General features: G+C 69.8%; 50 protein-coding genes (2 of these 50 cut by a window edge). 15 read left to right on the top strand and 35 right to left on the bottom strand.

Features of this window, described 5'->3' with window-relative positions:
- Positions 1-225, top strand: the 3' portion of a protein-coding gene (locus ACLJPX_RS23990) for a class I SAM-dependent RNA methyltransferase (protein ID WP_410602055.1). It extends 981 nt beyond the left edge of the window; the window shows 225 of its 1206 coding nt (coding positions 982-1206); its start codon lies off the left edge, out of view; the stop codon is at positions 223-225.
- A 160-nt stretch (positions 226-385) separates the two neighbouring features.
- Positions 386-739, top strand: a complete 354-nt coding sequence (locus ACLJPX_RS23985) for a hypothetical protein (RefSeq protein ID WP_410602054.1) — start codon at positions 386-388, stop codon at positions 737-739.
- 63 nt (positions 740-802) lie between these two features.
- On the opposite strand, the gene ACLJPX_RS23980 is transcribed toward ACLJPX_RS23985, so the two are convergent.
- Both ACLJPX_RS23980 and ACLJPX_RS23975 read right to left on the bottom strand, forming a co-directional pair.
- Positions 803-2056 carry a DUF222 domain-containing protein gene (locus ACLJPX_RS23980; protein ID WP_410602053.1) on the bottom strand — a complete coding sequence of 418 codons (1254 nt, stop codon included), beginning with the start codon at positions 2054-2056 and terminating at the stop codon, positions 803-805.
- 121 nt (positions 2057-2177) lie between these two features.
- On the bottom strand, positions 2178-2687 hold the full coding sequence (locus ACLJPX_RS23975) for a DUF6326 family protein (protein ID WP_410602052.1): 510 nt from the start codon (positions 2685-2687) through the stop codon (positions 2178-2180).
- 161 nt (positions 2688-2848) lie between these two features.
- Here ACLJPX_RS23975 and ACLJPX_RS23970 point away from each other — a divergent pair, with 161 nt between their 5' ends.
- Both ACLJPX_RS23970 and ACLJPX_RS23965 read left to right on the top strand, forming a co-directional pair.
- Positions 2849-4000: a sensor histidine kinase gene (locus tag ACLJPX_RS23970; protein WP_410602051.1), complete on the top strand. Its 1152-nt coding sequence runs from the start codon at positions 2849-2851 to the stop codon at positions 3998-4000.
- The gene (locus tag ACLJPX_RS23965; protein WP_410602050.1) at positions 3997-4644 is read left to right on the top strand and encodes a response regulator; all 648 of its coding nucleotides are present in this window, start codon (positions 3997-3999) and stop codon (positions 4642-4644) included. The genes ACLJPX_RS23970 and ACLJPX_RS23965 overlap by 4 nt, the downstream gene beginning before the upstream one ends.
- 143 nt (positions 4645-4787) lie before the next feature.
- On the opposite strand, the gene ACLJPX_RS23960 is transcribed toward ACLJPX_RS23965, so the two are convergent.
- From ACLJPX_RS23960 to ACLJPX_RS23950, 3 genes are read right to left on the bottom strand one after another with little or no spacing between them, the layout of a single operon-like run.
- A complete protein-coding gene (locus ACLJPX_RS23960) occupies positions 4788-6341 on the bottom strand; it encodes a GMC family oxidoreductase (protein WP_410602049.1) in 1554 nt (517 codons plus the stop codon).
- Complete coding sequence (locus ACLJPX_RS23955; RefSeq protein WP_101606616.1) at positions 6338-7849, bottom strand: APC family permease; 1512 nt, start codon at positions 7847-7849, stop codon at positions 6338-6340. The genes ACLJPX_RS23960 and ACLJPX_RS23955 overlap by 4 nt, the downstream gene beginning before the upstream one ends.
- A 15-nt stretch (positions 7850-7864) precedes the next feature.
- Entirely contained in the window at positions 7865-9349 is a 1485-nt protein-coding gene (locus tag ACLJPX_RS23950; RefSeq protein WP_101606617.1) for an aldehyde dehydrogenase family protein, read from the bottom strand.
- Positions 9350-9566: 217 nt separating this feature from the next.
- Between ACLJPX_RS23950 and dxs the strand changes: the two genes are divergently transcribed.
- Positions 9567-11471, top strand: a complete 1905-nt coding sequence (gene dxs / locus ACLJPX_RS23945) for a 1-deoxy-D-xylulose-5-phosphate synthase (RefSeq protein ID WP_101606618.1) — start codon at positions 9567-9569, stop codon at positions 11469-11471.
- Between the two features lie 63 nt (positions 11472-11534).
- Here dxs and ACLJPX_RS23940 read toward each other — a convergent pair whose 3' ends face one another.
- A complete protein-coding gene (locus ACLJPX_RS23940) occupies positions 11535-12185 on the bottom strand; it encodes a DJ-1/PfpI family protein (protein WP_410602048.1) in 651 nt (216 codons plus the stop codon).
- Positions 12186-12262: 77 nt separating this feature from the next.
- A complete protein-coding gene (locus tag ACLJPX_RS23935) occupies positions 12263-12790 on the bottom strand; it encodes a TetR family transcriptional regulator (protein ID WP_410602047.1) in 528 nt (175 codons plus the stop codon).
- A 93-nt stretch (positions 12791-12883) separates the two neighbouring features.
- Here ACLJPX_RS23935 and ACLJPX_RS23930 point away from each other — a divergent pair, with 93 nt between their 5' ends.
- Positions 12884-13699, top strand: a complete 816-nt coding sequence (locus ACLJPX_RS23930) for an oxidoreductase (protein WP_410602046.1) — start codon at positions 12884-12886, stop codon at positions 13697-13699.
- On the opposite strand, the gene ACLJPX_RS23925 is transcribed toward ACLJPX_RS23930, so the two are convergent.
- The 5 genes from ACLJPX_RS23925 to ACLJPX_RS23905 are packed head-to-tail and all read right to left on the bottom strand — an operon-like array spanning position 13696 to position 20637.
- Positions 13696-15138 carry a purine-cytosine permease family protein gene (locus ACLJPX_RS23925; protein WP_410602045.1) on the bottom strand — a complete coding sequence of 481 codons (1443 nt, stop codon included), beginning with the start codon at positions 15136-15138 and terminating at the stop codon, positions 13696-13698. The two genes, ACLJPX_RS23930 and ACLJPX_RS23925, sit on opposite strands and share 4 nt — an antisense overlap.
- A 20-nt stretch (positions 15139-15158) precedes the next feature.
- Positions 15159-16565: an aminobutyraldehyde dehydrogenase gene (locus ACLJPX_RS23920; protein WP_410602044.1), complete on the bottom strand. Its 1407-nt coding sequence runs from the start codon at positions 16563-16565 to the stop codon at positions 15159-15161.
- Complete coding sequence (locus tag ACLJPX_RS23915; RefSeq protein WP_410602043.1) at positions 16562-18217, bottom strand: thiamine pyrophosphate-binding protein; 1656 nt, start codon at positions 18215-18217, stop codon at positions 16562-16564. Before ACLJPX_RS23915 ends, ACLJPX_RS23920 begins: the two co-directional genes overlap by 4 nt.
- Positions 18214-19167, bottom strand: coding sequence for an agmatinase (speB, locus tag ACLJPX_RS23910; RefSeq protein ID WP_410602042.1), 954 nt, complete (start codon positions 19165-19167; stop codon positions 18214-18216). The genes ACLJPX_RS23915 and speB overlap by 4 nt, the downstream gene beginning before the upstream one ends.
- 18 nt (positions 19168-19185) lie before the next feature.
- Positions 19186-20637: a sodium:solute symporter gene (locus ACLJPX_RS23905; RefSeq protein WP_410602041.1), complete on the bottom strand. Its 1452-nt coding sequence runs from the start codon at positions 20635-20637 to the stop codon at positions 19186-19188.
- 111 nt (positions 20638-20748) lie between these two features.
- Between ACLJPX_RS23905 and ACLJPX_RS23900 the strand changes: the two genes are divergently transcribed.
- The 4 genes from ACLJPX_RS23900 (at position 20749) to ACLJPX_RS23885 (ending at position 24995) form a co-directional block, all read left to right on the top strand.
- Positions 20749-22233, top strand: coding sequence for a PucR family transcriptional regulator (locus ACLJPX_RS23900; RefSeq protein ID WP_174720394.1), 1485 nt, complete (start codon positions 20749-20751; stop codon positions 22231-22233).
- A 117-nt stretch (positions 22234-22350) separates the two neighbouring features.
- The gene (locus ACLJPX_RS23895; protein WP_007033550.1) at positions 22351-23028 is read left to right on the top strand and encodes a response regulator transcription factor; all 678 of its coding nucleotides are present in this window, start codon (positions 22351-22353) and stop codon (positions 23026-23028) included.
- The gene (locus tag ACLJPX_RS23890; RefSeq protein WP_410602040.1) at positions 23025-24143 is read left to right on the top strand and encodes a sensor histidine kinase; all 1119 of its coding nucleotides are present in this window, start codon (positions 23025-23027) and stop codon (positions 24141-24143) included. Before ACLJPX_RS23895 ends, ACLJPX_RS23890 begins: the two co-directional genes overlap by 4 nt.
- A gap of 27 nt (positions 24144-24170) precedes the next feature.
- Positions 24171-24995, top strand: a complete 825-nt coding sequence (locus tag ACLJPX_RS23885) for an aldo/keto reductase (RefSeq protein WP_410602039.1) — start codon at positions 24171-24173, stop codon at positions 24993-24995.
- A 16-nt stretch (positions 24996-25011) separates the two neighbouring features.
- Here ACLJPX_RS23885 and ACLJPX_RS23880 read toward each other — a convergent pair whose 3' ends face one another.
- The 11 genes from ACLJPX_RS23880 to ACLJPX_RS23830 all read right to left on the bottom strand — a co-directional run bounded on the left by ACLJPX_RS23880 (position 25012) and on the right by ACLJPX_RS23830 (position 40860).
- Positions 25012-26082, bottom strand: a complete 1071-nt coding sequence (locus ACLJPX_RS23880) for an alpha/beta hydrolase (protein ID WP_410602038.1) — start codon at positions 26080-26082, stop codon at positions 25012-25014.
- A 15-nt stretch (positions 26083-26097) separates the two neighbouring features.
- Positions 26098-27705 (bottom strand): histidinol-phosphatase, encoded by a 1608-nt coding sequence (locus ACLJPX_RS23875; protein ID WP_410602037.1) that lies wholly within the window; start codon positions 27703-27705, stop codon positions 26098-26100.
- A gap of 131 nt (positions 27706-27836) precedes the next feature.
- On the bottom strand, positions 27837-28022 hold the full coding sequence (locus ACLJPX_RS23870; RefSeq protein WP_101606632.1) for a hypothetical protein: 186 nt from the start codon (positions 28020-28022) through the stop codon (positions 27837-27839).
- Positions 28023-28184: 162 nt separating this feature from the next.
- A complete protein-coding gene (locus ACLJPX_RS23865; protein WP_410602036.1) occupies positions 28185-30296 on the bottom strand; it encodes a 3-hydroxyacyl-CoA dehydrogenase NAD-binding domain-containing protein in 2112 nt (703 codons plus the stop codon).
- Positions 30297-31529, bottom strand: a complete 1233-nt coding sequence (locus tag ACLJPX_RS23860) for a thiolase family protein (RefSeq protein ID WP_410602035.1) — start codon at positions 31527-31529, stop codon at positions 30297-30299. It lies immediately after the preceding gene.
- 488 nt (positions 31530-32017) lie between these two features.
- Complete coding sequence (locus ACLJPX_RS23855; protein WP_410602034.1) at positions 32018-32605, bottom strand: D-alanyl-D-alanine carboxypeptidase family protein; 588 nt, start codon at positions 32603-32605, stop codon at positions 32018-32020.
- A gap of 156 nt (positions 32606-32761) precedes the next feature.
- Positions 32762-34375: an allophanate hydrolase gene (locus ACLJPX_RS23850; protein WP_410602033.1), complete on the bottom strand. Its 1614-nt coding sequence runs from the start codon at positions 34373-34375 to the stop codon at positions 32762-32764.
- A complete protein-coding gene (uca, locus tag ACLJPX_RS23845) occupies positions 34372-37938 on the bottom strand; it encodes an urea carboxylase (RefSeq protein ID WP_410602032.1) in 3567 nt (1188 codons plus the stop codon). The genes ACLJPX_RS23850 and uca overlap by 4 nt, the downstream gene beginning before the upstream one ends.
- A complete protein-coding gene (locus ACLJPX_RS23840; RefSeq protein WP_410602031.1) occupies positions 37935-38552 on the bottom strand; it encodes an urea amidolyase associated protein UAAP2 in 618 nt (205 codons plus the stop codon). The genes uca and ACLJPX_RS23840 overlap by 4 nt, the downstream gene beginning before the upstream one ends.
- Entirely contained in the window at positions 38549-39382 is an 834-nt protein-coding gene (locus ACLJPX_RS23835) for an urea amidolyase associated protein UAAP1 (RefSeq protein ID WP_410602030.1), read from the bottom strand. The genes ACLJPX_RS23840 and ACLJPX_RS23835 overlap by 4 nt, the downstream gene beginning before the upstream one ends.
- 11 nt (positions 39383-39393) lie before the next feature.
- Positions 39394-40860 carry an amino acid permease gene (locus ACLJPX_RS23830; protein WP_410602029.1) on the bottom strand — a complete coding sequence of 489 codons (1467 nt, stop codon included), beginning with the start codon at positions 40858-40860 and terminating at the stop codon, positions 39394-39396.
- A gap of 178 nt (positions 40861-41038) precedes the next feature.
- Here ACLJPX_RS23830 and ACLJPX_RS23825 point away from each other — a divergent pair, with 178 nt between their 5' ends.
- Positions 41039-41695 carry a TetR/AcrR family transcriptional regulator gene (locus tag ACLJPX_RS23825; RefSeq protein WP_410602028.1) on the top strand — a complete coding sequence of 219 codons (657 nt, stop codon included), beginning with the start codon at positions 41039-41041 and terminating at the stop codon, positions 41693-41695.
- Between the two features lie 7 nt (positions 41696-41702).
- Here ACLJPX_RS23825 and ACLJPX_RS23820 read toward each other — a convergent pair whose 3' ends face one another.
- From ACLJPX_RS23820 to ACLJPX_RS23810, 3 genes are all read right to left on the bottom strand, one after another.
- Entirely contained in the window at positions 41703-42932 is a 1230-nt protein-coding gene (locus tag ACLJPX_RS23820) for an HRDC domain-containing protein (RefSeq protein WP_410602027.1), read from the bottom strand.
- A 107-nt stretch (positions 42933-43039) separates the two neighbouring features.
- Positions 43040-43756, bottom strand: coding sequence for a response regulator transcription factor (locus tag ACLJPX_RS23815; RefSeq protein ID WP_034318331.1), 717 nt, complete (start codon positions 43754-43756; stop codon positions 43040-43042).
- A gap of 859 nt (positions 43757-44615) precedes the next feature.
- Positions 44616-45179, bottom strand: a complete 564-nt coding sequence (locus ACLJPX_RS23810; RefSeq protein ID WP_168214274.1) for a DUF3000 domain-containing protein — start codon at positions 45177-45179, stop codon at positions 44616-44618.
- Positions 45180-45267: 88 nt separating this feature from the next.
- Between ACLJPX_RS23810 and hemE the strand changes: the two genes are divergently transcribed.
- Genes hemE through ACLJPX_RS23790 form a run of 4 tightly spaced genes read left to right on the top strand, consistent with a single transcriptional unit; the run spans position 45268 to position 49802 of the window.
- Positions 45268-46341, top strand: a complete 1074-nt coding sequence (gene hemE / locus ACLJPX_RS23805; protein WP_410602026.1) for a uroporphyrinogen decarboxylase — start codon at positions 45268-45270, stop codon at positions 46339-46341.
- Between the two features lie 5 nt (positions 46342-46346).
- Positions 46347-47726, top strand: coding sequence for a protoporphyrinogen oxidase (gene hemG / locus ACLJPX_RS23800; protein ID WP_410602564.1), 1380 nt, complete (start codon positions 46347-46349; stop codon positions 47724-47726).
- 25 nt (positions 47727-47751) lie between these two features.
- A complete protein-coding gene (gene hemQ / locus ACLJPX_RS23795) occupies positions 47752-48444 on the top strand; it encodes a hydrogen peroxide-dependent heme synthase (RefSeq protein WP_410602025.1) in 693 nt (230 codons plus the stop codon).
- 11 nt (positions 48445-48455) lie between these two features.
- The gene (locus ACLJPX_RS23790) at positions 48456-49802 is read left to right on the top strand and encodes a CoA transferase (protein ID WP_410602562.1); all 1347 of its coding nucleotides are present in this window, start codon (positions 48456-48458) and stop codon (positions 49800-49802) included.
- A 59-nt stretch (positions 49803-49861) separates the two neighbouring features.
- Here the strand turns inward: ACLJPX_RS23790 and ACLJPX_RS23785 are convergent, their stop codons facing one another.
- From ACLJPX_RS23785 to ACLJPX_RS23745, 9 genes are all read right to left on the bottom strand, one after another.
- Positions 49862-50206 (bottom strand): hypothetical protein, encoded by a 345-nt coding sequence (locus ACLJPX_RS23785; protein WP_410602024.1) that lies wholly within the window; start codon positions 50204-50206, stop codon positions 49862-49864.
- Complete coding sequence (locus ACLJPX_RS23780) at positions 50203-51015, bottom strand: DUF692 domain-containing protein (RefSeq protein ID WP_410602023.1); 813 nt, start codon at positions 51013-51015, stop codon at positions 50203-50205. Before ACLJPX_RS23780 ends, ACLJPX_RS23785 begins: the two co-directional genes overlap by 4 nt.
- Entirely contained in the window at positions 51008-51958 is a 951-nt protein-coding gene (locus ACLJPX_RS23775; protein WP_410602022.1) for a TIGR04222 domain-containing membrane protein, read from the bottom strand. Before ACLJPX_RS23775 ends, ACLJPX_RS23780 begins: the two co-directional genes overlap by 8 nt.
- An 80-nt stretch (positions 51959-52038) precedes the next feature.
- Complete coding sequence (locus ACLJPX_RS23770) at positions 52039-52842, bottom strand: TIGR04222 domain-containing membrane protein (RefSeq protein WP_410602021.1); 804 nt, start codon at positions 52840-52842, stop codon at positions 52039-52041.
- Positions 52835-53728 (bottom strand): TIGR04222 domain-containing membrane protein, encoded by an 894-nt coding sequence (locus ACLJPX_RS23765; protein WP_410602020.1) that lies wholly within the window; start codon positions 53726-53728, stop codon positions 52835-52837. Before ACLJPX_RS23765 ends, ACLJPX_RS23770 begins: the two co-directional genes overlap by 8 nt.
- Positions 53729-53806: 78 nt before the next feature.
- Entirely contained in the window at positions 53807-54229 is a 423-nt protein-coding gene (gene msrB / locus ACLJPX_RS23760; protein WP_101613068.1) for a peptide-methionine (R)-S-oxide reductase MsrB, read from the bottom strand.
- Between the two features lie 19 nt (positions 54230-54248).
- Positions 54249-54554 carry a hypothetical protein gene (locus ACLJPX_RS23755; protein WP_101606650.1) on the bottom strand — a complete coding sequence of 102 codons (306 nt, stop codon included), beginning with the start codon at positions 54552-54554 and terminating at the stop codon, positions 54249-54251.
- A 54-nt stretch (positions 54555-54608) separates the two neighbouring features.
- Complete coding sequence (locus ACLJPX_RS23750) at positions 54609-56219, bottom strand: serine/threonine-protein kinase (protein WP_410602560.1); 1611 nt, start codon at positions 56217-56219, stop codon at positions 54609-54611.
- A 182-nt stretch (positions 56220-56401) separates the two neighbouring features.
- Positions 56402-57084, bottom strand: the 3' portion of a protein-coding gene (locus tag ACLJPX_RS23745; RefSeq protein ID WP_410602019.1) for a TVP38/TMEM64 family protein. The gene runs 4 nt beyond the window's last position; the window shows 683 of its 687 coding nt (coding positions 5-687); its start codon lies off the right edge, out of view; it ends in the stop codon at positions 56402-56404.

Genomic DNA, 57084 nt, shown 5'->3' with positions numbered 1-57084 from the left:
GACGTCGTCGTCCTCGACCCGCCGCGCAAGGGCGCGGGCAAGGCCGTCGTCGAGTCCATTGTGGAGGGTTCACCGGACCGGATCGTCTACGTCGCGTGCGATCCGGCGGCACTGGCCAGGGACATCGCGTTGTTCGCCGGGCACGGGTACCGGCTGGTGGACCTGCGCGCTTTCGACGCGTTCCCGATGACGCAGCACGTCGAATGCGTTGCGTTGTTGCAATAACGGCTTATTTGTAGATCGTCGGAATGGATCGGCTTCTTTCGGCTTGTCCGGATGCCGGGTGCTCGTCATCCTGAGTTTCGTGTTCGAATTTCGGGAAACGAGATCTCTTGCTCCGGTATTCGGTGATCGCGGCGGGAGAGGCTGACCCGTGCTCCCCTCGATGCTTCCGCCCGGTATCACCACACAGGAGGTCAGCTACCGGAGCGGCCGGAAACAGGTCATCTACACGGCGCCCTACGTGTCGGACGGGCCGGTGCTCACCCGGGATCTTCTGGGCAGGCAGGCGTGGATGTTCATGTACGCCCATTTCGTCTTCACCTGGGTCGAGGGCGCCGTCCAGGTTCAGGTCAGCCACGGAACTCTGAGCGGGCCGAAGATGCCGCTGTGGAAGGGCGTGAGCATAGGGGCTTACTGGTCGGGGCCCGCGCTGGCCGAGTTCGGACAGGTCTGGGCGCTGAACCAGCTGTCCGGGGACCGCGGTACACCGGCTGTCATTTCGGATTCGATTCCCTAAAGGACCGTGGGCATGCCGAGGGGCCCGTCGCCGGTGTGGCCGACGGGCTCCTCGGTTCTGCTGTCAGGTGACGCGGTGCAGGGTGTTACGCCGGGGTTGTCGTAGCGGATCCAGATATTGGGGTGGCACGAATTCCGGTATGCCATCGGGTGCCATTCGGACTTGCCAGTCGTCGTGGTGGATGAGCCGGTGATGGAACGAGCAGAGCAGCACGAGATTGCGCAGGTCAGTGGGTCCGCCGTCCGCCCAGTGCTGAATGTGATGGGCGTGGCAGTGTTTCGGCGCCCGATGACACCCGGGGAAGGCGCAGCCCCCATCGCGGATGTTCAACGCCCGGCGCTGGCCGGGGGTGACGAACCGCCTCATCCGCCCGACGTCGAGCGGCTCACCGGCGGCGCTGAGCACGACGGGGATCATCAGGCAGTCGCAGGCGGCGAGGCGGGCTTCGCGGGCGGTGATGGTGCCGACGAAGTCCAAACAGGCGTTCCCGATACCGGTCTTCAGTTCCTCGAGGCCGATGGTGACGTGCACGAGGGTGCGGTACCCGGAAGTGCCGGGCTGGTCGGGGCAGGCGATGGCGAGGTCGATCAGGTCGGCCCAGGCGTCGCCGCGGCGCTGGGGCAGGGTCCGGTGGTCGGCCTGGCCGAACTCGTCGACCGGGCGTCGTCCGGCGTGGGCGTCGAGCGCGGCCGCGGTGCGGGCCCCGGTCTCGGGGTCGAGGAGTCCGGAGAGCTTCCAGAAGCCGTCTTTGCGGCGTTCGACGAACACCTCACGCCGCGGCGGGGCGGGTTCGGGATCCTTCGGTTCGTTCCCGTCCGGGTCCAGGTGGGCGAGCAGGTCGGCACCGGCTTCGGTGATCTCTTTCGGCCCGGCTTTCCGGGCGAGGTCGGCGAGGATCTTTTCCGCGCCGTCGCGCTCGTCCGCGGGCACGTCGGACGGGATCCTGCGGAGAAGGCCGAGGATGAGGTCGATGTGCTGCTCGGCGAGCGCGCCGTCCTCGGCTGCGGCGGCGGTCGCGGGCGCGAACACCGTTCCCGCGCCGCCGACCTCCGGGACGGGGTTGAGCGCCAGCGCCCGGTTCACCACGTCCTGCGCGTCACCGTGGGAAATCCGGGCCACGTCAGCGAACCAGCGTGACGCGCTCCCGTAGCCGAACAGGTCTTCCGCGCCCCGAGACTCGACTTCGGCCAGGTATTTCCCCAGGCCGGCCGAGGCGACCCTCATCACCTGCAGCAGGTGTGTCACGCCGTGGGCAAGCTCCAGCTTGCCGGCGCGCCACAATTCCTGCGGCAGTTCGGGAATGAGGGTCTCGGACACCCCTCCATATTACCGAAATGCACCGAACAGATGTTCGTAATTTTAAGCGACGACGTTTATTGCACATTGACCACTGGAGGGTGAATCGGCGCGGAAGACATTGTGACGCACAGTTTCTCATTCAGCTCGTCTTCGCCAGCTGATCGCTGTCGGGGCTGACTGCCGGTGATGCGGTGTGGCGTGGCCAGGTCCAGGCGGAGCGCAGGATGAAGGCCAGCAGCAGCACCTCGAGTCCGATGGAGAGGCTGTAGAAGGAGAAGTAAGTCCAAGTCTCCCCGGCCGCGTTGAAGATCGTGACGGGGATGTAGAGCGTTGCGACGACGAGGTTGACGGTGCTGTTGACACGGGCGGGCAGTGTCGCGGAGAGCAGGATCATGAGGATCGGGACGGCCATGAGCGCGAGCGCGATGGTGACGAAGGTGGGGCCGGTCTCGAACTTGTGGACGACGCCGGCCAGGAGGCCGTCGAGGAAGCCGGGCTTGTACAGGGCGAGGTAGTCGACGTAGATGTAGAGGAACATGAAGCTGGTCCACGCTGCCGCGAGTTTCACCTGCACGGGCATGCGCAGATCTTCCGGCGTGTTCCGGGACGGCGCGTTCTCCGGTGCGGTGCGGGATCGAGGCGTTCTCATCACGATGCTCCTTGGCTTGTTCGGGTGGGTGCTTTCACCTTCACGGACGCCGTCGGCGGGCACATCGGCCACGGAGCCTGGTTCGATCTGGCCGTTGGCACAGCCAGGCTCTTGTACTTTCGGCGGAGGCACCGGGCACGCGGGCTGCCTAGGCTGATCGGATGGCCATGAACGCGCTCCGCTCGCTGTGTGCCGAACCTCGGCCCACGAATGTCCCGGGCCGGGGGCTGCGGGACTGGGCCCTGGTCGCGGTACTGATCTTCTGGTCGGTAGTGGAAGTGGTGCTTCGCCAGGACCTGGCGCCACTCCCGCTGCTGCTGCTCGCGGTGCTCGCGGTCCTCGGCCCCCTGCTGTGGCGACGTACGCACCCGCTCCTCGCGGTCGGGGTCTCCTTCGGCACGTTGACGATCGTCGACATCGTCAGAATCCTCACCGGTTCGCAAGGCGCCCTGCTGAACAGCAGCATCGCGGTGCTGATCCTGGCCTACGCCCTGTTCCGGTGGGGTTCCGGCCGGGAAGCCGCGAGCGGTCTCGGCGTCATCCTGCTCTGGCTGGCTGTCATCATCACCCTCGGCGCCGATACCACCACCCGGGCGGAGGCGATCGCGGGATATGCGTTCTTCCTGTTCGCCGCCGCGCTCGGCACCGCGATCCGCTATCGCGCGAAGATCCGCATCCGCGACGTCGACCAAGCCAAGTCCCGCGAACGCGAACAGCTCGCTCGCGAGCTCCACGACACCGTCGCCCACCACGTCTCGGGCATCGCCATCCAGGCCCAAGCAGGACGCGCCATCGCGGCCACCCACCCCGATCGTGCCGTCGAGGCCCTGGCCGTCATCGAGGACGCGGCGACCCGCACCCTCACCGAACTGCGCGCTATCGTCGGCGTGCTCCGCGCCGCACAGGACACCAGGTTCGCGCCGCAGCCCGGCGTGGCCGAGGTCGAGCAGCTCGCCACCGATGGCCGGACGGGTCCCTGCGTCGAGGTGACGCTGTCCGGCGAGTTCGACGACCTCAGCCCGGCGGTGGGGGCCGCGATCTACCGCCTGGCCCAAGAATCCGTCACCAACGCTCGACGGCACGCCCGTCACGCGACCCGGGTCACCGTCGCCGTCACAGGCGACGCCGAGCAGGTTCGGCTGACCATCGACGACGACGGCTCCGCCGGTGGCGGCCGCGCCCCGGCGGGCTACGGCCTGGTGGGCATGCGCGAACGCGTCTCACTGCTCGGCGGCACCTTCCACGCAGGCCCCGCCGCCGAGCGGGGCTGGCGGGTGGAGGCGGTCCTGCCTCGAACCGGGACGTCACGATGAGCATCAGGGTCCTCATCGCCGACGACCAGCCCATCGTGCGCACCGGGCTGACCATGCTGCTCGACGCACAACCCGGCATCGAAGTGGTCGGCGCGGCCGCCGACGGGCGCGAGGCGGTCCGCCTGGCGCTCCGGCTGCGCCCCGACGTCGGCCTGTTCGACGTCCGAATGCCGCTGATGGACGGCATCGAAGCCACCCGGCGCCTCGCCGGCCCCGATGTCACCGACCCCCTGCCGATCGTGGTCATCACCACCTTCGACCTCGACGAGTACGTCCACGGGGCGCTCAAAGCCGGCGCCCGCGGTTTTCTGCTCAAGGACGCCGGACCAGCCCTGCTGACCCAGGCCATCCACGCCGCCGCTGACGGAGACGCACTGATCGCGCCCAGCGTGACCGTCCGGCTGCTGGAAGTGTTCGCCCACGCGAAGACCCCACCGCCGAGGCAGCCGATGGAACCGCTCACCGCCCGCGAGGAGGAAGTCCTCGTGCCTGTGGCCCAGGGCCGCACTAACAATGAGATCGCCAGCGAGCTCTACATCACCCCGAGCACCGTCAAAGCCCACCTCGCCAGCCTCATGCGCAAGCTCGGCGCCCGAAACCGCGTCGAGGTCGCCATGTGGGCCCACGAGACCGGCCGCGTCTGACGTCGCAAAGGGGCCGCCGCCGAGCCCGAGTCCCAGCTTCACCGTTTCAGCGTGAAAGTGAAGTCTCCGGCGGGACCGCTCCACTGGTTTTCAGGCAAAGAGAAGGCCCCCGGGCCGAAGCCAGGGGGCCTTCTCAAGCACCTTTAAGCGCGCGCATCCTCCTTCAGCAGGTCCGCGCACTTCTCGCCGATCGCCATCGTCGTGATGCACGGGTTCACCGCGACCAGGAACGGCATCGCCGAACCGTCGGCGACCCGCAGGCCTTCGACGCCGCGCACCCGCAGCCGCGCGTCCAGCACGGCCAGCGGGTCGTCGTCACCGCCCATTTTCGCGGTGCACGCGGGGTGATAGACCGTGTTGTGCGTCTTGCGCAGGTAGTCCGCGATCTCGTCGTCGGTCTTGACGTCCCTGCCGGGCGCGAGTTCCGTGCCCGCCCATTCGTCCAGCGCGGGTTGTTCGGCGATCTTGCGGGCCAGTTTGATGCCGTAGGTCATCACGCGCATGTCGTGCTCGTCGGTGAAGTAGCGCGGATCCACCTTCGGCTTGTCCCGGTAGTCACGGCTGCGCAGCCGCACGGTCCCGGTCGAGCGCGACCGGGTGACGTTCGGGGTCAGGCAGAACCCGTTCTCCGTGGTGGGATAACCCTGCCGGAGGGTGTTCATGTCGAACGGCACGGAGCCGTAGTGGAACATCAGGTCCGGCCGGTCGAGGCCCTCCTCCGTGCTGGTGAAGATGCCGATTTCCCACCATTGCGTGGATTCGGTGGTCATCGGCTGCAGCGCGTCCCACTGGATGACGCCCTCGGGGTGATCCTGCAGGTTCTCGCCGACGCCGGGGGAGTCCACCAGCACGTCCACGCCGACCTCGCGCAGATGCGCGGCCGGGCCGATTCCCGACAGCATCAGGAGTTTCGGGGTGTCGATCGCGCCCGACGACAGGATGACCTCGCGCCGCGCGCGCAGCTTGACGCCGTGGATCAGGTCGTCGGCCAGGTATTCCGCGCCGGTGCAGCGTTTGCCGTCGAACAGCAGCCGCCGGACGCGGGCGCCGGTGATGATCTCCAGGTTCGGCCGCTTGCCGATGATCGGGTGCAGGTAGGACACCGACGCCGACGAACGCGTGCCGTCTTCGCGCGCGTTGATCTGGAACCAGTTCGCGCCGTGCGTGACGGTCTTGCCCGAGTTGAATTCCGTCCTCGGGATGCCCGCCTGCTCGCACGCCTGCAGCAGCGCGACGCCGGTCGGGTCGTTCGGCGGTACCGAGCGGATGGTCACCGGGCCCGAGCGGCCATGATGGTCACCGGGGCCGTCGTTGGTCTCGAGACGCTTGTACAGCGGGAAAATGTCCTGGGCGGACCAGCCGGGAAGGCCGAGCGACGCCCATTCGTCGAGGTCTTCCGCCGGTGCCCAGAACGCGATGCACGAGTTGTGCGACGAGCAGCCGCCGAGCACCCGCGCGCGGGCGTGGCGCAGGAAGGAGTTCCCGGAGTCCTGCGGTTCGACCAGGTAGTCCCAGTCGTAGCCGGATTCCAGCAGGGCCATCCACTTCGTCAGTTCCAGCACCGCCGGGTCGTCCACATCGGACGGTCCGGCTTCCAGGAGGGCCACGGTGACGTCCGGGTCTTCCGAGAGTCTCGCCGCGACCACCGAACCCGCCGTCCCGCCGCCGACGACGATGTAGTCGAACTCTCCGGTCACTGTGCTGCCTCCTCGGGATGTGCTTCCGCGGCGTGATCGGCCAGGACGCCGCTCTTGTGCCGCAGGACGAACCAGTAATACGCGAAACCGACGACAGCCACCGCGCCGACGAACAGCACGGCCCCCCATTCGAGGTACCAGTGGTAGGGCTCGGTCGCGTTGTAGACCTCGCGCCGCGGCCACGCCAGGTTCACCACGATCGCGCCGCCCCACAGCACGCCGAGGATGTTGACCGGCAGGCCCAGTTTGCCGAGCGAGAAGTACTTGGTGCCCTCGGCCTTGGGCGGCGGCCACTGGCCGCGGAAACGCTTGACCAGCATCGGGATGGTGACCAGCAGGTACGCCAGATAGATCATGATGATGCCGATGCTGGTGATCACCGTGAAGATCTGCGGCTGGCCGACGTTGACCACCAGGATCAGCACCGCGATGACGCCGGACACGATCGCGGGGACCACCGGCGTCTTCGTCTTCGGCGACACTCGCGCCAGGTGCTTTCCCGCGGGCAGGTTGTTGTCCCGGCCCATCGCGAACATCATCCGGATCGACGCCGACTGCACGGCCAGGTTGCACACCGTGATGGCGATGACGACCGCCAGCAGGAAGATCGTGCCGATCGTGCTGCCGAGGACGTCCTTCACGATGAACTGCAGGCCGCCCGTGGCGATCTCCGGGTTGTTGATGTCACCGACGGCCATCAGCGCCAGGATCAGGATCAGCCCGCCGATGACGAACGACGCGATCAGCGCCCGCAGGATCGCCTTGGGCGCGTTCTTGCGCGGATCGTGGGATTCCTCGCCGAGCGAGCTGGCCGTGTCGAAGCCGTACATGACGTAGGTCGACGCGAGCGAGGCGACCAGGAACGCCCCGAAATAGCCCCACGGCTGGTCGGCGCCGGTGTTGTTGGTCTGCATGACGACCTCGGGGCCGCGCGTGATGTTCACCGCGAGCGCGATGATCAGCAGGACCGCGGCGACCAGTTCGATGAACACCCCGGCGCTGTTGATCCGCGCCATCAGCTTGACGCCCCACGCGTTCACCAGCGTGGTGAACAGGATCAGGATGGTGCCGAGGATGACCGCGTTCACCGCGCTGTCGCCGGAGAACGAGAAGAACGACGAGATCTGGGGGAGCGTGATCTGGTACGCCAGCGCGACGGCGGCGATGCTGACGATCGAGGCGGTCAGCATCATCCACCCGGCCATCCAGGCCACATGCGGGCTGCCGAGCCGTTTCGACCAGTTGTAGATCGAGCCCGCGACCGGGTAATGCGCGGCCAGTTCGGCGAACGACAGCGCCACCATCAGCTGGCCGACGAACACCATCGGCCATGACCACCAGTAGGCGGGCCCGCCGAAGCTGAAGCCGAAGTAGAACAGCTGGAAGGTGCCCGTCAGGATCGAGATGTAGCTGATCCCGGCGGCGAAGGTGTGGAAATTGCCGAGCGTTCTTTCGAGTTCCTGTTTGTAGCCGAAACCGGCGAGGCCGTCGTCGGAAGGATTACTCATCGGCACTTCCCGTCTTTAGTTGGACGCTGACTCCCCTGAGAACCAGCGCTGTGGTTCGGGCCGGAGGTTCTGGTAGATGTGCTTCGCCTCCACGTACTCGGCCAGACCGGTCGGGCCGAGCTCGCGTCCGAAGCCGGATTGCTTGTAGCCGCCCCATTCCGCCTGCGGCAGATACGGGTGGAAGTCGTTGATCCAGATCGTGCCGTGCCGCAGCCGGTTCGCGACCCGCTGCGCACGGGAGGCGTCCGAGGTGAAGACGGCGCCCGCGAGGCCGTAGTGGGTGTCGTTGGCGATGCGGACGGCGTCGTCCTCGTCGGTGAAGGTCTCGACGGTGAGCACCGGGCCGAACGACTCGTCGACGACGGCGCTGCTGCCCTGCTTCACGTTGTCGAGGATGGTCGGCAGGTAGTAGTGCCCCTTCGCGAGCTCGCGATCGTCGGGGCGTTTGCCACCGGTGCGCAGAACGGCGCCTTCTTCGAGAGCCGCGGCGACGTACCGTTCGATCTTTTCCAAATGGGCGGCCGAGATCAGCGGACCGGTTTCAGCCTTCGGGTCGAAAGGTCCACCCAGTCGGATCAGTTCGGCACGGCGGACGAGTTCGTCGACGAACCTGTCGTGCCACTCCTCCTGGACGATCAGTCGCGCCCCCGCCGAGCAGACCTGCCCGGAGTGCAGGAACACCGCGGTCAGCGCGTAGTCCACGGCGGTGTCGAAGTCCGAGTCGGCGAAGACGACGTTCGGGTTCTTGCCGCCCAGTTCCAGCGCGACCTTCTTGATCGTCGCGGCGGCGGACGCGGCGATGATCTTCCCGGTCGCGAGCCCGCCGGTGAACGAGACGAGATCGACATCCGGATGCTCCGAAAGAGGCGCCCCGGCCTGCGCGCCGGCGCCGAGCACCAGGTTCGCGACGCCGCCGGGCAGCCCGGCCTCGGTCAGCAGGTTCATCAGCATCATGCAGGTGTGCGGCGTCAGTTCACTGGGTTTGAGGACGAAGGTGTTGCCCGCCGCGAGCGCGGGGGCCACCTTCCAGATGGTCTGCAGGAGCGGGTAGTTCCACGGCGTGATCAGTCCGCAGACGCCGACCGGCTCGTGCACGATCCGGCTGAACGCGTCCGGGTTGCCGGTGTCGACCACGCGGCCCGCGTCGTTGGCGGCGAGTTTGCCGAAGTAGCGCAGGCACGCGGCGATGTCGGCCATGTCGTACTTGCTCTCCACCAGCCGTTTCCCGGTGTCGAGCGACTCGGCGCGGGCGAAGGCCTCGGCGTCGCGGTCGAGCAGGTCCGCGACCTTCAGCAGCAGGTCACCGCGTTCGGGGGCGGGGGTGTTGGGCCAAGGGCCGGTGTCGAAGGCCTTCCTCGCGGCGGCGATGGCCGCTTCGGTGTCCTCACGGGTGCCTTCGGCGACTTCCGCGACCAGCGACCCGTCAGCGGGGCAGCGGATCTCCCTGCGACCACCGCCGATCGCGTCGACCCACTCGCCACCGATGAAAAAGTCCGCCATCAAGCCCTCCGAACCGGCTCCTGCTCAACCGTCGATCAGCGATTATCGCGGCCACCCGACGTGACCGCTACTTGGCAAAAGAGACCATGTTCACACCGTCGGGTGCCGTGTGGTGATTTTCTGACATGTGACCCGTGACGCGGGGGACGGAAGACTCTCAGGCGCCCTCCGTAGACTGGCTGGAACGGCGGAATGAGGAACCAGGCGAGGTGGGAGAGTGACGTTGCTCGAGTCCGTGCACGGACCGGCCGACTTGAAGCGGATGGACCAGGAACAGCTCGGCGAGCTGGCCGCGGAGATCCGCGACTTCCTGGTCGAGAAGGTGCGGCTCGCCGGTGGTCACCTCGGCCCGAACCTGGGTGTGGTCGAGCTGACGATGGCGCTGCACCGGGTCTTCGACTCGCCGAACGACGCCATCGTGTGGGACGTGGGTCACCAGGCCTACGTGCACAAGATCGTCACCGGCAGGCACGACGGCTTCGGCAAGCTGCGCCAGCTCGGCGGCCTCACCGGCTACCCGGCGCGCTGCGAGAGCGAGCACGACCTCGTCGAGAACAGCCACGCCTCGACCGCTCTGTCCTATGTGGACGGCCTGGCGAAGGCGTTCGAACTCGGCGGTGGCGGCAGGCACGCGATCGCGGTCGTCGGTGACGGCGCGCTGACCGGCGGTATGTGCTGGGAGGCGCTCAACAACATCGCCGCGAACCCGCGGCGCCCGGTCGTCATCGTCATCAACGACAACGGCCGCTCGTACTCGCCGACCATCGGTGGCGTCGCGGATCACCTGGCGTCGCTGCGGTTGAAGCCGGGTTACGAGCGCGTCCTGGACCGTGGCAAGGAACTGCTGCGGCACACTCCCATCGTCGGCAAGCCGATCTACGCGGCGCTGCACGCGGCGAAGGCGGGGCTCAAGGACGCGCTGAGCCCGCAGATGATGTTCTCCGACCTCGGCCTCAAGTACCTCGGACCGGTCGACGGGCACGACCTCGGCGCGCTGGAGAAGGCGTTCCAGAGCGCCCGCGACTTCGGCGGCGCGGTCATCGTGCACGTGGTCACCGAAAAGGGCCACGGCTACGAGCCCGCGGTGACCAATCAGGCCGACCAGATGCACCAGACCGACCCGATCGACCCGGAAACCGGTCTGCCGCCGGTCAAGGGGCCGAGCTGGACCGGCGTCTTCGCCGACGAACTGGTCAAGATCGGCGCCGACCGCGAGGACGTCGTCGCGATCACCGCGGCGATGCTGCGCTCGACCGGGCTGCACAAGTTCGCCGAGGCGTACCCGGACCGCTGGTACGACGTCGGGATCGCCGAGCAGCACGCGGTGACCTCGGCTGCCGGGCTCGCGATGGGCGGCAAGCACCCCGTCGTCGCGGTCTACTCGACCTTCTTGAACCGCGCGTTCGACCAGGTCCTGATGGACGTCGCGCTGCACCGCCAGCCGGTGACGCTGGTGCTGGACCGCGCCGGGATCACCGGGCCGGACGGGCCGAGCCACCACGGCATGTGGGACCTCTCGCTGCTGGGCATGGTGCCGGGCATGCGGGTCGCCGCGCCGCGTGACGCCGGGACGTTGCGCGAGGAGCTGCGCGAGGCCGTCGCCGTCGAGGACGGGCCGACGGCGCTGCGGTTCTCCAAGGGCGGCGTGATCGACTCCGTTCCCGCCGTCGAACGCGTCGGGGTGGTGGACGTGCTGCGCAAGCCGTCCGGCGACGCCGACGTCCTGCTTGTGGCGGTGGGCGCGTTCGCGATGCTCGGGCTCGCCGCCGCGGACAGGCTGGCCGATCAGGGCATCGGCGTGACCGTGGTGGACCCGCGCTGGGTCGTCCCGGCGCCCGCCGAACTGGTGGCGCTGGCCGAGCAGCACAAGCTCGTCGTGAGCGTCGAGGACAGCGGCCGTCACGGTGGTTTCGGTTCCGCGCTGGCCGCGCTGTTCCGCGACGCGGAATGCGACGTGCCGCTGCGGGATCTGGCCGTGCCGCAGGTGTTCCACGACCACGGCTCGCGCGAGGAGGTGCTGGCCCGCGTCGGGCTCACCGCGCAGGACGTCGCGCGGCGGGTCACCGAATGGTCCGCGAACCTGGCGAGCCGGACGCCGGCGCCGGAGGACACGCACCGCTGACAAGCGCTATGAAAGGCCCGTTACTTGCAAATTTTGCAAGTAACGGGCCTTTCATGTCGCGCGCTAGGGTCGCCAGACAGTGCCCCGGCGCTCGTACTCCAGCACGACCTCCGCCCGTTGAGCCGCCTGCGCGCCCAGGAACCGCTCCACGAGCCAGAGCGAAACCTCGAGCCCCGAAGTGATCCCGCCGCCGGTGATCAGGTCGCCATCGTCGACGACGCGCGCGTCGATCACCTTCGCGCCCTGAGCGGCCAGATCCGCCTTCGCGCCGCTGTGTGTCGTCGCGTTGCGGCCCTTGGTCAGGCCCGCCGCGGACAGCACCATCGTGCCGGTGCAGATCCCGACCGGAAGCGCCCGCGAAGCCTTCAGCCGACGTAGGAAACCCTGATCGGCGTTGAGCCGGTGCACGCCCGGACCGTTCCGGTCCTTGTAGCCGCCGCCCGGCACCACGAGGACGTCGGCCTCATCCGGCGACCAGCCGCGCGGGACGTCGACGACAGTGCCGTAGGTGCAGCGCACGGGCCCGGGCCGCCCGGCGGTCACGAGCGAGGACTGGAGAGCGCCGCCGGTGAGTTTCCCGGCCAGCCCGAGTACTTCGACGGGCGCGATGAAGTCCTGTTCCTCCACCCCGTCGAACATCAGGATTTGAACGCGCAAAGGTGACGCGGCCGTGGCGGCGGGCACGGTGACCCCGGCGGCGACGCCGGCGGACAAGGCTGAAGCACGCAGAAAAGTTCGACGCTGCAAGACGACCTCCCAGGTGTGTACCCAGTGGTCGCGCGAAAAGCCGGTCAGGTTCCCGTGATCCGGGCGACCGACCGGACGACGAGGTCACGCGTCGCGGCGGGGGAGGAGAAACCCAGGATCGACAGGTGCACGACGAGGCTCAGCAACTCCTCGGCGTCGAAGTGGTCCGGCACGGTTCCGGCGCGCTGGGCTTCCCGGATCGCGGCGACCTTGTCCGCGTGCGCCCGGACTTCGGCCTCCGGGGCCGCGTCGAAGCCCTGCTCCAGCCGGAGCCAGCCCATGAGCCGCAGGACTTCGGGGTGCTCCAGATAGCGGTCGAACAGCCGTCCCGCGTAGCCGGGCAGATCGTCGGGAGTGATCGGGACCGACTTGATCGCGAGGTCCACCTGCTCCTGCACGACCACTTCGAAAAGGTATTCCTTGCTGCAGAAATAGGCGTAGATCAGCGCCTTGTTGGCGCCGGCGTTCTTCGCGATGCGATCCACCCGGGCGCCCGCGATGCCGTACGTCGCGAACTCGGTCGTCGCCGCGTCCAGCAGCTTCCGCTTGGTCGCTTCCTTGTCCCTGACCATGTGACCCAGTCTAACTAACTGGTTGGTTGACAGCCAGTCCGGTCTCGTGGCAACCTTGAGTTAGCAACCAACCGGTTAGTTAGGGAGATCGACATGAAGGTCGCACTGGTCACGGGCGCTTCCGCGGGCATCGGCGAAGCCACCGCCCTCGCGCTGCAGGAAGCGGGCTACACGGTCTACGGCGCCGCGCGGCGCGTCGACCGGATGGCGGGGCTCGCCGAGCGCGGGATCAAGATCCTCGCGATGGACGTCACCGACGACGCGTCGATGGTCGCGGGGGTCGATCAGATCATCGACGAGACCGGCCGCATCGACGTCCTGGTCAACAACGCGGGCTACGGCTCGTACGGCGCCTTCGAGGACGTGCCGCTCTCGGAGGGGAAGTACCAGTTCGAGGTCAACCTCTTCGGCCTCGCGCGGCTCGTCCAGCTGACCACGCCGCATATGCGGGCCCAGGGCTCGGGGAAGATCGTGAACATCTCGTCGATCGGCGGCAAGATCTACGAACCGCTCGGCGGCTGGTACCACTCGACGAAGTTCGCCGTCGAAGGCCTGAGCGACTCCCTGCGGCTGGAGCTCAAGCCGTTCGGCATCGACGTCGTGGTGATCGAACCCGGCGCCATCAAGACTGAATGGGGCGGCATCGCGATCGAGAACCTGCTCAAGACCTCGGGCGACACCGCCTACGCGCCGCAGGCCAAGGCACTGGCGAAGTTCTTCGGCCAGGCCGCGCGCGGTTCCCACCCGAAGGTGATCGCCGACGTCATCCTGAAGGCGGTCCAGGCCCGGCGCCCGAAGACCCGCTACGCCGCGGGACTCGGGGCCAAGCCGATCCTGTTCGTGCGCCGGGTGCTCCCGGACCGCGCCTTCGACGCGTTGTTCCTCGGTGCGCTGCGCCGGTTCGCCTAGACCGCGACAGCCGGTTCCGTGACGGGCTCCGCGTACGAGTAGACCTCCGGCGGCTCGGGGAAGAGTTTGACCAGCACGGGATACGCGATCGCCGCCGTGCACAGCGTCACCACCATGCTGACGTCCACGCCGCCCGCGATGTCCTTGAACGGCCCGGCGATCATCGGGGTGTTGGCGGTCAGCAGGCCCAGCGTCGTCGCCGGGATCCACGCGGCCATCGCGCGCCAGTTCACGCCGCGGGTGAACCAGTAGCGCCCGCCCTTGCGGCCCTGGTTGAACACCTGGAGGTCGTCCGGGTCGTAGAACCCGCGCCGCAGCACGAAACCGATCATCATGATCACCATCCACGGCGACGTGCACAGCACGATCAGCGTGGCGAAGGCGTTGATGCTGGAGACCATGTCCAGCACGAAATTGCCGACGAAGATGAACACGACGCTGAGCGAGCCGATCAGCAACGTCGCCTGGACCCGGCTCAGCTTCACGAAGATCGAGCTGAAGTCGAGGCCGGTCCCGTAGAGCGACGTCGTGCCGGTGGACAGCCCGCCGATCAGCGCGACCACGATCAGCGGGATCGCGTACCAGAGCGGGGAAATCGCGGTCAGGCCGGTGATGTAGTCGGCCGGATCCGCGACCAGGGTCGCGGTGGCGATGCCGAACCCGAACGGCAGCAAGGTCGCCACCTGCGCCAGGAACGGCGCGGCCAGCAGGGAACGGCGGCTGTGGCGCGCGGGGATGTAGCGCGTCCAGTCGCCGAGGAAGGCGCCGAACGAGATCGGGTTCGCCATCGTGGTGAGCGCGGCCAGGATCCAGGTCGGCCAGAAGTCCCCGAGCGCGTAGTTGCCGGTGCCGGCGAACCCGGGGTCGAACGTGCCGCCGTAGGCCACGATCCCGAGCAGCATGATCGCCGTGCCCAGCACCACGGCGACCCGGTTCACCAGCAGCATGAACCGGTAGCCGTAGATGCACACCACCAGCGTGGCGATCGCGATGACGCCGTACGCGACACCGCGCAGCACCTCGCCGCCGTCGAAGCCGAAAAGCCGTTGTGCCGCACCGGCGACGGCGTCGCCGCTCACCCAGACCGAGATGGCGAAGAAGGTGATCGCCGTCAGCAGGGAGAGGAAGGAGCCGACACAACGGCCGACGACGCCGAAGTGCGCGCCGGAGGAGACCGCGTTGTTGGTCCGGGTGAGCGGGCCGAACAACGACATCGGCGAGAGCACCAGCGCGCCGACGACCACCCCGGCGACCGTGGCCGCCACCGCCGCCCAGAAGCTCAGGCCGAACGCGATCGGGAGGGTCCCGAGGATGATGGTGGCGAAGGTGTTCGCACCGCCGAACGCCATCCGGAACAGGTCGCGCGGGCGCGAGGTCTGTTCTTCCGGCGGGATCGGCGCGATGCCGTGCTGCTCGACTTCGGTGATCTTCTCACCCATGGGGGACCTCCGGTACAGCTTCAGGCGAAGCGGGTCATGACGTGCTTGACGCGGGTGTACTCGGCGAAGGAGTAGGACGAGAGGTCCTTTCCGTGGCCCGAGTGCCCGAAGCCGCCATGGGGCATTTCCGAGACCAGCGGCCCGTGGGTGTTGACCCAGACGCAGCCGAAGTCGAGTTCGCCCGAGACGCGGGTCGCGCGTGACAGGTCGTGGGTCCAGATCGACGACGCCAGCCCGTACGGGACGCCGTTGGCCAGCCGCACCGCCTCGTCCTCGTCCGCGAAGGACTGGACGGTGATGACCGGGCCGAAGACCTCCTCCTGCACGATCTCGTCGTCCTGCTTCAAGCCGGAGATCACGGTGGGGGAGAAGAAGAAACCGCGGTCACCGGCGGGCGAGCCACCGGTCTCCACGCGGGCGTGGGCGGGAAGCCGCTCGACGAGGCCGCGAACCCGGCCGAACTGCGCCTCGCTGTTGAGCGGGCCGAAGTCCCGGCCGGGTGCCTGCGCGGCGGCGGCCTTGGTCAGCTCCGCGACGAACTCGTCGTGGATCGCCGCGGCCACCAGCACCCGGCTGCCCGCGGTGCAGTCCTGCCCGGCGTTGTAGAACGCCGCGCCGACGATGCCCTCCGCCGCCTCGGCGAGGTTCACGTCGCCGAACACCAGCAGCGGCGCGTTCCCGCCGAGTTCCAGGTGCGTGCGCTTGAGGTCGGCCGCCGCGACGGTGGCGACGTCGATACCGGCGCGGGTCGACCCGGTGATCGACACCAGTTCGGTGATCGGGTGCTTCACCAGCGCGCGGCCGGTGTCACGGTCGCCGCACAGCACGTTGAAGGCACCCTGGGGCAGGAACTCCGCCGCGACCTTCGCCAGCAGCACGGCCGTCGACGGCGTGGTCTCCGCGGGCTTGAGCACGACGGTGTTGCCCGCCGCCAGCGCCGGGGCGATCTTCCAGACCCCCATCATCAGCGGGTAGTTCCACGGCGCGATCTGCGCGCAGACGCCGACGGGTTCACGGCGGATCGCCGAGGAGTGCCCCGGCAGGTACTCGCCGGACGCGGTGCCTTCGAGCTGCCGTGCCGCACCGGCGAAGAACCGCAGCGCGCTGACGCACTCCGGGATCTCCTCCTCCAGCACGACGGCCCGGATCTTGCCGGTCTCGCGGATTTCGAGCTCGGCGAACTCCTCCGCGCGTGCCTCCACCGCGTCGGCGATCTTCAGCAGCGCGAGCTGACGCTGGGCGGGTGTGCTCTTGCGCCACACCTTGAACGCCCGCTCGGCGGCCTCCAGCGCGGCGTCCACATCGGACTGCTCGGACAGCACGCTGGTGCCGAAGACCTCGCCGGTGGCGGGGTCCACCAGGTCGAGTGTCCGCGAGCCCGCCGCCGGTACCTCGGCGCCGTCGACGAAATTCAGGACCTGAGTCATTTCTTCTCCAGGTGGGTCGGCTCGAACATCTTCAGCAGGGCGGGGAGGACGACCACCGACGGGCCGGGCGTGCCCAGCGCGTCGGCCAGGTCCTTCCCGACGGTGTCCAAAGAGGACACGGTGGCGGAGACGCCGAAAGACTTCGCCAGCGCGGCGAAATCGGGTTGCGCGAGTTCGGTGGCGGTGGACTGGCCGAAGGCGCCGGTCAGGTATTCGCGCAGGATGCCGTACCCGCCGTCGTCGACGACGAGCCACGTGACGTCCAGTCGGTGCTGGACCGCGGTGGCCAGCTCCGCCACGCCGTACATCGCGCCGCCGTCACCGGACACCGCGAGCACCGGACCGCCGGTGGCGGCCGCGCCGCCGAGCGCGCCGGGCAGGCCGTAGCCGAGCCCGCCCGCGCCCTGCGCGGTGTGGATCGGCGCGCCCTCGGGGTTCCACGCCGACCAGGCCCAGTAGGCAGCGATCGTCATGTCCCAGAACGTCTGCGTGCCCTCGGGCACCGCCGCGCGGATGTCGTCGATCAGCTTGCGCTCGGTTTCGAGCGCCTGGCCGTCGAGCCGTTCGCGTACCTTGCCCAGCAGCTCCGAGACCGCCTTTTCGGCGACACCGTCGCTCTGGCGGAACGGAACCTGCTCCAGAAGTCCTTGCAGGGTGAGGCGGACGTCGGCGTGGATGCCCAGCGCCGGATAGTTCGACTCCAGTTTCCCGAGATCGGCCTCGACCTGGATCATCCGGCCGCGCGGGGCGAACCCGCGGTAGTTGCTGGACAGCTCGCCGAGCCCGGAACCCAGCACCAGCAGTACATCCGCGTCCGACAGGAACTCGGTGCTGTGCCAGTCCTCGAGCCACGACTGCCCGGAAAGCTCGTGGTCCCAGCCAAAGACGCCCTTGCCGCCGAACGTCGACAACACCGGCGCGCGCAAGGCCTCCGCGAGCGCCTTCAGCTCCGCGTGGGCGCCCGAGCGCAGGGCACCACCACCGGCGAGGATCACCGGCTTCTTCGCCGCACCAAGGAGATCCGCGGCTTCGGCGAGCAGTTCCGGCAACGGCGCGAGCGGCGCCGGATTCGCCGTCACCGAAATGATCCGCGGCAGGTCGGTCGGCGCCAGCAGGATGTCCTGCGGGATCTCGACCCACACCGGGCCGTACGGCGCCGTCGCCGCCGACTCCCAGGCTTCGCGCAGCGCTGTCGGGATCTGGCTGACGGTCCGAACCACGTGGACCGACTTCACCACGTCGCGGAAGCTGGCCTGCTGATCGGGCAGTTCGTGCAGGTAGCCGTGCCGCCCGCCGCCGAGCCCGGCGACCGGGATCTGGCTGGAGATGCCGAGCACCGGTACGGACGCCGCCCGGGATTCCTGCAGTGAGGCCAAAGTCAGCAGCGCGCCGGGACCGGTCGACACGATCATCGGGGTCACCGGGACCGGGCCTTCGGGGTCTGCCGCGAGCCGGGCACGGGCGTGCCCGTCGGCCGCGAACGCCAGGTTGTTCTCCACCCGCGAGCTGATCACGCGGAGTTCGGAACTGCGCCGGAGAGCTTCGAACAGGCCGAGCGCGTGCTGGCCCGGCAGGCCGAACACGGTGTCCGCGCCGAGCGCGCGGAGGGTTTCGACGACTACGTCGCCGCCTATCCGTTCAGTGCTGGTCATTCGCCCTTCCCCAAACTGAGCAGGCTCACCAGGTCGTAGGCGACATGGGAAGCCGCGATGGCGGTGATCTCGGCATGATCGTAAGCCGGGGCCAGCTCGACGACATCCGCTCCGACGAGGTTGCAGTCGCGCAGCCCGCGCAGGATCTCCAGCAGTTCACGGCTGGTCATCCCGCCCGCTTCGGGGGTGCCGGTGCCCGGCGCGTGCGCGGGGTCGAGCACGTCGATGTCGACCGAGATGTAGAGCGGGCGGCCGCCGATGCGCTGGCGCAGCGCGTCGACGGTCTCGGCGACCCCGCGGCGCATGACGTCGCCGGAGGTGACGATGCCGAATCCGAGGCGGCGGTCCTCTTCCAGATCCCGCTTGCCGTACAGCGGGCCGCGCGTGCCGACGTGGGACAGCGCTTCGGTGTCGAGGAGGCCTTCCTCGGACGCCCGCCGGAACGGGGTGCCGTGGGTGTACGGCTCGCCGAAGTAGGTGTCCCAGGTGTCGAGGTGCGCGTCGAAGTGCAGCAGCGCCACCGGTCCGTGCTTCTTCGCCGCCGCACGCAGCAGCGGCAGCGCGATCGTGTGGTCGCCGCCGACGGTCACCAGCCGCGTCCCGCCCGCGGTCAGCGCCTCCGCCTCCTGCTGCAGGGTCTCGATCGCCTCCCCGATGTTGAACGGGTTGAGCGCGATGTCACCGGCGTCGACCACCTGCTTTTCGGCGAACGGGGAGACGTCGAGTTCCGGGTGATACGGGCGAAGGAGCCTGCTGGCCTCACGGAGCGCGGAGGGGCCGAACCGCGCGCCGGGACGGTAGGACACCCCGGCGTCGAACGGCACCCCGACGACGGCGACGTCGGCGCGCTCGACCTGATCGATCCGCGGCAGCCTCGCGAAGGTCGCGAAACCGGCGAACCGGGGCACCCTCGACGAGTCGACGGGTCCGATCGGGCTCTGCTCAGCCACTGTTTCTCCTTTGGGTTTTCAGGATTTCGAAGCGGCGAGTTTCGCCCCTTCTTCTTCGGCGACCGCGCTGCCGTTCAGGCGGCGGGTCCACACGGTGAGGATCTCGTCGGAAGTACGCGGGGTGAAGAGACTGACCAGCAGGTACACCGCCAGGCTGGAGCCGAGCCCCCAGTAGATCGGACTGTTGGCCTCGACGCCGTCGACGAACATGAAGGTGATGACCACGACGGTGCCGACGACCATCGACGCGAGTGCGCCCTGGCGGGTGCCGCGCTTCCACGCCAGCCCGCCGATGATCGCGACCAGCAGGCCGCCGACGAGGATGTCGTAGGCGATGGTCAGCGCGTTGACGACGTCGTCCACGACCATCGCGATGCCGATCGCGACGATACCGAGGACCAGCGTGGTGACCCGGTTCCTGCGGACTTCGTCGACGGCCTTCTTGAGGCCCAGCTTGGAAAGCAGATCCGAGGTGCTGACCGTCGAGCAGGCGATGAGCGCGCCGCTCGCGGTCGACATCATCGCCGACAGCGCCGCCGCGAGCACCAGACCGCGGATCCCGGCGGGCAGCTGCTCCTCGACGATGGTCGCGAACGCGTCCTGCGCGCTGGCCAGCGTCGGGTACAGCGTCTTGGCCGCGGCGCCGATCAGCGCGCCGGCGAGGCCGTAGACCAGGCAGTAGACGCCGGAGATGACACCGCCGCCGGTGGCGATGCCCGGCGTCCTCGCGGTGAACACGCGCTGCCAGATGTCCTGGCCGATCAGCAGCCCGAAGCTGTAGATGAGGAAGTAGGTGAAGATCGTGTCGCCGCCGATGGCGGTCAGCTCGAAGTAGCTCTCGTCCAGCCGCGCGGCCATCCCGTCGAAACCGCCCGCCGAGACGATCGAGACCGGCAGCAGGATGAACAGGATGCCGATGGTCTTGATGACGAACTGGACGATGTCGGTCAGCGTGATCGACCACATGCCGCCGAGCACCGAGTAGAGCACCACGATCGACCCGCCGATGGCGATGCCGACCCAGCTCGGGACGTTGAAGAGGACCTTGAAGATGGTGGCGAACGCCAGCGTCGAGGTGACGGTCAGCATCAGCGTGTAGCCCCACATGACGACGCCGGAAATGGCGCTGGTGGAGCCGCCGTAGCGCAGGTCGAGCATCTCGCCGACGGTGTAGACGCGCAGTTTCACCAGCCGTCGCGCGAACAGCGTGTGCAGGACCAGGATGCCGACGCCGATCGCGATGACGAGCCAGGCGCCGGAGATGCCGTAGGTGTAGCCGAGCTTCACCCCGCCGACCGTCGAAGCGCCGCCGAGGACGACCGCGGACATCGTGCCCGAGTACATGAACCAGCCGAGGCGACGGCCCGCGACTAGATAGTCGGATTTGGTCTTGGCGAGCCGCAGCCCGAACCAGCCGACCCCGATCATGCCCGCTATGTAGAGCGCGATCACCGCGTAATCACCGGCCACGGTGTCCTCCTTGACTTGGGGCTGTTCGCTTCGTTCGGGTCACCGTAGGTTCGTTCGCACCTTGAACGACATGGGATGATCCGTCCAAGGTTGCCGTGAAGCGAGGATGGAATGACCCAAACGCACGATCCGCTCGACTCGGATGTGAATGTCCCGTTACGGGCCGTGGTCGGCAACCCGGAACTGGCACTCGACCCGGTCGTGGAGACGGTGCGGCCGGGCGCGCTCGACGCCCCGGTGCGCTGGGCGCACGTCAGCGAGCTGCGGGACCCCGCGCCGTACCTGCTCGGGGCGGAACTGCTGCTCACCGCCGGGGTGAACCTGCCGTCGGAGCCGCCGGAGGTCGACCGCTACGTCCGGCGGCTGGCCGACAGCGGGATCTCCGCGCTGGGGTTCGGGCTGACCCCCGGCGCCTACGAGACGTTGCCGCCGTCGCTGCGGGCGGCCTGCGTCCGATACGGCCTGCCCCTGCTGGTCGTCCAGCCGCGGACGCCGTTCCTGGCGATCAGCCGGGCGGTGTCGGTCGCGCTCGCCGAGGCCGGGCAGCGCGAACAACGCCGGATCGCGGTCGCGCGCGAGGCACTCACCAGAGCGGCCGGTGACGGGCTCGGCGAACTGGCGGGCGCGCTGGCCGGACGGTTGCGGGCGTGGGTGGCGCTGGTCGGCGTCGGCGACGTCCTCGCCGCCGACCACGGCGCCCCGTCGCCACTGCCCGACGAGGTCCGGGAACTGGTCGCCACGCTGCGGGCGGGCCGGGGGATCCGCAGCGCGACGACGGAACTGGCCGACGGCACGCACGTCGTCGCGCAACCGGTGTACCCGCAGGCGACGGCGTCGCATCTGGTCGTGGTCGGCCGGATCGCGCGGTTCGACGGCGCGGACCGCGCGATCCTGTCGGTCGGGGCGGCGCTGCTCGGGCTGGCGGGCCGCGCGGGTTCGGACGCGGCCGGGCTGGGCGCCACCGCCACCGCGTTGCTGCTGGGGGAGACCGGCGTGGCGGGCGGGGACGAACGCCGCCTGGTCGCCGGGATCGCCTACCGCCGCGGCCCCGCCGAGGCCGCCGCGCGCTACGACTGGCTGCGCGCCCGGCTCGACACTCCGCTCGTGCGACTGTCGCCGGGGCCGCGGTTCGACGCGATCGTCGGCGAGGCACCGGAGATCGGCGACCTCGACAGGCTTCGCGCCGATGGCTGGCTCGCGGTGGTGAGCTCACCCGTCCCGCCCGATCGGCTCCCCGACGCGGCCACCGAGGTGGAGTTGCTGCTGACCCGCGCCCGCGCGCTGGGACGGCCGGTGGTGGCGGAGGTGGCGGGGGCCGGGCTGGACGCGCTGATCGCGCCGGACGCGGCGGCCGGGTTCGCCGCCCAAGCGCTGGCGCCGCTGCGCGAACTCGACCGGAAAGGCGACCGCGAACTCGTCGAGACGCTGCGGACCTGGCTCGCGCACCACGGCGGCTGGGACCGGACGGCCGCCGAACTCGGCGTGCACCGCAACAGCGTCCGGCACCGGATCGGGCAGATCGAACGGGCGCTGGAGGTGGACTTGGCGGATCCGGAGATCCGGATGCGGCTGTGGTTCGCCCTGCGCTGGTCGTGAGTGGCGTTTCGGTACCTCAAGGTGACCAGGGCACGGGTGCCGAGTGGCTCACGACCACCTGTACCGACGCGACAGACCGATAAGGTCACTCTCAGGAATGTGTGGCAACGTAGGGTCGTGCGGATTCTGGTAGTCGAAGACGAAGAACCCCTCGCCGACGCGATCGCACGCGGCCTGCGGCGCGAGGGCATGGCGGTGGACATCGCGCTCACCGGTGACGACGGGCACGAGAAGGCCGCCGTCACCCGGTACGACGTCGTGTTGCTCGACCGCGACCTGCCCGGGATGTCCGGTGACGACCTGTGCCGCGAGATCGTCGCGTCCGGGGAGCTGACCCGCGTGCTGATGCTCACCGCGAGCAGTTCCGTTTCGGATCGCGTGGACGGCCTTTCCCTCGGCGCCGACGACTACCTCGCCAAGCCGTTCGCCTTCCCCGAACTCGTCGCGCGGGTGCGGGCGCTGGGCCGCCGCGCGACCCCGGCCGCGCCGCCGCTGCTGACTTCGGGCGACGTCGAACTGGATCCCGCGAGGCGGACCGTCCGTCGCGCGAGCGGTCCGGTCGAGCTGACCCGCAAGGAGTTCGGCGTGCTGGAGGTGCTCCTGTCGGCCGCCGGTTCGGTGGTCAGCAGTGAGGAACTGCTCGAACGCGTGTGGGACGAGAACGCCGACCCGTTCACCACCACCGTCCGGGTCACCGTGATGACGTTGCGGAAGAAGCTGGGTGAGCCGGGGATCATCGAGACCGTCGTCGGCTCCGGCTACCGGGTGCCGGAGCAGGGGACCGCACGCGGGTGAACGCCCGCAGCCTGCGCGCGCGGGTCACGCTGCTCGCGACCGGGCTGGTGGCACTGGTCAGCCTTCTGTTGCTCTGGCTGACCTGGAATCTGGTCGGTGACGCGGTTTCCGCCGTTCCGCAGCTGCCGCCGGGCACCACGGTGCGGGTCGACGGTGTGGACGTCGACGCTTCCGCCGTCACCGAGCATTTGCGGGTGTACGCCCGGAACCGGGTGCTGCTGTTCGGCGCGGTCGCGTTCTGTTTCGTCGTGCTGGCGGCGGGGATCCTCGCGTGGACGTTCACCGCGCGGGTCCTGCAGCCGCTGCGGGAGATCACCGGTACGGCGCGACGGCTGTCGATCGAATCGATGGGGGAGCGGATCGGTGAGGTCCGCACCAAGGACGAACTCGCCGAACTGGCCGAAACCTTCGACGACATGCTCGACAGGCTGCAGGCCGCGTTCGACGCGCAGCGGCATTTCGTCGCGAACGCCAGCCACGAGCTGCGGACGCCGCTCGCGGTCATCCGCACCGAACTCGACGTCACCCTGGCCGACGAGCAAGCCGACGAGGCCGAACTGCGGCGGATGGCGGGCGTGGTCCGCGACGCGACCGAACGGGCCGAGCGGCTGGTCGGTTCGCTGCTGCTGCTCGCGCGCACCGACGGCGCCGGACTGGTGGCCAGGGAACCGGTCGATCTCGCGGTGATCGTCGCGAGCGCCTGGCGCGCGGTGCGGGCGGAAGCGGAGAAGCGCGGCATTCGCACCGAATTCGCGACGCCGGGAGCGCCGACGTTCGGCGATCCGGCGCTGCTGGAACGGATCGCGGGCAACCTGCTGGAGAACGCCGTGCGGCACAACGTCGAGGGCGGCTGGCTGGACGTCGTCACGCAGGCGGGTCCACAGTGGTCGGTGCTGCGGGTGCGGTCGTCCGGCGGTCTGCTCGACCCGGCCGCGGTCCCCGAACTGTTCGAACCGTTCCGCCGCGCCGGCATCGCCAGGACCGCCCGCACCGGTGCCGGGCTGGGACTCTCGATCGTGCGGGCCGCCGTCCAGGCCCACGGGGGCATGGTGGCCGCGGAACCCGTTGTGGGCGGCGGCCTCTCGGTGACCGTCCACCTGCCCGCCCTGCCCTGACCGGTCGCGGGGGGTTACGGTTCGAGGATGGTCCCCAGCATCAGGCTGAACAACGGAACGTCCCTTCCCCAGCTCGGGTTCGGGGTGTACAAGATCGGCGACGACGAGGTCGAGGGCGCGGTCCGCACCGCCATCGAGGCGGGTTACCGCGCCATCGACACGGCGACCCTGTACGCCAACGAACGCGGTGTCGGCGAAGCCGTCCGCACCAGCGGGCTGCCGCGCGAGGAACTGTTCGTCACCACGAAACTGTGGAACACCGAGCACGGCTATGACTCCGCTCTGCGCGCTTTCGACACCAGTTTGAGCGAGCTCGGCCTTGAATACGTCGACCTGTACCTGATCCACTGGCCGCTGCCGTCACAGGACAAGTACGTGGAAACGTGGCGGGCGCTGGAAAAGATCGCCTCCGACGGCCGGGCGAAGGCGATCGGCGTCTCGAACTTCCAGATCCCGCATCTGGAACGGCTGATCGAGGAGACCGGGACCGTCCCCGCGGTGAACCAGATCGAGTGCCACCCGTGGCTGCAGCAGCCGTTGCTCCGGAACTTCCACGAGAAGCACGAGATCGTCACCGAGGCGTGGGGTCCGCTGGCGCGCGGCGGCGACCTGCTCGCCGACGAGAAGATCACCACGATCGCGAAGAAACACGGCAAGACGCCCGCGCAGATCGTGCTGCGCTGGCACATCGAGATGAACCATCTGGTGATCCCGAAATCCGTCACGCCGGAACGGATCAAGGCGAACACGGACGTCTTCGACTTCGCGCTCGACGCGCACGACGGTGCCGCGATCGCGACGCTGGAGCAGGGAAAGCGGCTGGGCCCGGACCCGGACAAGCTGGGCGCGTAGCCCCGCAAGCAGTCCTCTAGTCGCGGTTCGCCAGCGCCAGGCCCGCCCGCAGTACCCCTGCCGCGTGCAGGAGTGCCTGCCGCGCCGACGGGTCGACTCCCACCCTGCTGGCGAACCCGTGCAACTGCCCGGGATGCCGCCGGTGGATCACCGGGACCCCGGCCTCGGCCAGTTTCCGCGCGTAGGCCTCGCCTTCGTCGCGCAGCGGGTCGAAGCCCGACGTCGCGATGTAGGTCGGCGGCAGGCCCGCGACGTCGTCGTACAGCACCGAAGCGCGCGGGTCGCGGTAGAGCGTCGCGTCCGAGAGGTACCGGTCGCGGTACCAAGCGCGTTCCTCGGTGTCCAGCCGGAAACCGAGTCCGAACAGCTCGTGCGACGGATGTGTGCCGAACGCGTCGGTCACCGGGTTGAGCAGGAGGCTGAACGCGGGCCGCGCGACCTCGCCGCGGGCACCCGCGTGCGCGACGACGGCGGCGAGGTTGCCGCCGGAACTGTCCCCGCCGACCGCGATCCGCGCCGGGTCGAGGCCGTAGCGGGCGGCGTTCGCGTGCACGTGGGCGAAGGCGGCGATGCCGTCCTCGACGGCGGCGGGGAACGGGCATTCCGGAGCCAGCCGGTAGTCCACCGAGACCACGCGTATCCCGGCTTCCTCGGCGAGGTAGCGGCAGGCCCCTTCGTGCGTTTCGATCCCGCCGAGCACGAATCCGCCGCCGTGGAAGAACATCAGCGCCGGACTCGGCGAAACGGACCCCGCCTGCTCGTAGATCCGCATTCGCACCGGCCCGGCGGGGCCGGTGAACGAGTGGTCCGCGCTGCGGATGTCCCCGCCGATCCCCGCGCCCGCCAATTCCCCCGCCTGGTTCAGTTCCGCGCGTGCCTTTGCGACGCTCCCGTTGCGGTGCGGGTAGTCGAACGGCGCCAATCTGGAGATTTTGATCAGCACCTGCGAACTGGTCGCCAGCCGTTGCCCGTCCAGGCGGACGGGACGGCCGGCGACCAGGCGCAGCAAAGGTTCCGGCAGGCCGAGCAGGAACCGGAGAGCGGCCATGAGTGAGCGCACGAGCAGTCGCCTGCTCAGGGAAAGCATGGCGGAACCCTACGCCTACCGGACGTCGACGAAGATCGGATTCCCGTAGAGCCACAGGTCTTCGAACGGATTCGACTGGCCGATCACGTCGGCGTTCGGTTCGATTCCGCCGGGTACGTGCTTCCTGCCGTCCGTCCCGCGCGTCCGTACGAAGAACGGCTCGCGCACGTTGCGGAAGGTGTGCCGGAACGCGACCCGCTGCCCCGGCGCCCACCGCGGTTCGAAGGACCGCACCACCCGCGTACCCGGGGCGGTCTGCGTGTCACGGTCGGCGGCCGGTCCGGTGACCGGTCCCGAGACGAGGTCCAGCCGCGCGAGCCGGGGGATCGTGCCGCCGCCGTTCGGCCGGGCCGCCAGCGTCGCCGAGACGACGACCGTGACGTCGTCCCCCCGCCGGACCCGCAGCCTGCCGCCCATCGTGGCCGAGTTCCATCCGCTGTACGCGCCGAATTCCAGCTCCTGCGCGAGTCCGCCGTGCACCACCCAGACGCGTCCCGCGCGCAGGCCCTCCAGTACACCTTCGTGACTCCGGCTCGTCACACCGACCACGGTCCGGCTGAACTCGGCGGGGGCGAAGTCCGCGTACGGGGGAAGAGTCTGCGGGACGCCGGTGTCGATCGGGTCCGGGTAGCCGCCGTGCTCGTCGTAGTAGCCGTCGGGGACGCCGGGCCGGACAAGGGTGTCGCCCCGGTTGTAGTGCGAGTCGGAGTTGCTGGTGATCCACCACGGCTTTCCCTCGGCGAGCAGTGAATCCCACAGTCCGCCGACGGTCGCGGTGCTCCAGTCGAACCCGCCGTAGGTCCGGTAGGCCGACTCCGGGAAGCCCGGCCACGAGTTCGAACCGGGGGAGTTGCCGTACCCGCCGCGCGCGCCACCGCCGCTCCCGAGCGGTTTCGGGAAGCCGTCGGCCTGCGCTCCCGGCGCGCCTTCCATGCCGATGACGATGCCGGGCGCGGCGTCGCGCAGCGCGCGGATCTCGTGCGGGGCGACCCGGCCGTTGCGCAGCGGATGGTTGATCACCACCACCGGCGCGTGGATCCGGCGTGCCCGCTCTTCGGTGGCGAGCCAGCGGATCGCCTTGACCGCCAGTGCCTCGTTGTCCGGGGTGCCCGGTTCGGTCCCGGTCAGCCGCCAGTCGAAGGCGCGCTCGAACTCTCGTAGCTTCGCGGCCTGGTTCGCGCCGGCCTGGAAGAACAGTGTCGCGTGCTCCGCGCCCGGCACGTTCCACTCCATGCCCTGCCACAGCAGGAGATCGCGGTGCTCGCGCTGTGCCGCCCTGATCGCGGCGTTCGTGCGCTCCACCGACGACTTCTCGTGCGAGGCATGACCGTGATCGGTGATGACCGCCCAGTCCGCCCCGTGCCGCCGGGCGCCGTGGGCGATTCCGTCCACTGTGTACATCGCGTCGTAGGAGTACTGCGTGTGGATGTGGTGATCGCCCACCAGCCACCGGTAACGGTTCCGGCCGAAGAGCCTGCCGAGGTCGAGCTCGAGGCCGAGGTCCAGGTCGAGGGCTTCCGCCGGGGTGGCGGCGGCGAGCGGCGCGCCCGCGGCCGCGGCGGACACGAGGCCCGCGCGTTTGAGGAATCCGCGGCGGTCCACGCCCGGTTTTTCGCTGTTCACCGGCGGGACGCTAGAGAGCCTCGCTGAACGGGCGGTGTCCGGACGGCCAACGCCCGGCGCCGTGTGATGATCGTCGCTGCGGTGCGAACGCCCGGCTCCCCGGAGGATGGCAGGGGAGCCGGGCTTCCCGGCTAGAAGTCCCGGTTCGCCGGAGTGACCCCGAAGTCGCGGTTGTCCACTCCGGTGATCCGGACGCTTCCGGTCTCGTCGCCGGTGATCCGGACGCTGTCGTCAGCGCCCGCCACACCCGCTCCGAGCATCAGGCCCAGAACCGCCGCGCCGGCCCCCAGGCCCACGCGCACGACGATCTTCTTCATCGGCTTTCCTCCCAGTTTTCAGTTCTTTCCCCAGTGCCTGGAGAACCAGGCGTAGGCCGAGTGTTCCGGAAAACGCAGAACGTCGCCACAGAACTCACGAAAAACGCAAAAAGGCCACCGTCGGCGACCGAAAGATCGCCGACGGTGGCCCTTCGTGGAACCTCAGGAGAGCGGCACGCTCGCCACACCCGGCGCCAGGAACGGCTTGCCGTTGACCTTCTCGGACACTCCGGCCCGGTCCAGGTACGGCGTGATGCCGCCGAGCCAGAACGGCCAGCCGGCACCGAGGATCAGGCACAGGTCGATGTCCTGCGCCTCGGCGACCACGCCCTCGTCGAGCATGATCCGGATCTCCTCGGCGATCGCGGCCAGCGCGCGATCACGCACCTGCTCGGACGTCGACGGCGAGTCGCCCCGCTGCCACAGCTCGGCCACCTCGGGGTCGACGGTGGCGTTGCCCTTGTCGTCCCACTGCCAGACGCCCTTCTTGCCCGCCTTGACGAAGCGGTCGAGGTTCTCGCTGACGGTGAACCGGTCCGGGAACGCCTCGTGCAGGGTTTCCCCGACGTGCAGGGCGATCGCCGGGCCGACCAGCTGCATGAGCGTCAGCGGCGTCATCGGCAGGCCCAGCGGTTCGAGCGCGGAGTCGGCTACCTCGAACGGCGTGCCCTCGTCCACGGTCACCAGCACCTCGCCGAGGAACCGCAGCAGCAGCCGGTTGACCACGAACGCGGACGCGTCCTTGACCAGCACGCTCGACTTCTTGAGCTGCTTGCCGAGCGCGAACGCGGTGGCCAGCGCGGCGTCGTCGGTCTTCTCCGCGCGGACGATCTCCAGCAGCGGCATCACCGCGACCGGGTTGAAGAAGTGGAACCCGACCACGCGTTCCGGGTGCTCGAGCCGCGAGGCCATCGCGGTGATCGACAGCGACGAGGTGTTCGTCGCCAGGATCGCCTCGGGGGAGACGTACTGCTCCAGGTCGGCGAACACCTGCTGCTTGACGCCCAGCTCCTCGAACACCGCCTCGATCACGAAGTCGGCGTCGGCGAACGCGGACTTGTCGAGCGAGCCGGAGACGAGCGCCTTCAGCCGGTTCGCGCCGTCCGGCGAAACCCGCTTCTTGGCCAGCAGCTTGTCGATCTCACCGTGCACATAGGACACACCCTTGTCGACCCGGTCCTGGTCGACGTCGGTGAGCACCACGGGCACCTTGAGACGGCGGACGAACAGCAGCGCCATCTGGCTGGCCATCAGGCCCGCGCCGACGATGCCGACCTTGTTCACCTTGCGCGCCAGCGACTTGTCCGGCGCACCGGCCGGCCGCTTCGCGCGCTTGTTGACCAGGTTGAACGAGTACAGCCCGGCGCGCAGCGTGTCGTCCATGAGCAGTTCGGCGAGCCCGTCGGTCTCGGCCGCGTAGCCGCGGTCGAGGTCGTTCTCGCGCGCCAGCTCCAGCAGCTCGACGGCCTTGGTCGCGCCGGGGGAAGCGCCCTTCGTGCGTCCGTCCACAATGGCCTTGGCGCGGGCGATCGCGGCGTCCCAGCCCGCGCCGCGGTCGATCTCGCGGCGGGCGGGGGTGATCTCGCCGTTGACGACCTTCGCCAGCCACAGCAACGACTGCTCCAGGTAGTCGGCCGAGCCGAAGACCTCGTCGACGATGCCGAGTTCCGCCGCCTGCGCGACCTTCAGCATCTTGTTCTGTGCCAGCGCGTTCTCGATGATCACGGTGACCGCGGCGTCCGGCCCGATCAGGTTCGGCAGCAGCTGCGTGCCGCCCCAGCCCGGGAACAGGCCGAGGAAGACCTCGGGGAACGCGATCGCGGGGGTGTTCTCGGAAAGCGTGCGGTAGTGGCAGGAGAGCGCGAGTTCGAGCCCGCCGCCCATCACCGCGCCGTTGATGAACCCGAAGGTCGGGATCTCGGTTTCGGTGAGACGGCGGAAGACGTCGTGCCCGGTCTGCGCGATCTCCCGTGCCAGCGCCGGATCCGCGACCGCTTCGACACCGGAAAGATCGGCGCCGACGGCGAAGATGAACGGTTTGCCGATGACCGCGATCGCGGCGGGTTCGGCGGCGAAGGCGGTGTCGATCGCGGCGTTGAGACTCACCAGGCCTTGCGGGCCGAAGGTGTTCGGCCGGGTGTGGTCGTGACCGTTGTCCAGCGTGATCAGCGCGACCTGCTTGGACAGGCCGGGCACCTTCACCAACCGCGTGACGGCGTTGGTGACGACCTCGTCAGGGAAGGCGGCTTTCGCTTGCTCAGCGGTGAAAGTCATTTACTTCGCCCCCTCGAACGCCGGGTTCTCCCAGATCACGGTGCCGCCCATGCCGATGCCGATGCACATGGTGGTCAGGCCGTAGCGCACGTCGGGGCGCTCGGCGAACTGGCGCGAGAGCTGCGTCATCAGCCGGACACCGGAGGACGCGAGCGGGTGACCGCAGGCGATCGCGCCGCCCCACTGGTTGACGCGCGGATCGTCGTCGGCGATGCCGAAGTGGTCGAGGAAGGCGAGGACCTGGACGGCGAACGCCTCGTTGATCTCGAACAGGCCGATGTCGTCGATCGACAGGCCTGTGCGCTTGAACAGCTTCTCGGTGGCGGGCACCGGGCCGATGCCCATGACCTCCGGCTCGACGCCGGCGAAGGAGTAGCCGACGAGCCGCATGCCGATCGGCAGGCCGAGTTCGCGGGCGGTGTCCTCGTCGGCGAGCAGGGCCGCGGTGGCGCCGTCGTTGAGACCGGCCGCGTTGCCCGCGGTGATCCGGCCGTGCGGGCGGAACGGCGTCTTCAGCCCGGCGAGTGTCTCGAGCGTGGTGCCGGGGCGCGGCGGCTCGTCCTCGGTCGCGAGACCCCAGCCGAGTTCCTTCGAACGAGTGGCGACCGGGACCAGCTCGGGGCCGATCTTGCCGGTCTTCACCGCTTCGGCGTACTTCTCCTGGCTGCGCGCGGCGAAGGCGTCGGTGCGCTGCTTGGTGATCGCCGGGAACCGGTCGTGCAGGTTCTCCGCGGTCTGGCCCATCACCAGCGCCGTCGGGTCGACGAGCTTGTCGGCGATGATGCGCGGGTTCGGGTCGACGCCCTCGCCCATCGGGTGGCGGCCCATGTGCTCGACGCCGCCGGCGATCGCGATGTCGTAGGCGCCGAAGCCGATCCCGCTCGCGGTGGTGGTGACCGCGGTCATCGCGCCCGCGCACATGCGGTCCAGCGCGAAACCGGGCACCGATTTCGGCAGGCCCGCCAGCAGCGCGGCGGTGCGGCCGATCGTCAGGCCCTGGTCCCCGATCTGGGTGGTGGCGGCGATCGCCACCTCGTCGACGCGCTCGGGCGGCAGTTCGGGATGCCGCCGCAACAGTTCACGGATGGCGTTGACGACGAGGTCGTCGGCACGGGTGCCGGCGTACATGCCCTTGTCACCGGCCTTGCCGAAGGGCGTTCGCACCCCTTCGACGAAGGCGACATTGCGTACCGACCGCGCGTTCGGCGCGAGCGGTGTTGCTCCTGCGGCCACGAATGCTCCTGAAGTAGAGGTAGTCCTGACCGCACCCTAGCCCCGGTTACCCGTCGGTAACCAGGATGGTGGCCCGGTCGAGTGGGGGAAGGCACACTCCCGGGTCACCCGCCTCGGCCGCTTGGCCGATCCGGGGGCGGTCGGGAAATTGCTATGTTCGAAGTGATCAGGGGGAGGGATCACGATGACTACGCCGGGTCCGGCCGTCACCCGTCGTGCGCTTCTGGGGATGGCGGTCCTCGTGCCGCTGGCCGCCTGCACTCGTGGAACCGCGCCCGCGCGGTCGTCGGTCCCTCCGCCGCCTCCGCCACCGCCGCCCTCAAGCAGCCGTCAGTTCCACGACCGGTTGATGGAGCCGGAACCCGGATCTCACGTGATTGAACCCGGAACTCGCGTGTCTGGAGGCGGAACTCGCGTGACCGGGTGAGTTCCGCCTTCAATCACGCGAGATCGGTCTCCAAACACGCGAGTGCGGGGTTCGAGCACGGCTAGTTGCCGGTCGCGCTGGGGAGCAGGGCCGGACAGCCGCCGGTGACCCAGGCCGGGTCGTACTCGAAATGCCACTTTTCGTTGTCGTAGCGGCGGCACCAGCCGAGCGCGCCGCCGTTCTTGTCCACCCACGAGGCCGAATTCAGTGGCTGGATGTCGACGGCGATTCCCTTGACGTGCATGGACGTCTCCGGCTGCAGTGCCCACTTCTTGGCCTGTTCCACGGAGCCGAACCGCTCGACGGCCTTGTCGAACTCGCGCTGCTGCTGGGCCCGGCTGCGCTTGCCGTCGTTCACGCACAGCGTGATGTTCTGTGCTTTGGCCTTGGCGCGCAGGGCGTTCCACGCGTCGATCACGTCCGGGCGCATGCCGAAGGTGTCCTCGTCGACATAACGCTTGTCGACGGCGCACGTCGGGCCGCTCTCGGGGCCGGGGACCTCTTCGAGGACCGCGAGTGCCTTCCCGGCGATCGGTTTGACGGCCACGCCGGTCGCCCCCAGTGCCACCATCGCGACCCCGACGAGTCCCAGCGCCACGAGCGCGCTGATCGCGGTCCTGCGGCTGGATATCACTGTGGTGGGCACCACTCCGAAGTTACCTCTCGACCGGTGGGCCGCCAGGGTTTGTGACCTTCTTCCCAGAATGGTGCGGCAAGCCAACCAAACCGGAAAACACTGGTGAGCGCGGGGCCTCGTGAGTGGTAAGGACGGTTCTAACCGTCCTTACCACTCACGAGACGTGACTCAACGGCTCAAGTACCCGAGCCACCCTCCGTACCCCGTGATGTCCTCCGCACCTTCCACCGCGGCCGGCTCACAGACGAACCCGGACACCTCGCTCCCGTCGGCCAGCCGCACCTTGCCGATCGCCAGCGGCGCGGGAATGCCGGCGACGAACTCCCCGAACCCCGCGAGCGGCAGGTCCCAGACCTCCGCCTCGATCGGCGCGCCCCCCGAGGCGACCCGGACGAGACCGGGTTTGGGCGGCACGGTGTCCAGCGCGAAGAACCGGTACTCGGCCGCCGTCGGTCCCGCCGAGACGAACCGCCCCCCGCGCGAGGTCAATTCGTGGTTCAGCGGCTGCCCGCGCAGATGGGCGCCGACGACGGCGATCCGGGTCCGCCGCGGCACCAGACGGGCGACGTCGGCGAGGATCCGGTCGGCGTACGCGGGCCCGACCAGCATCACCCCGAACGGCAGCCCCCCGACGGTTCCGCCGGGCATGGCCAGCGACGAAAGGCCCAGCAGGTTCGTCGAGTTCGTGAACCGGCCCAGCCGGGCGTTCACGCCCAGCGGGTCGGCCTCGACGTCGGCGATCGTCGGGTGTTCCGTCGTCGTGGGCAGCAGCAGGCAGTCCACAGTGGACAGAACTGCCGACGCTTCTCGCGAAAGGCCGTCGAGCGTCGCGAGGTCGCCGAACAACCGGTGGGCCGGGATGTCCTTGGCCGCGCCGATGATCTGCCGCACCGCCGGATCGACCACGTCCGGGTGCGCGTCGAGGAACTCGCCGACCGCCGAATACCGCTCGGCCACGAACGCGCCTTCGTACAGCAGGCGCGCCGCGGCCAGGAACGCCGATATGTCGACAGTGACGAGCTCGGCGCCCGCGTCACGGTACGACTCGGCCGCGGCGGCGAACGCCTCCGCCCAGCCGACCTGGAGCGGGCCCGGCGTGTCCGGCACGCCGATCCGGAACGGCCGGTGGACGACCGGGAGGTCCCGGGGCTCGCTCAGGCAGGCGAACGCCGCCGTCGCCTCGTCGACCGTCCGCGCGAACACGGTCACGCAGTCGATGCTCGCGCACGCGGGCACGACACCGGTCGTCGGAAGCAGTCCCCGCGTCGGTTTCAACCCGACGATCCCGTTGTACGCCGCCGGAACCCGGCCGGATCCGGCGGTGTCGGTGCCCAGCGCGAGATCCGCGATCCCGAGCGCCACCGCGACCGCCGAACCCGAACTCGACCCGCCCGACACGTACGCCGGGTCGATCGCGTTCCGGACCGCGCCGTGCGGACTGCGCGTGCCGACCAGCCCGGTCGCGAACTGGTCCAGATTGGTCGTGCCCAGGATCAGCGCCCCGGCCGCGCGCAGCCGCGCCACCACCGGCGCGTCCTCGTCCGGCCGGTAGGCGAACTCGGGGCAGGCCGCCGTCGTCGGCAGCCCGGCGACGTCGATGTTGCCCTTGACCGCCGCGAGTTTCCCGTACAGCGGCAAGGGTTCCCCCGCCGCGCGACGGGCTTCCAGGCTCTCCGCGTCGGCGAGCACGTCCGCCTCGGGACGCAGGTCGATCCAGATCTCGGGCCGGTCGACCCGGGCGATCCGGTGGTACGCGGCACGCACCCGCTCCTGCACGCTCATCCCGCGCTCCTTCCCAGTACCACCAGCGGCGTGCCGGGGGCGACCTGATCGCCGGGGGAGACGAGTACCTCGACGACCTCCCCCGCGGCGGGCGCGGGGATCCGCGCCTCGGTCTTCATCGCTTCGAGGATCACCAGCGTCTCCGCCGGGCCGACCGTCTTGCCCGGCTCGACGTCCACGCGCCACACGGTCGCGGCGAACGGCGCTTCGACGACGTGCCCACCGGGCGGGGCCTCGACCTTCGTGGTCGGGACCTTCGCGCCGGCCGGTTCCGGGCGAGGGTCGAATTCGCCCGCCGCCGCCCAAGCCTGGCGCTCCGCCTCGAACGCCGAGCTCTGCTTCGCCCGGAACTCGGCGATGTCGGCGGCGTTGTCGGCCAGGAAACGCTCGTGGTCGGCCAGCGCGAACTCGCCGTCGGTGATGTCGAGTTCCAGTTCCCCCGCCGAACTGGAGGCCCGCAGGTCCAGCAGTTCTTCGGCGGAGACGGGATACCATGAGATCCGGTCGAAGAACCGCAGCAGCCACGGCGAACCCGGCTCGAAGGATCCGCGTTGCCGCCAGCCGCTCCACACCTGCACGGTCCGCCCGACGAACTGGTAGCCGCCGGGGCCCTCCATCCCGTAGATGCACAGGTACGAGCCGCCGATGCCGACCGAGTTCTCTGCGGTCCAGGTGCGCGCCGGGTTGTACTTCGTGGTGACCAGCCGGTGCCGCGGATCCAGCGGGGTGGCCACCGGGGCGCCGAGATAGACGTCGCCGAGGCCCAGCACGAGGTACTCCGCGTCGAACACCGTCCGGTAGACGTCGTCCACACTGGACAGACCGTTGACCCGCCGGATGAACTCGATGTTCCACGGGCACCACGGCGCGTCGTCGCGGACACCCGCCATGTACCGCTCGATCGCCTCGCGGGTCGCCGGATCGTCCCAGGACAACGGCAGCCGCACGGTCCGGCTCGGCACCACGAGATCGGCGGTGCGCGGCAGATCGTGCTCCACCTCCTGGACGAGGCCGAGCAGTTTCGACACCGGCAGCACGTCCGGATCGACGTGCACCTGCAGTGAGCGGATGCCCGGCGTCAGGTCGACGACACCGTCGAGTCCTTCCGCGCCCAGCCTGTCGGCGAGGGCGTGGACCCGCATCCGCAGGGCCAGGTCGAGTTTCATCGGCCCGTACTCGATCAGCAGGTTGTCGTCGCCGCTGCGCCGGTAGGTGACCTCGGGGTTCTCGTCCGAAGTGGACAGACGGCCGAAGATGCCGCCGTCGTCGATCGGCGTCCGGCTGGCCTTGACCGCCGAGGCCGGGGTCTCCCGGAGCGACATCGCGTGCTCGATGGTGATCGGCACGAACCGCACGGTGTCACCCGGCCGCAGCTGACCGAGCTTCCAGCGCTGTCCGGTCACCACGGTCGCCGGGCAGACGAAACCGCCGAGGCTCGGCCCGTCCGGGCCCAGCAGGATCGGCAGGTCGCCGGTGTAGTCGACGGCGCCGATCGCGTACGGCGTGTCGTGGATGTTCGACGGGTGCAGCCCAGCCTCGCCGCCGTCCTCCCGCGCCCATCGCGGCCGGGGCCCGACGAGCCGGACGCCGGTCCGCGCTGAGTTGAAGTGCACCTCCCAGTCGGTGGCGTAGAACGTTTCGACGTCGTCCGGGGTGAAGAACTCCGGTGCCGCGTGCGGCCCCTCGGACGCGCCGATCTCCCAATGCGTCGAGAAGACCGGGCGTTCGGCCTCGGGGACAGCGCCGGTGACGGCGTTCTCCGGAACCGGACCGGGGGAGAGGACGTCGCCGGTCGCCAGCGCGCGGCCGCCGTGCCCGCCGAAACCGCCCAGGGTGAACGTCGCCGCGCTGCCCAGGAAGTCCGGCACGTCGATCCCGCCGCGGACGAGGACGTACGCGCGGAGCCCGGCGGTGCCGGTGCCGACGTCGAGGACGCCGCCCGCGGGGACCTCGACCGGCGCCCACTGGGGAGCGGGCTCGCCGTCGAGGGTCACCGGGGACGGGGATCCCGTGACGCAAACGATTGCGTCGTCGGTGAACCGCAGGGAGACACCGTCCACAGTGCACTCCAGGCCAGGTGTTCCTTCGGGATTGCCCAGCGCGCGGTTGCCCAGCCGCAGCGACAGGTCGTCCATCGGCCCGTTCGGCGGGACCCCCACGTGCCAGAACCCCAGCCGTCCCGGCCAGTCCTGCACGGTGGTCATCGTGCCGCCGCGCAGGACCTCGATCCGCGGTTCGGGATCGGTGATCGTGTCGAGGGTCGAGGTGTCGTGTGTGACCTCCAGGAGCCGGGGGTCGGCGGCGACCGCGCGCAGCTGCCCGAGGTTCGTGCGGACGCCGTCCACCCGGCTTTCCCCGAGCGCCGTGCCCAGTGCGGCCAGTGCCCCGGCCCGGTCCTGGCCGACGGTGATCACCTTGGCGAGCAAGGGGTCGTAATGCGTCGTCACCTTGGTGCCCGCCTCGACCCAGGTGTCGACCCGGACGTCGGCGGGGAAGTCGGCGCGGGTCAGCAGACCAGCGCTCGGCCGGTGCCCGGCGGCCGGGTCCTCGGCGTAGACCCGGGCCTCGACCGCGTGCCCGCGCGGTTCCGGCGCGGTGGCGAACATCCCGGTGTCTCCGTCGGCGAGCCGGAGCATCCACGCGACGAGGTCGATGCCGTAGACCGCCTCGGTGACCGGGTGCTCGACCTGCAGCCGCGTGTTCACTTCGAGGAACGCGGCCTCTTCCCGGTCCGGGTCGTAGATGAACTCGACCGTCCCGGCCGACCGGTAGCGCACCGAGGCGCAGAGGCCGACGGCCGCCGAGACCAGCTTCTCGCGCACCGCGCCGGGGAGTCCCGGAGCGGGGCATTCTTCGAGCACCTTCTGGTTGCGCCGCTGCAGGGTGCAGTCCCGCGTGCCCAGCGCCAGCACCTCACCCGCGCCGTCGCCGAACACCTGGACCTCGACGTGCCGCGCGCGGGTCACCAGGCGTTCGAGGAACACGCCCGACGTCGAGAAGCTCTTGGCCACGATGCTGCGCACCGCGTCCCAGGCTTCCCGCAGTTCTCCGGCCGAAGCGCAGGCGCGCATGCCGATCCCGCCGCCACCGCCGGTGGCCTTGAGCATCACCGGGTAGCCGATTTCGGCTGCCGCGGCCTCGGCGTCGGCGAGTGTCTCCAGCAAGCCGGTGCCCGGCAGGAGCGGGACGCCCGCCTCGACGGCCTTCGCCCGGGCGGTGTGCTTGCTGCCGAAGACTTCGAGCTGGTCCGCGGTGGGACCGGCGAACCGGATCCCCGCCGCTTCCGCCGTCCGGGCGAAAGCGGCGTCCTCGGACAGGAATCCGTAACCGGGGTGGATGGCGTCCGCCCCGGTCTTCATGGCGGCTTCGATGATCGCGTCGCCGAGGAGATAGCTCTCCCTGGCGGGCGCGGGGCCCAGTCGGATGGCCTCATCGGCGAGTCGTACGTGTGCGGCGGTGCGGTCCGCGTCGGAGTAGACGGCGACCGTCGCGATGCCCATCTCCTTGGCGGTCCGGATGATCCGGACCGCGATTTCCCCCCGGTTGGCGACGAGCAGTTTCACGCGTCACCGCCGGTGACGATCATTCTGACCGGAGTCGGGTCGAACCCGTTGCACGGGTTGTTGATCTGCGGGCAGTTCGACACCAGCACCAGGACGTCGGTCTCGGCACGCAGCCGGACCTCCATGCCGGGCCCGGAAATGCCGTCGACGATGCCGAGGGTGCCGTCCTGCTCGACCGGCACGTTCATGTACCAGTTGACGTTGCCGACCAGATCCCGTTTGCCCAGGCCCCATTTCGCGCCTTCGGTCAGGAAGTTCTCGACGCAGGCGTGCTGGTACCGCGTGTGCTGGCCGTAGCGGAGGCTGTTCGATTCCTTGCTGCAGGCGCCGCCGATCGTGTCGTGCCGTCCGCAGGTGTCCCCGACGACGGTGAGCAGCGGGGCGCCCTCGCCGGTGCGCAGCACGCTGCCGGTGGTGAGGAAGATGTTGCGCTGCGCGGAGATCGTGGCGGCGGCGCTGTAGCGCTTGGCCGTGTCGGCGGCGTCGTAGCAGAGGAAGTCGACGGCCTGGTTGCCGCCGAGATCGATGATCGCCAGCGTCTCGCCCTCGCGGAGCACCGTCGAGTACGGGGCGCGCGCGGCGACCTCGGTGTCGGAGATGATCGTAGTCGTCATGCGATCCCCCTGGCGGTCAGGTAGTCGGCGGTGTTCTCGAAGGCGCGCTGTGCCTCGGGTGAAGCGGTCCATTCAGGACTGTCCGGTGTGGACGGTTCGCCGCGCTGGGCGAAGACGCGCAGCGGGGTGACCGTGTAGTCCGGGCGCGGGTCGAGCGGATGCGCGACGTTGGCGATCAGGACGACGACCGGGAGCTCGGTCCGCAGGACCACGGATTTGCCGGGGCCGGACGAGCCTTCGAAGGTCAGACCGCCGTCCGCCTCCACGTGGACGCCCTGGAAGAAGGACAGGCTCGGTGGCAGATCGCGCGGGGTCAGGCCGTGCTTCGCGGCGGCCAGCGTGAACAGCGCGTTCCCCGAAGGCGAATCACCCTGTGGGCTTCCGTCGCCGTAGCGTTCGGTGTTGCCGTCCACAGTGGACGTACCGCAGAGGGCGTCGTGCTTGCCGCTCTCGTCGGTGACGACGGTCGCGAGGACCCGCGCCTGATCCGACAGCAGCGCGATCGCCTCGCCGAGGTAGGCGTTCCACTGGACCTTCACCGTGTCCGCGACGTTCAGCCGCTCCCACGGCTGGTCGGCGTTGAACAGCAGCAGATGCGCGCAGGCGTCGCCCTCGAGGTCGGTCAGCCGCAGTTCGGTGCCGCGCGCGAGGACCTTGTGGGTGTAGCCGCCGCCGGCGACGGTCTCGGCCCAGACCAGTTTCGCCGGGTCGATCCCGGCGGGCGGATCCGGCCAGGTGGCCGCGGGGATGGCGGGCATCGTGTCGGTCACCGTGCCCGCCTGGGCACGCGCGTGGTCGCGAGCGCCGTACGTGGTCGATGTCGTGCTCATGGAACCTTCCTTCAGATCGCGGGGACGGGGACCGTGGTGAGCGCGGAGCGGCGGCGCCAGCAGAGGTAGCCGGTGAGGATCGCGGCGCCGACGAACTCGATCGGGAACAACAGGACCCAGACGGAGCCGGTGCCCGCCAGGTCGTAGATCTCGGCTCGTGGCCAGGCGATGTTGACGATCATCATCGCGCCGTACCCTACTGCCGCGACATTGACCGGAATAGCCCATCGGCCCAGGGAGAAATGGCCGGGTTCGGAAGTGAAACGGCCTTGACGGCGCCGGACCAGCAGTGGTCCGGTCACCAGGAGATAGGCGAGGTAGACCACGACCACCGAGGTACCGGTGATGGTGCTGAAGATGGTCGGATTCCCCAGATTCAGCAGCAGGAGCCCGATCGCGAGGGCCCCGGACAGGACGGCGGGCGCGATCGGCGTCCCGGTGCGGGCGTTGACCGCGGAAAGCCGTTTGGCGCCGGGAAGCGCGCCGTCGCGGGCCATCGCGTAGATCAGCCGGACGGTGCCGGTCTGGATGGTCAGGGTGCAGACGACGACCGCGATCGCGACGTCGGCGAGGAAGATCCGGCCGAGCGTGTCCCCGAAGACGGCCGTGATCACATACGGCAGGCCCTTCCCGGCGAGCTGGCCGTCGGTGAGGCTCGGTGCCGCCATCAGTGCGGTGATGACGACGGCGAGACCGCCGATTCCGGAGATCAGGAGCGCGCGGAGCACGGCGCGGGGCGCGGTGCGGCGGGCGTCCTTGGTCTCTTCGGCGACCGAAGCCGCGGTGTCGAAGCCGTACAGGACGTACGCGGCCATCAGCGCCGACGCGAGGACGCCGCCGGCTCCCGGGCTTTCGCCCGCCGGTGCGAGCACGACCTGCGGGCCGCGGACGGCGAAGAGCGCGAGCCCGATGATCAGGATGAGGACGCCGACGAGTTCGGCCGCCACCCCGACGTCGTTGATCCGCGCCATGAGCCGCACGCCGCCCGCGTTGATCGCGGTGGTGAAGACGATCAGCAGCGCGCCGAGCAGGACGGCGTTGGTGGCGCCGGTCGGGGACGTGATCGCCGGATCCCCGCCGACGAGCTGGAAACCGCTCCAGACCGAGGGGAGGACGACCTGAAGCGCGATGGCGGCACCGGCGAGCGCGACGACGCAGCCGACCAGCATCATCCAGCCCGCCAGCCAGCCCGCGAATCCGGGGGAGAGGTGTTTCGCCCACTGGTAAACCGATCCTGCCAGCGGGAATCGGGCCGCGAGTTCGGCGAAGTTGAGGGCGACGAGCAATTGGCCGATGATCACCAGCGGCCAGGTCCAGAAGAAGAGGGTGTCGCCGAAGGAATAGCCGAAGGCGAACAGCTGAAACACCGTGGTCAGGATGGAAACGAAGGAGAATCCGGCGGCGAAGGCGGAGAAACCGCCCAGCGTCCGGCGTAGTTCTTGACGGTAACCGAAGGCGGAAAGGTCTTCGGACGGCATTTTCGGGGGCTCCTGTCTGGAGGGCCGAATTTCGATCGGATGACCGAAATTAAGCGCATGCGGAGTCCTTCTGATCTCCGCCCGGTAAGCGCGGTGTTAAGTGATACCGGATTCGGTAACCTGGGCCGACCACCGGACGTAACAAAGATCTTCGCGGAGAAATGGCAGGATCGGATAGATGACGAAAACGACCGGGGTGGGCAGGCCGAGAGCCAGCGGTGCGGCGGCGAGCAAACGAGAAGCGCGGCTCGCGGTGTTGGACGCGGCCGGGGAGCTGTTCACCGGCGCCGGGTACGCGGCGACGACCACACGGGCCATCGCCGAACGCGCCGGACTGCGCCAGGCGTCGCTCTACTACCACTTTCCGTCCAAAGAGGACATTCTCGCGGCGCTGCTGGAGGACACCGTCCGGCCGTCGCTGGACGTCGCAGGCGGGCTGTCGGCCCAGCTGGCGCCGGTCGGCACGCGGCTGTGGGCGCTGGCCTACGCGGACATCCACCTGCTCGGCAGCGCGCGGCACAACCTCGGCGCGCTGTACCTGCTGCCGGAGATCTCCTCGCCGAGGCTGGCGCGGTTCCGGGCCGAACGCGCGGAACTCAAACGCGTCTACGGCTCACTCGTCGCGGTCGCCGGGGTCCCCGGCGACCTCCTGGGCATCCGGACCGACCTCGTGTTCGGGCTCGTCGAGAGCATCGCGATCGTCCGGCGCGACCAGCCGGACCTGGACGTCGAAGCGCACGCCGTCGAAGGGGCCGACAGCGTGCTGAGGCTGGCCGGGATCGGGGAACCGGACGCCGAGCTGCGCGAATCCGCGCGGGCGCTACTGGAGGACTGAAGCCGGGTCAGGCGGCGGCGGTGGCGTGGAGCGCTTTGCTCAGCGCCGCCACTGTCAGCTCGATCTGCCACGGCCGGGCGCCACCGTCGGCGAGGACCTCGGCGACCGCGTCCTCGCTCAGGTCCGCGGGCGGGCGCCAGCAGGTGCGGCGGACGAGTTCCGGCAGCAGCAGGTTCTCCACCGGCAGCCGCCGGTCCTCCGCGATCGCGGCCAGTGCCGCGCGGGCGGCCGAGAGCCGGGCGGCGGCGTCGGGATCCTTGTCCGACCAGCGGTTCACCGGCGGCGGGCCGTCGGTCTGCTGCGCCGGGGTGGGCAGTTCGTCGGCGGGGAGCGCGCGGGCGGCCTGCAGATGCCGCAGCCAGCTCGCGGTGTACTTGCGCTGGACCCGGCCGCTGAACACCGGCAGCGCCTGCAACTGGTCGACGGTCTTCGGGTCGGCGGTGACGGCGTTGATGATCGCGCTGTCGGGCAGGATCCGGCTGGGCGCGCGGTCGCGTTTGCGGGCGAGCTCGTCCCGCGCCTGCCACAGTTCGCGCACCGCGGCGAGGCCGCGGGCGCTGCGGATCTTGTGCACTCCGGACGTCCGGCGCCACGGCTCGGCCCGGGGAGCGGGCGGCGGCGCGGTGCGGACGGCTTCGAATTCCTGCTGGGCCCATTCGAGCTTGCCCTGGTCCGCGAGATCGGTTTCGAGCTTCTCGCGCAGTTCGATGAGCAGCTCGACATCGAGGGCGGCGTAGTTCAGCCAGTCGACGGGAAGCGGGCGCTTCGACCAGTCGGCGGCACTGTGCCCCTTCTCCAGCTGGTAGCCGAGGAGGAGTTCGACGAGGGTGCCGAGGGCGACCCGTTCGTACCCGGCGAGCCGTCCGGCGAGTTCGGTGTCGAACAGGCTCTTCGGGTGCAGGTCGAGTTCGGCGAGGCACGGCAGGTCCTGAGAGGCCGCGTGCAACACCCATTCGGCGTTGTTGAGCACTTCCGCGAGGGGCTCGAGCTGCCCTTCGAGCGGAATGGGGTCGATGAGGAAGGAGCCGGCACCTTCGCGGCGCAGCTGGACCAGATAGGCCTTGGGCCAGTACCGGTAGCCGGACGCGCGTTCGGTGTCCACGGCGATGGCCCCGCTGCCGCCCGCGATCTTCACGCAGGCTTCGGCGAGGGCCGTCGCGTCGGCGATCACCGGTGGAGTGCCTTCGGCGGGCTCGCGTAACAAAACGGCGGCACTGGTGTCATCAGTGCCGGTCATAGAGTCCGCCTGCGGTTCTCCGGGTCGGTCGCCTTCCATAGGTGAAGACCCTACGGGACGAGCGGGCCGCGCCTGGTCCGCCCGCCCCGCAGGGCAGTTCGCCTTTGTCAGCGGATCACGCCGGCACGCATGGCCAGCGCCACCATCTGAGCCCGGTCACCCGTGCCGAGCTTGCGCCCGATGCGGGAGAGGTGAGACTTCACGGTGAGAGCGGAGAGGCTGAGTTCCTCGCCGATCTCCTTGTTGGACTGGCCGTCGGCGACGAGCTGCAGCACCTCGACCTCGCGCGCCGAAAGCTCGCGCGGGGTGTTGTCGGTGCCGGCGACTCGGGTGCCGGTGGCCAAGACCGGTGCGACGCTCGGGTCCGCGTAGACGCCGCCCTCGAGCACCCTGCGGACGCCGTCGGTCACTACGACCGGCGATGCCGACTTGAGCAGGTATGCCTGGGCGCCGGCCTGGAACGCCGACCTGACCGCGTACGGGTCGTCCGATGAAGCGAGCACCACTACGCGAGGCCAGCCATGGCTACGGAGTTCCGTAACCAGCTCGATGCCGCTGCCATCCGGCAGTCCGAGATCGAGGATCGCCAGGTCACAAGGCCCTGTGGCCTGTGCTCGCGCCCTTGCCTCGGCCACCGTGGCGGCCTCGTGGACGGTGCCCGCACCCATCTGTGCGAGTCTTGCTGAGATTGCCTCCCTCAACAGCGGGTGGTCATCGACCACCAACACGGAAAAAAGCTCTTCCCGCGGATGCGGAACCATGCTCGCCGGCAATGAACCGGCTGGCGTGGATCGGACGGCCTGAGAAATGCCGACGGTAGCCACGTCACTACCTCCCTGGAGTCGGTCGTGCCCCCCGACCGGCACCGGGACTTTCGGCCGTTTAGCCGCGCCAGCTTTAGACCGAAAGTGGTGTCGTCGATGGCACTGTAGCCGCCCTGAGGCCTTCACGGGGGGATCGAATGGGTATCTATCTCAAACGAGTAGTTACTCAGGGAGTTCGTTGTAACACGATCGGGCTAGTACACAGCCGGTGGCTAACACATCGCCGAAAGAACACGATGCACTTCAGTTACCGGGGTCCAACCGACTGTGCAGATGGGCCGTGCACCTGCCGGTGCCGCTTCCCGGGACCCTTGGGGAGCAGGGCATCGAGGGTCGGAAAGCGCCTCCGGCATGGGGCTTGATCAACTTCGCGGAGGGTCATGATCGCTTCGCTGGGTGACCATGACGGTAACGCTCCGGAGGCGTCTCGGGGCGCTTCAAGGGCCTGTTTCGGCCGGGTTGATCTTGTTGCTGACGGTGACACTGTTGGTAGCACGAACGGGGTGGTCCAGACCTCTACGCGACCGTCTCCGCGCTGGTCGGAGCTGGTCTAGTCCAGATGGCCCTGAAGCGCCTCTCGACGGCGTACAGACGCTCTGAGGGCCTCGCGAATGGGGTAAGCGAAGGTGTCCTCGGGCGCTTCGCACGGTCTCCGGTAGTACGTGAAGGACCCCTTCATTGCGCTAGACGCAATGAAGGGGTCCTTCATGTACTTGGGCCGCCGATCCGGCGGGGGAGTAAGGGACCTTTAGTATCGCTAGCTTTCCTAGCGGCGCTAGCTGGCCGGAAATCGCAGAATAACCCGAATGCTATGTCTCGATTGCTGGGATTCCGGCGTGTCGGGACGGAGTGTCGGGTCTCAGGAGGACTGACGCTGCTCGAAGAGGGTCACGCCGACCGGAGGCAGCCCGACGACGCTCGCCATCACCTGGCAGAAGGCCTGCCCGTGCGACCGCAGCGCGGCGTCCGTCGGCGTCCAGGACGCCCGGAGCTCCAGGTCGTCGGTGCGCGTGGGCCCGGAGATGTCGCCGAAGCGGGCCGAGGAGGTTTCGGTGACCGTGCCGCCCAGCGCCGTCCACTCCGCGCCGGAACTCTCCAGCGCGTCGGTCAGCCACGACCAGCCCACGGCGGGAAGGAAGGGATCCGTCGCCAGTTCCCGGTCGAGTTCCGCGCGGACGTACATGACCAGCCGCAGGACCCCGTCCCAGCCTTCTTGACCGTCCGGATCGTGCAGCAGCACCAGCCGCCCCGACGCCAGCACGTCCGCCGGCCCTTCCACCTCGCAGCTCACCGCGTAGGACCACGGCGCCAGGCGCTGCGGCGGGCGCATCGTCTCCAGCTGCACTTCGGGACGGGGCCGGACCGATTGCAACGCCGCGACGGCTTCACGGAAGAGATCGGGTACTGACGTCATCGCGGTCACCAACCGACTGTAAGACGCGATAGTCCGGTTCGGGGCGCAGACGCGCCGAGAGTAAGGGCTCGGAGCGCCCATGGCACCATGAACCGTGATGTCTCCTTCAGCTGCTTCTCCCGCGCAGACCGTCCCCGCGGCCCGTCGTGCCCTGTCCGGCGCGCCGTTCCTGGCCGCCGCGCGCGGCGAACGCCCGGCCCGCACCCCCGTGTGGTTCATGCGCCAGGCAGGCCGGTCGCTGCCCGAGTACCGGGCGCTGCGCGAGGGCACCTCGATGTTCGACGCGTGCTTCGACCCCGAGATGCTCGCCGAGATCACGCTCCAGCCGATCCGCCGTCACGGCGTCGACGCGGCCATCCTCTTCAGTGACATCGTCGTCCCGCTCAAGGCGGCGGGGCTCGACATCGACATCGTCGCGGGCACCGGCCCGGTCGTGGCCGAGCCGATCCGCGACGCCGCGGGCGTGCGCGCGCTGCCGGTCCTGGACCCGGAGCAGGTGGAGCGGGTCGCCGACGGCGTCCGGCTGCTGGTCGGGTCGCTGGGCGAGACGCCGCTGATCGGTTTCGCCGGCGCGCCGTTCACCCTGGCCTCCTATCTCATCGAGGGCGGGCCGAGCCGCAACCACGAGCACACCAAGGCGCTCATGCACTCCGAGCCGGAGCTGTGGCACGAGCTGGCCGGGCGCCTGGCGGACATGGCGATCACCTTCCTGTCCGCGCAGCTCGACGCCGGGGCCGACGCGATCCAGCTGTTCGACTCGTGGGCGGGCGCGCTCTCGGAGCGGGACTACCGCGAGTTCGTCCTGCCGCATTCGGCGAAGGTGCTGTCGGCGGTCGCCGCCTACGGCGTGCCCCGGATCCACTTCGGCGTCGGCACCGGCGAGCTGCTGGTCGCGATGCGCGACGCGGGCGCCGACGTGGTCGGCGTCGACTGGCGCCTGCCGCTCGACGAAGCCGTCCGGCGGCTCGGCGGCGGTGTCGTCCAGGGCAACCTCGACCCCGCGCTGCTGCACGCGTCCTGGCCGGTGCTCGAAGCGGAGGTCCGGCGGATCCACGCCGAGGGCCGCGCGGCCGACGGTCACATCTTCAACCTCGGCCACGGCGTCCTGCCCGGCGTCGACCCGGACGTCTTGACGCGCGTGGTCGGGCTGGTGCACGAGCTCCAGGTATGAGCACCGTGAAGACCGCTGCCGTCGTCGGGGGCGGTATCTCCGGGCTGACCGCAGCATACCGCCTGCGAAGGCTGCTCGGCGAAGAAGCCCGGATCGTCGTCTTCGAAGCGACCGAGTCCCTCGGCGGGAAACTCCGCACGATCGAACTCGCCGGTGAGCGCTACGACGTCGGCGCCGAGGCCTTCCTCGCCCGGCGGCCCGAGGCGCTCGCCCTGGTCCGCGAGGTCGGACTGGGCGAGAGTCTCGTCCACCCCACCAAGGCCCGCGCGAAGATCCACGCCGGCGGATCCGTGCTCGGCCTGCCGCCGGGCACGGTCATGGGCGTTCCCGCGTCGGCCGACGCGGTCGCCGGGGTGCTGTCGGAGAAGGGCCGCGCCCTGGTCGAGGCCGAGTCTTCGCTGGCGCCGGTGGAGCTGCCCGCCGGGGACGTGCCGCTCGGCCCGCTGCTGCGCGAGCGGTTCGGCGACGAACTCGTGGACCGCCTCGTCGACCCGCTGCTCGGCGGGGTCTACGCCGGGGGAGCGGACGGGCTCGGGCTGCGCGCGACGATGCCCGGGCTGGCGTCCGCGGTGGACCGCGGCGCGCGGTCGCTCACCGAAGGCGCGGCCTCGCTCATGCCCGCTTCGCCGAGTACGGCGCCGGTCTTCGGCACCCTGCTGGGCGGGCTCGGCACCCTGATCCGGCGCCTCGCGGAGCTGTCCCGCGCCGAGATCCGGACCGGGACCACGGTGACGGCGATCGAGCGCACCGCCACCGGCTGGAAGGTCGACGACCTCGACGCCGACTCAGTCCTTCTCGCGGTTCCGGCGCCCTCGGCGCGGCGGCTGCTCGACGGCGTCGCGGATGTGGCGTCGTCCGCGTTCGCGGAGGTCGAGCTGGCGTCGATGGCGGTGATCGCGCTCGCGCTGCCGCCGGGCACCGAACTGCCGGAGTCGTCGGGGGTGCTGATCGGCGCCGGTGAACAGGACACGGCCGCGAAACCGTTCGCGGCCAAGGCGTTCACCTTCTCCACACGCAAGTGGGCGCAGTACGGCGAAGGCCCGGTGCTGGTGCGCGGCTCGGTCGGCCGCTTCGGCGAACCGGGCGCGCTGCACGCCGACGACGACGAACTCGTCCGCGTGGTCCGCGACGATCTGGCCCGGCTGACCGGTGTCACCGCGGCGCCGATCGAAACGCTGGTCACGCGCTGGGGCGGCGGGCTCCCGCAGTACGGCACCGGTCACCTCGAACTCGTCGAGCGCGTCGAACGCGCCGTCGCGGAGGTCCCGGGGCTCGCCGTGGCGGGCGCGACGCTGCACGGCGTCGGGCTCCCGGCCTGCATCGCCACCGCCGACGCGGCCGCCCGGCGCATCGCCGGGATCACACCGACCCACGAGGGCTCCTGAGCACCGGCAGTGCCAAGATGGCGGTATGGCGCGGCTGAACTACAACGAGCTCAATGACACCATCCGCTACACCGCCTGGTCGGTCTTCCGGGCCGAGCAGGGCAAGCTCGGCGAGGACCGCGCGCAGGCGACCGCGGAGACCACGGAGTACCTGGACGCGCTGGAGGCCAAGGGCGTCGTCGTCCGCGGGCTCTACGACCTTTCCGGACTGCGGGCCGACGCCGACTACATGGTCTGGTGGCACGCCGAGGAGATCGAGCAGGTCCAGGCGGCCTACAGCGGTTTCCGGCACACCCCGCTCGGCCGCGCCTCGGTTCCGGTGTGGAGCCAGGTCGCGCTGCACCGCCCGGCGGAGTTCAACAAGAGCCACATCCCGGCGTTCCTCGCCGGTGAAGAGGCCCGCAAGTTCATCTGCGTCTATCCGTTCGTGCGCTCCTACGAGTGGTACCTGCTGCCGGACGACGAGCGCCGCAAGATGCTCGCCGACCACGGCAAGGAGGCCCGCGACTACCCGGACGTCCGCGCCAACACGGTCGCGTCGTTCGCGCTGGGCGACTACGAGTGGATCCTGGCCTTCGAGGCCGACGAGCTGCACCGCATCGTCGACCTGATGCGCCACCTGCGCGGCACCGAGGCCCGCCTCCACGTGCGCGAGGAGATCCCGTTCTACACCGGGACGAAGGTGGAACCCGCCGAACTGATCACCCTGCTGCCGTAGTGAACGCTTCAGTGGACTCCCGCGTCTGGACCACGCTCACCGGCGACACGCTCGCCGAAGACGCCGTCGAGGTCACCGGCCCCGACTCCGTGCTGCCCGGGACCTTCCGGGTCGAGGAAGCCGCGACCACCAGTATCGCCGCGGCGACGCTGGCGGCCGGGGAACTGTTGCGGCTGCGGGGAATCGCGCCGGGCAAGGTCTCGGTCGACACCCGGCACGCGGCGGCGTCCTTCCACAGCGAGCAGTACATCCGGGTCGACGGGGAACCGGTGCCGTTCAGCGCGCCGCTGTCCGGCGACTACCGCGCGAACGACGGCTGGGTGCGACTGCACTGCAACTACCCGCGTCACGTCTCCGCGGTGTGCTGGGGTCTCGGCGTCCCGGCGACCCGCGCGGCTTTCGAGAAGGTCGTGGCGGCCAAGTCGAAGTTCGAGGTCGAGTCGGCGGTGGTCGGCGCCGGCGGTGCCGCGGCCGTGCTGCGCTCCCGTGAGGAATGGCTGGCGCACAAGCAAGGACAGGCCTCTTCGGCGTTGCCGGTCGCCGAGATCCGGTCGCTCGGGCCGTCGGATCCGGTGCGGCTGTTCGAGTCCGACCGGCCGCTGGGCGGGGTGCGGATCCTCGACCTGACCCACGTCATCGCCGGACCGGTCGCGGGCCGCGTGCTCGCCGCGCACGGCGCCACCGTCATGCACATCGGCGCGGACCGCCTGCCGACCGTGCCGCCACTGGCCGTCGACACCGGCATGGGCAAGCTCTCGGCGTACGTCGATCTGGAGACCGAAGCCGGGCGCTCGCGGCTGCGCAAGCTGATCGCGCGTGCCGACGTCGTGCTGCAGGGCTTCCGGCCGGGATCGCTGGTGGCCAAGGGTTTCACGCCGGAGGCGATCGCCGAATCCCGGCCGGGGATCGTGGTCGCGGACCTGTCCGCCTACGGCTGGGAAGGCCCCTGGGCGCGCAGGCGAGGGTTCGACAGCCTGGTGCAGATGGCCTCGGGGATCGCCGACGAAGGCGGCAAGACCGCCGGGATCGACGGTCCGGGACCGCTTCCGGTGCAGGCGCTCGACCACGCGACCGGCTGGCTCACCGCGGCGGCGATCATGACGGCGCTCCGCCGGGCGGCCACCGAGGGCGGTAGTCAGCACGTCCGTACTTCGCTCGCCGGGACGGGGGAGTGGCTGAACTCGTTGGGCCGCAAGGAACCCGGGCCCACCGGTTTCGACGGCGGCGAATGGCTGGAGGACGCCGAAAGCCCGCTCGGGCGGCTGACCCGGGTCAAGATGGCCGGGGTGCTGCCGGGCTCGAATCCCTTCTGGGTGGAGGGCACGCGCGTACCCGGAAGCGACCGTGCCGTCTGGTGAAACCCGCGTTTCGTCCTCTAGTTGCGGTAGTTGCACGCGCAAGTACCGCAACTAGAGGACTAGTTGCGGTGTAGCCACCTCGCCAGACGGCCCTTCGGCTTCGGTATCTCGCCGCGTTCCACGAGCCACGTGCCGAACGCGTCCGCGTAGGCCCGCGCGCGGATCGTGTCGGTCTTCGGATGCGCCGTCGCGTACTCGCGGAACAGCGCGCCGAACCGGTTGCCGAGGGCGTCGGTGAGGTCTGGCCGCAGGTACGCGGCCAGCCTGCTCTGCTTGTTCCGCAAGACGTTCGCTTCGATGCGGAGCCTGTCCGCGTCGAAACCCGCCGGAGGGTCGCCTCCGGCGAGGAGCGCCTTGAGCAGCTCGGCCTGTTGCCCGGCTAGCCGCTCCCGGGGCGAGGTCACGGCGTGACCGCTTCCCGGAGCGCGGCCAGTTCGGCGGCCAGTTCGCTGTCGGGCGGGTAGTCGTCGTCGCGTTCCAGCAGGACACCCGGTGGGGCGACGCGCTTCCGGAGCTCCCGCAGCAGGTCCAGCACCTCCGGGACGACCGGGTGGGCGTGCGTGTCGTGGTAGACGCCGTCGCGTTCGACACCGCCCGCCATATGCGTGTACGCCAGCCGCTCCCACGGGATCTCGTCGAGGAACCGTTCGGGATCGGTGCCGAGGTTGCGGGCGTTGGCGTACAGGTTGGCGACGTCGATGATCAGCAGGCAGCCGGTCCGGTCGGTGAGTTCGCGCAGGAACTCCGACTCGGTGAACTCCGCGTCCGGCCACTCCAGCACCGCCGCGATGTTCTCCAGTGCGAACGGGACGTCCACGATGGACTGGGTCAGTTTGACGTTGTCCACCAGGACGTCGAGCGCTTCCCGGGTGCGGGGGAGCGGCATCAGATGCCCCGAGTCGAGCCCGCCCGCGCGGACGAAGCACACGTGGTCGCTGGCCATCGGCGCCCCGAGTTCACGGGTGACCTCCGCGAGCTGCTCGACGCGGTCGGTGTCCACCGGCCCCGCCCCGCCCAGCGACAGCGAGACAGCGTGCGGCAGGACCGGGATTCCCTTGTCGCGCAACGCGATCAGGGTTTCGGGAAGATGACCGGTGTGCAGGTTCTCGGCGACGACCTCGACCCAGTCGACGCCGGGCAGCCGCGCGATCGACAGGTCCAGCTCGTGCCGCCAGCCGATGCCGATGCCGAGGTGGCCCGGTGCGTCATCCACCGCAACCCCCGCCGCCGCCTCCGCAGGAGCTCCCACCGCCGCCGCACGAGCTTCCGCCGCTGCACGAGGAGCCGGTGCTGCAGGTGCTGCCACCGGAGGAGCCACCGCCACCGAAGGCGCCGGGCATGGGCGGCGGGATCAGCGCCGCGCTGAGCTCTTCGTCCGGGTAGAAGGCGAGTCCGCCCAAAGCGACGGCCGCGGCGGCGCCGCCCAGCATGGCTCCACCGGCCATACCGCCCATCGCGGGCGCGTTGGGGATCCCGCGCTTGCGCTCCCGCGCCAGGGCACTGTTGGCGCTCCCGAGGATCCGGTTGCCTTCGCTGGTCGGGCGCGGCCCGGTCCGCTTGTTCTTGGCGATCCGGGAGAACAAGGTCGCGAGCGAGGCCACGATCACCAGCGGGATCAGGAAACCGACCGGATGGTCGCCGAGGATCCCGGCGAACACGCGCACCAGGCCGAGGATCATCACGCCCAGGTAGAGGTTGGCCACGACCCGGCGGATCTGCGGCGCCTGGTCGACGACGACGAGCCCCCGCGCTTCCAGATCCTTGCCGAGCGCCTGCATCGGCGCCGACATCCGCAGCCGGTCGCGAATGCCGCGCGTCGTGGCGTTGTAGCCCGGCCTGGCGCCCTTGGCGACGGCCCTCTCGATCGGGTCGGCGGGCTCGGCTCCTGTCAGCTGGAGCTGCTTCGAGCTGCTGACCCGCAGCGTCCCGCGGTCGACCAGTGCCGCGATGGCCGTGTCGACGACGCGGTCCGGGCCGCCCGCGAGATAGGCGAGTTCGTACACCGTCGGTTGCGGTCCGTTCACCGTGCCGCGCGATGTCTTGCGGTCCAGCTTGACCGAGATGGTCCACAGGAGACCGAGGGCCAGCGGGAACACCAGCAGGACGGCATAGATCGCCAGGAAAGTGGGTCCGGGAATACCCCAGGTGTCTTCCATCGCACGGGCCTTTCACGAGCAGGTGCACTTACCGTAGTCGGACGTTTTTCCGTCCGGTCATGGTTCCCCGGACCAGTCGATCAGCCCGGCGAACCGTCCGCGACGGCCGTTAGACCGTCAGGAGAGGCACCGTTGCAGACGTCGACTTGGGCTTTGCGGCGGGAAGAAGGCGTCGTCAGGGTCAGGAGCCGCGCCAACCGCCGATCCGGATAGGCGTCGATGCCACCCAGCGCCACCGCGCCCATCGCGCCGGTGACGAGCTGCGGATCGCCGCCGGCCCGCGAGAGCGCCCGCTCGCCCGCTTTCGTGGTCCACGCCGCGCGATGGACGCGCTCGAGCCGGACAGTGACGGCGCACGCCGTGGTCGTGACGGCCAGCGCGATTCCGGCGAGCGCGATGGACCGCTCGGTGATCACGACGGTGCGGATGAGCACCGCCGCCCCGAGCACCACGAGCCCGAGGTGCGCGACCACGGCGGCGCGCCACACCCGGCGCAGACGCCCTTCCGGAACGACCAGGCCGCCGTCGAGCAACTCCGCCCGCAGCGAGCGCATCGGTTCCGACCCGCGCAGCGATTCGCGCACCCTCGCCGCCCGCACCTTCGGCAGGCTGTCCGCCACCGCGAGCAGGAACGGGTCCGCGGAGCGCGCGGAGGTCCGGCGCAGGACACCGGAGCTGTCGAGGCGGGCCACCCGCCGCTCGACGGCGCCCGCGACGGCGGTGTCCGAGACCCGGTCGGGTCCGCCGGCGAGGTAGGCGACCTGGTAGATCGTGCGAGGCGGTTCGCTGTCGTGACGCCGGTTCCGCAGCCACCGCGTGTACGTCAGTGCCGCGAGGAGCGGAAGCGCCGCGACCACGGCCATGACGGTCTCGAGTTCAGCCACCGCAACCACCCCCGCCACCGCCGCCGCACGAAGAACCTCCGCTACTGCACGAAGAACCGCCGCCGCCGCAGGACGAGCCCGCCGGGATGTAAGCGCCCTCGGAGCCCGAGGAGCCCACCATGCCCGTGAACCGGTTGCCGCGGGTGTCACCGGTCGTGCTCAGCGCGGCCGCGATCACCGGATCGGGATAGGCCCTGAAACCGTGGAGGGCGACCTGTCCGGTGGCGGTCCTGCCCAGTTCGCGGTCCCAGTCGCCGTACCGGAGCGCCAGCGTGCCCTGGGTGGTCGCGCGGCCGGACCTGTCCGGCAACTGCAACCACACGATCAGGCCGAGTGCGCCGACCACGCAGACCATCAGGACGACGAGGATGGCGACCGGCCGTTTCAGCGGTACGGCGTTCGCCAGCCGCGCGATCCCCAGCGCGAGAACGGCGACGTACACGGCCATCGCGCACCGCCAGCCCAGACGGCGGCGGTTCTCGGCGACCTGAAGACCTCTCCGCTGAAGGTCTGCGCGCAGCTCTTGGACGACCTCGTGCCGCGCCATCTTGGAGCGCAGCTCGCGCAGGCCGATTCTGTTGCCGCGCACGAGAGCGACGATCGCGCGCTCGAAGGGATCGGCCGGAACCGGCCTGACCGGGTGCAGGCGTCCGCGGCTGTCGGGCCGGAGGCCGTGCCGTTCGAGCAACCCGGCGACGGCGGTGTCGGTGACGCGGTCACTGCCACCCGCCAGCGCGGCCAGGTGATGGACTCCGGGCACTTCGAGGGGGCCGGTGCCGCGGCGCAGCCACAGTGCGTACATCCCGGCCGCGAGGAACGGGAGAAACGCGAGCCAGGCGTAAAGCCAGGCGAAGTCCGGTCCGCTGACACCCCAGGGGTCACTCATATGAAGACACCGCCCTCCCCGACGCTGTTCCTGTTCAACGGGAACGCGTCGGGGAGGGCGGTGGTTCGCTTCGGTTGGTTACGACTCGGGAACGAGCGTCAGCGAGATCGAGTTGATGCAGTACCGCTGATCCGTCGGTGTCGCGTACCCCTCGCCTTCGAAGACGTGCCCGAGGTGGCTGTGGCACGACTTGCACAGCACCTCGATCCGGCGCATCCCCATGGCGGTGTCCTCACGGAGGAGGACGGCTTCGGTATCGGCGGGGTCGTAGAACGACGGCCAGCCGCAGTGGCTCTCGAACTTCGTATCGCTGCGGAACAGCTCGGCGCCACAGGCACGGCACTGGTACACACCGGTGGTCTTGGCGTCGGTGTACTCCCCGGTGAAGGGGCGCTCGGTGCCCGCCTGGCGGAGCACGGCGTACTCGTCGGGGCTGAGCTGTTCCCGCCATTCCTGCTCGGACTTGACCACGCGTGGCGTGGCTCCGACAACGGGTTTCATGCCTTTCACCGGTTCCACGTTACCCCGCGAGCCACGCGATGGCCCGGCCGATGATGTCCCATGCGGTGACCATCACGCCGAGCACGATGAGGATCACCACGAGTGCCGAAACCCACCAGCGCAGACCGCCGAGACGGTTGCTGGAGTCGGCGAAATCGGAGACACCGTCGAGGCAGGCCTCCACGGTGAAGTTGGGGCCGCAGCGTTCGATGCGGTCCAGGTGCTCGGCGAAGGCACGGGCTTCGGGGTCGTACGGGTCGAGGCCTACCAGGTCCTCGTCGAAACGAGGATTCTGGCCAGGTCCGAAAGGTCCGCTATCGGCCATACGGGCAACAGTAAGCCAAGAGCGGCGATTGGCCTACCACCAGCGAGGCGGGTCTCAGTTGCCGAGTACTCGCGTGTCGGCGTCGATGAAGTACTGGCCGCCGACCTGGACGACGCGCAGCGCGGGACGGACTCCCTTGTTGAGCGTGATGTTCATGTCGATCGAGCCGTCGGCGTTGCCGCCGCCCTTGTCCGCCCGGGCGGTGTCGGCGCCGGTGACCTTGTGGGCACTCCAGTACTCGGCGAAAGCCTGCTCCGAGCCGTAGACCTCTTTCGCGGCGTCCGTGAGCTTGTTCCAGCTCGCGGAGGTCCCGATCCTGTCCGTGTCGAAGAACTCGAGGACGAAGCCGCCGACGCTCGAATAGCTCGTGACCTTCTCGCTCGGGGTCTTCCCCAGGCCAGCCGGGGCCGCCTTCGAGGACGACGGCGCGGTCGACTTGGGCGCCGAGGTGCTGGACTGCGGGTTCGCCCCGGCGTTGTCGCCGCCCTGGTTGCCGGTGGTCCCGTTGCTCGAATTCAGCACCAGGAACACGATCACGGCGATCACCACGACCGCGGCACCGGCGCCCGCGAACAGGACGGCCTTGCGCTTGCCGTCGGCGGGTTTCCCCGAGGACGGCCGCATCGGGGCGGCCGCGGACGGCGGCGGGCTCGCCGCGGCGACCGGCCGCGGCGGGGTGTTCGGCGGGGCCGACTGCGAGCGCATCGGGATGAACGCCGCTGTCGGCGTGTGCTGCTTGGCCGGAGGAGGCGGGGGAGGTGCCGCGGCGGACTGCGCGGGCTGCTCGGTCCGCTGCCACGGCGGCCGGTCCCCGCCGGGGTTGCCGCGTCCCGGGGTGTCGGGCGCGGCGGGCTGTCTGCCGCCGCCCGCTCCGAAGAGCCGCGGCGACGCCGCCGTGCCCGCGCCGGATTCGTTCGCCGCCAGCGCGGCGAGCCGCTGCTGGGCCTCGGCCATGCTCGGGCGTTCGGTCGGTTCGGTGCGCAGGAGGCTCATCAGCAGCGCCGTCGCGGCGCCCGCCTGCTGCGGCGGGTTGATCTGCCCGTTCGCGGCCGCGTACAGCAGCGCGAGCTGGTTGGAGCTGTTCCCGTACGGCGTCTGGCCCTCGATCGCCTGGTAGAGCGTCGCGCCGAGCGCGAAGACGTCGGAGCTGGGCACCGGGTCCGAGCCGCGCGCCAGCTCGGGCGCGAGGTAGGCCGGGGTGCCGCCGATCAGGCCGGTCTGGGTGAGCGTCATGTCGCCGGCCGCGCGGGAGATGCCGAAGTCGGTGATCTTGGCGGTACCCGACTCGTCGATCAGGATGTTGCCCGGTTTGACGTCACGGTGCACGATCCCGGCGCGGTGCGCGGCGACCAGCGCCGACGCGACCTGCTCGCCGATCTTCGCGACGCGCCCCAGCGGCAGCGTGCCCTCGTCGGAGATGATCGCCGAAAGACTCGGGCCGTTCAGGTACTCCATCACCAGGCAGGGGTCGCCGCCGTCTTCGGCGATGTCGAACACCACGATCGCGTTCGGATGCTGGAAGCGGGCCGCGTTCTTGGCCTCGCGCATGGCGCGCTGGCGCATGTTGTCGCGTTCGGCCTCGGAGACACCGGGCTGGGGGAGGATCTGCTTGACCGCCACCGAGCGCTCGAGGCGGACATCGATGGCACGCCAGACCACCCCCATGGCACCGCTACCAATTTGCTCGACCAGGCGATAGTGCCCGGCGATCAGCTGACCGGTGTCGATGGCGACTGCTCCTGACACATTCTTTGACGAACAAGGGCCCGGGGTGATGGTGGCGTTACGCGGTCGTGATGGTCCCACGCACCCGATCGAGTGTAGCGGGCTGTGGTTTCGGATCCCCGTCAGCTCGCCGGTGCGGACGCGGGCGTTTCTTCCTCGCCGACCGGTTCGGCCACCGGAACGGCCTTCCGCCGGAAGACCTTGATCAGCCCGATGGCCCCCGCGGCGGCGAAAACGGCGTAACAGATCAGCAGGGCGGGAGGGGTTTCCCCGGTCAGCGCGTCACCGAGGACGACGACGGCGACAGTGCCGGGCAGGCTGCCGAGCGCGGTCCCCGCTAGATATGGAGCGAAACGGACCGATGACACTCCGCACAGGTAACTGAACGGAGCGAACGGCACCATCGGGATCAGCCGCAAGGACGTGATCGCCAGGACCCCGCCGTCGGAAAGCCGGTCGTTGACCGCGCGGACCCTGGCCCGGTGCAGATGCCGGGTGACGAGGTCGCGGCCCAGCGCCCTCGAAAGGGTGAACGAGAGCCCGGAGGCGACCGTGGTCGCCAGGATGCCGACGACGATGCCCGTCGTGGCGCCGAGCAGCAGCCCGCCCGCCAGGTTGAACACGGTGCGCGGGATCGGCGCCACGGTGAGTACCGAATAGATCAGGAAGAACACCAGCGGTGTGGCCGGGCCGAGTCCGGCGGCCCAGGCCCGCAGCCCGGCCGGGCTCGGGATCGGCAGCAGCACCGCGGCCGTCACGAAGAGGGCGAGCACGGTGAGCGCGAGAATTAATTTGGTACGGCCGG

This window comes from Amycolatopsis sp. lyj-90 (genome assembly GCF_046549035.1).
GTDB lineage: Bacteria > Actinomycetota > Actinomycetes > Mycobacteriales > Pseudonocardiaceae > Amycolatopsis.
This window is presented reverse-complemented; position numbering and strand designations above follow the sequence as displayed.

What these genes read in the sequence shown, in the direction of transcription:
- hemE (WP_410602026.1), top strand. Translation starts at nt 45,268, where the DNA reads ATGTCTCCTTCAGCTGCTTCTCCCGCGCAGACCGTCCCCGCGGCCCGT.
- msrB (WP_101613068.1), bottom strand. Translation starts at nt 54,229, where the DNA reads ATGAAACCCGTTGTCGGAGCCACGCCACGCGTGGTCAAGTCCGAGCAG.
- hemQ (WP_410602025.1), top strand. Translation starts at nt 47,752, where the DNA reads ATGGCGCGGCTGAACTACAACGAGCTCAATGACACCATCCGCTACACC.
- ACLJPX_RS23820 (WP_410602027.1), bottom strand. Translation starts at nt 42,932, where the DNA reads ATGACCGGCACTGATGACACCAGTGCCGCCGTTTTGTTACGCGAGCCC.
- ACLJPX_RS23965 (WP_410602050.1), top strand. Translation starts at nt 3,997, where the DNA reads ATGAGCATCAGGGTCCTCATCGCCGACGACCAGCCCATCGTGCGCACC.
- ACLJPX_RS23775 (WP_410602022.1), bottom strand. Translation starts at nt 51,958, where the DNA reads ATGGAAGACACCTGGGGTATTCCCGGACCCACTTTCCTGGCGATCTAT.
- ACLJPX_RS23850 (WP_410602033.1), bottom strand. Translation starts at nt 34,375, where the DNA reads ATGAGCGTGCAGGAGCGGGTGCGTGCCGCGTACCACCGGATCGCCCGG.
- ACLJPX_RS23885 (WP_410602039.1), top strand. Translation starts at nt 24,171, where the DNA reads ATGGTCCCCAGCATCAGGCTGAACAACGGAACGTCCCTTCCCCAGCTC.
- ACLJPX_RS23900 (WP_174720394.1), top strand. Translation starts at nt 20,749, where the DNA reads ATGACCCAAACGCACGATCCGCTCGACTCGGATGTGAATGTCCCGTTA.
- ACLJPX_RS23925 (WP_410602045.1), bottom strand. Translation starts at nt 15,138, where the DNA reads ATGGGTGAGAAGATCACCGAAGTCGAGCAGCACGGCATCGCGCCGATC.
- ACLJPX_RS23830 (WP_410602029.1), bottom strand. Translation starts at nt 40,860, where the DNA reads ATGCCGTCCGAAGACCTTTCCGCCTTCGGTTACCGTCAAGAACTACGC.
- ACLJPX_RS23930 (WP_410602046.1), top strand. Translation starts at nt 12,884, where the DNA reads ATGAAGGTCGCACTGGTCACGGGCGCTTCCGCGGGCATCGGCGAAGCC.
- ACLJPX_RS23955 (WP_101606616.1), bottom strand. Translation starts at nt 7,849, where the DNA reads ATGAGTAATCCTTCCGACGACGGCCTCGCCGGTTTCGGCTACAAACAG.
- ACLJPX_RS23935 (WP_410602047.1), bottom strand. Translation starts at nt 12,790, where the DNA reads ATGGTCAGGGACAAGGAAGCGACCAAGCGGAAGCTGCTGGACGCGGCG.
- ACLJPX_RS23970 (WP_410602051.1), top strand. Translation starts at nt 2,849, where the DNA reads ATGGCCATGAACGCGCTCCGCTCGCTGTGTGCCGAACCTCGGCCCACG.
- ACLJPX_RS23880 (WP_410602038.1), bottom strand. Translation starts at nt 26,082, where the DNA reads ATGCTTTCCCTGAGCAGGCGACTGCTCGTGCGCTCACTCATGGCCGCT.
- ACLJPX_RS23865 (WP_410602036.1), bottom strand. Translation starts at nt 30,296, where the DNA reads ATGACTTTCACCGCTGAGCAAGCGAAAGCCGCCTTCCCTGACGAGGTC.
- ACLJPX_RS23835 (WP_410602030.1), bottom strand. Translation starts at nt 39,382, where the DNA reads ATGAGCACGACATCGACCACGTACGGCGCTCGCGACCACGCGCGTGCC.
- ACLJPX_RS23870 (WP_101606632.1), bottom strand. Translation starts at nt 28,022, where the DNA reads ATGAAGAAGATCGTCGTGCGCGTGGGCCTGGGGGCCGGCGCGGCGGTT.
- ACLJPX_RS23750 (WP_410602560.1), bottom strand. Translation starts at nt 56,219, where the DNA reads ATGGGGGTGGTCTGGCGTGCCATCGATGTCCGCCTCGAGCGCTCGGTG.
- ACLJPX_RS23755 (WP_101606650.1), bottom strand. Translation starts at nt 54,554, where the DNA reads ATGGCCGATAGCGGACCTTTCGGACCTGGCCAGAATCCTCGTTTCGAC.
- ACLJPX_RS23985 (WP_410602054.1), top strand. Translation starts at nt 386, where the DNA reads ATGCTTCCGCCCGGTATCACCACACAGGAGGTCAGCTACCGGAGCGGC.
- ACLJPX_RS23915 (WP_410602043.1), bottom strand. Translation starts at nt 18,217, where the DNA reads ATGACCAGCACTGAACGGATAGGCGGCGACGTAGTCGTCGAAACCCTC.
- ACLJPX_RS23765 (WP_410602020.1), bottom strand. Translation starts at nt 53,728, where the DNA reads ATGAGTGACCCCTGGGGTGTCAGCGGACCGGACTTCGCCTGGCTTTAC.
- ACLJPX_RS23920 (WP_410602044.1), bottom strand. Translation starts at nt 16,565, where the DNA reads ATGACTCAGGTCCTGAATTTCGTCGACGGCGCCGAGGTACCGGCGGCG.
- ACLJPX_RS23975 (WP_410602052.1), bottom strand. Translation starts at nt 2,687, where the DNA reads ATGAGAACGCCTCGATCCCGCACCGCACCGGAGAACGCGCCGTCCCGG.
- ACLJPX_RS23825 (WP_410602028.1), top strand. Translation starts at nt 41,039, where the DNA reads ATGACGAAAACGACCGGGGTGGGCAGGCCGAGAGCCAGCGGTGCGGCG.
- ACLJPX_RS23840 (WP_410602031.1), bottom strand. Translation starts at nt 38,552, where the DNA reads ATGACGACTACGATCATCTCCGACACCGAGGTCGCCGCGCGCGCCCCG.
- ACLJPX_RS23950 (WP_101606617.1), bottom strand. Translation starts at nt 9,349, where the DNA reads ATGGCGGACTTTTTCATCGGTGGCGAGTGGGTCGACGCGATCGGCGGT.